Annotated in this window: 59 protein-coding genes (2 of these 59 running past the window's edge); 29 read left to right on the top strand and 30 right to left on the bottom strand. The window is 36.6% G+C overall.

What is annotated here, in order from left to right:
• Together ACQWU4_RS13950 and ACQWU4_RS13945 are read left to right on the top strand one after the other, a co-directional pair.
• Positions 1 to 64: the 3' end of a hypothetical protein gene (locus ACQWU4_RS13950; protein WP_429936357.1), read on the top strand. 377 nt of this gene lie to the left of the window's left edge; 64 of the gene's 441 nt are visible here — the last part of the coding sequence; the start codon falls outside the window, past its left edge; the stop codon is at positions 62 to 64.
• A 2-nt stretch (positions 65 to 66) separates the two neighbouring features.
• A complete protein-coding gene (locus tag ACQWU4_RS13945) occupies positions 67 to 1,404 on the top strand; it encodes a UDP-N-acetylmuramate--L-alanine ligase (RefSeq protein WP_429936356.1) in 1,338 nt (445 codons plus the stop codon).
• 90 nt (positions 1,405 to 1,494) lie between these two features.
• Here the strand turns inward: ACQWU4_RS13945 and ACQWU4_RS13940 are convergent, their stop codons facing one another.
• The 9 genes from ACQWU4_RS13940 to ACQWU4_RS13900 all read right to left on the bottom strand — a co-directional run bounded on the left by ACQWU4_RS13940 (position 1,495) and on the right by ACQWU4_RS13900 (position 9,628).
• Positions 1,495 to 1,833, bottom strand: a complete 339-nt coding sequence (locus tag ACQWU4_RS13940) for a helix-turn-helix domain-containing protein (RefSeq protein WP_429936355.1) — start codon at positions 1,831 to 1,833, stop codon at positions 1,495 to 1,497.
• Between the two features lie 16 nt (positions 1,834 to 1,849).
• Complete coding sequence (locus ACQWU4_RS13935; RefSeq protein ID WP_429936354.1) at positions 1,850 to 2,278, bottom strand: transposase; 429 nt, start codon at positions 2,276 to 2,278, stop codon at positions 1,850 to 1,852.
• A gap of 154 nt (positions 2,279 to 2,432) precedes the next feature.
• On the bottom strand, positions 2,433 to 3,230 hold the full coding sequence (locus tag ACQWU4_RS13930; protein ID WP_429936353.1) for a hypothetical protein: 798 nt from the start codon (positions 3,228 to 3,230) through the stop codon (positions 2,433 to 2,435).
• 24 nt (positions 3,231 to 3,254) lie between these two features.
• A complete protein-coding gene (locus ACQWU4_RS13925; RefSeq protein WP_429936352.1) occupies positions 3,255 to 4,052 on the bottom strand; it encodes a hypothetical protein in 798 nt (265 codons plus the stop codon).
• 2 nt (positions 4,053 to 4,054) lie between these two features.
• Complete coding sequence (locus ACQWU4_RS13920; RefSeq protein WP_429936351.1) at positions 4,055 to 4,861, bottom strand: hypothetical protein; 807 nt, start codon at positions 4,859 to 4,861, stop codon at positions 4,055 to 4,057.
• A gap of 577 nt (positions 4,862 to 5,438) precedes the next feature.
• On the bottom strand, positions 5,439 to 6,446 hold the full coding sequence (locus ACQWU4_RS13915; RefSeq protein WP_429936350.1) for a helix-turn-helix transcriptional regulator: 1,008 nt from the start codon (positions 6,444 to 6,446) through the stop codon (positions 5,439 to 5,441).
• Between the two features lie 337 nt (positions 6,447 to 6,783).
• On the bottom strand, positions 6,784 to 7,839 hold the full coding sequence (locus ACQWU4_RS13910; RefSeq protein WP_429936349.1) for an NAD(P)H-dependent flavin oxidoreductase: 1,056 nt from the start codon (positions 7,837 to 7,839) through the stop codon (positions 6,784 to 6,786).
• A 95-nt stretch (positions 7,840 to 7,934) separates the two neighbouring features.
• The gene (locus ACQWU4_RS13905; protein ID WP_429936348.1) at positions 7,935 to 8,639 is read right to left on the bottom strand and encodes a DNA alkylation repair protein; all 705 of its coding nucleotides are present in this window, start codon (positions 8,637 to 8,639) and stop codon (positions 7,935 to 7,937) included.
• 113 nt (positions 8,640 to 8,752) lie between these two features.
• The gene (locus ACQWU4_RS13900; protein WP_429936347.1) at positions 8,753 to 9,628 is read right to left on the bottom strand and encodes an aldo/keto reductase; all 876 of its coding nucleotides are present in this window, start codon (positions 9,626 to 9,628) and stop codon (positions 8,753 to 8,755) included.
• 450 nt (positions 9,629 to 10,078) lie between these two features.
• Here ACQWU4_RS13900 and ACQWU4_RS13895 point away from each other — a divergent pair, with 450 nt between their 5' ends.
• Positions 10,079 to 10,513 (top strand): GNAT family N-acetyltransferase, encoded by a 435-nt coding sequence (locus ACQWU4_RS13895; protein WP_429936346.1) that lies wholly within the window; start codon positions 10,079 to 10,081, stop codon positions 10,511 to 10,513.
• Positions 10,514 to 10,619: 106 nt separating this feature from the next.
• On the opposite strand, the gene ACQWU4_RS13890 is transcribed toward ACQWU4_RS13895, so the two are convergent.
• The 4 genes from ACQWU4_RS13890 to ACQWU4_RS13875 form a co-directional block, all read right to left on the bottom strand.
• On the bottom strand, positions 10,620 to 11,297 hold the full coding sequence (locus ACQWU4_RS13890) for a type 1 glutamine amidotransferase domain-containing protein (RefSeq protein WP_429936345.1): 678 nt from the start codon (positions 11,295 to 11,297) through the stop codon (positions 10,620 to 10,622).
• Positions 11,298 to 11,376: 79 nt separating this feature from the next.
• Positions 11,377 to 11,664, bottom strand: coding sequence for a putative quinol monooxygenase (locus ACQWU4_RS13885; RefSeq protein ID WP_429936344.1), 288 nt, complete (start codon positions 11,662 to 11,664; stop codon positions 11,377 to 11,379).
• 2 nt (positions 11,665 to 11,666) lie between these two features.
• Positions 11,667 to 12,551, bottom strand: coding sequence for an NAD-dependent epimerase/dehydratase family protein (locus ACQWU4_RS13880; RefSeq protein WP_429936343.1), 885 nt, complete (start codon positions 12,549 to 12,551; stop codon positions 11,667 to 11,669).
• Positions 12,551 to 13,165, bottom strand: a complete 615-nt coding sequence (locus ACQWU4_RS13875; RefSeq protein WP_429936342.1) for an NAD(P)H-dependent oxidoreductase — start codon at positions 13,163 to 13,165, stop codon at positions 12,551 to 12,553. The genes ACQWU4_RS13880 and ACQWU4_RS13875 overlap by 1 nt, the downstream gene beginning before the upstream one ends.
• 188 nt (positions 13,166 to 13,353) lie before the next feature.
• On the opposite strand from ACQWU4_RS13875, the gene ACQWU4_RS13870 reads away from it, so the two are divergent.
• Both ACQWU4_RS13870 and ACQWU4_RS13865 read left to right on the top strand, forming a co-directional pair.
• Complete coding sequence (locus tag ACQWU4_RS13870) at positions 13,354 to 14,100, top strand: metallophosphoesterase family protein (protein ID WP_429936341.1); 747 nt, start codon at positions 13,354 to 13,356, stop codon at positions 14,098 to 14,100.
• A 41-nt stretch (positions 14,101 to 14,141) separates the two neighbouring features.
• Complete coding sequence (locus tag ACQWU4_RS13865) at positions 14,142 to 15,050, top strand: LysR family transcriptional regulator (protein WP_429936340.1); 909 nt, start codon at positions 14,142 to 14,144, stop codon at positions 15,048 to 15,050.
• On the opposite strand, the gene ACQWU4_RS13860 is transcribed toward ACQWU4_RS13865, so the two are convergent.
• The 4 genes from ACQWU4_RS13860 to ACQWU4_RS13845 form a co-directional block, all read right to left on the bottom strand.
• Positions 15,047 to 16,528 (bottom strand): hypothetical protein, encoded by a 1,482-nt coding sequence (locus tag ACQWU4_RS13860; RefSeq protein ID WP_429936339.1) that lies wholly within the window; start codon positions 16,526 to 16,528, stop codon positions 15,047 to 15,049. The two genes, ACQWU4_RS13865 and ACQWU4_RS13860, sit on opposite strands and share 4 nt — an antisense overlap.
• A gap of 479 nt (positions 16,529 to 17,007) precedes the next feature.
• Positions 17,008 to 17,439, bottom strand: coding sequence for an SRPBCC family protein (locus tag ACQWU4_RS13855; protein WP_429936338.1), 432 nt, complete (start codon positions 17,437 to 17,439; stop codon positions 17,008 to 17,010).
• A 6-nt stretch (positions 17,440 to 17,445) separates the two neighbouring features.
• Positions 17,446 to 18,102 carry a hypothetical protein gene (locus ACQWU4_RS13850; protein WP_429936337.1) on the bottom strand — a complete coding sequence of 219 codons (657 nt, stop codon included), beginning with the start codon at positions 18,100 to 18,102 and terminating at the stop codon, positions 17,446 to 17,448.
• A 34-nt stretch (positions 18,103 to 18,136) separates the two neighbouring features.
• A complete protein-coding gene (locus tag ACQWU4_RS13845; RefSeq protein ID WP_429936336.1) occupies positions 18,137 to 18,904 on the bottom strand; it encodes a helix-turn-helix transcriptional regulator in 768 nt (255 codons plus the stop codon).
• 262 nt (positions 18,905 to 19,166) lie between these two features.
• On the opposite strand from ACQWU4_RS13845, the gene ACQWU4_RS13840 reads away from it, so the two are divergent.
• A complete protein-coding gene (locus tag ACQWU4_RS13840; RefSeq protein WP_429936335.1) occupies positions 19,167 to 19,973 on the top strand; it encodes a PhzF family phenazine biosynthesis protein in 807 nt (268 codons plus the stop codon).
• Positions 19,974 to 20,046: 73 nt separating this feature from the next.
• Here ACQWU4_RS13840 and ACQWU4_RS13835 read toward each other — a convergent pair whose 3' ends face one another.
• The 3 genes from ACQWU4_RS13835 to ACQWU4_RS13825 are packed head-to-tail and all read right to left on the bottom strand — an operon-like array spanning position 20,047 to position 21,562.
• A complete protein-coding gene (locus ACQWU4_RS13835) occupies positions 20,047 to 20,490 on the bottom strand; it encodes a carboxymuconolactone decarboxylase family protein (RefSeq protein WP_429936334.1) in 444 nt (147 codons plus the stop codon).
• A gap of 4 nt (positions 20,491 to 20,494) precedes the next feature.
• Positions 20,495 to 20,947, bottom strand: coding sequence for a DoxX family membrane protein (locus tag ACQWU4_RS13830; RefSeq protein ID WP_429936333.1), 453 nt, complete (start codon positions 20,945 to 20,947; stop codon positions 20,495 to 20,497).
• A gap of 42 nt (positions 20,948 to 20,989) precedes the next feature.
• On the bottom strand, positions 20,990 to 21,562 hold the full coding sequence (locus tag ACQWU4_RS13825; RefSeq protein WP_429936332.1) for a Crp/Fnr family transcriptional regulator: 573 nt from the start codon (positions 21,560 to 21,562) through the stop codon (positions 20,990 to 20,992).
• 66 nt (positions 21,563 to 21,628) lie between these two features.
• Here ACQWU4_RS13825 and ACQWU4_RS13820 point away from each other — a divergent pair, with 66 nt between their 5' ends.
• A complete protein-coding gene (locus tag ACQWU4_RS13820; protein ID WP_429936331.1) occupies positions 21,629 to 21,994 on the top strand; it encodes a DUF1304 domain-containing protein in 366 nt (121 codons plus the stop codon).
• 260 nt (positions 21,995 to 22,254) lie between these two features.
• On the opposite strand, the gene ACQWU4_RS13815 is transcribed toward ACQWU4_RS13820, so the two are convergent.
• A complete protein-coding gene (locus ACQWU4_RS13815) occupies positions 22,255 to 22,632 on the bottom strand; it encodes a winged helix-turn-helix transcriptional regulator (RefSeq protein WP_429936330.1) in 378 nt (125 codons plus the stop codon).
• Positions 22,633 to 22,723: 91 nt separating this feature from the next.
• On the opposite strand from ACQWU4_RS13815, the gene ACQWU4_RS13810 reads away from it, so the two are divergent.
• Positions 22,724 to 23,713, top strand: a complete 990-nt coding sequence (locus tag ACQWU4_RS13810; protein ID WP_429936329.1) for an NADP-dependent oxidoreductase — start codon at positions 22,724 to 22,726, stop codon at positions 23,711 to 23,713.
• Between the two features lie 7 nt (positions 23,714 to 23,720).
• Positions 23,721 to 24,191, top strand: a complete 471-nt coding sequence (locus tag ACQWU4_RS13805; RefSeq protein ID WP_429936328.1) for a cupin domain-containing protein — start codon at positions 23,721 to 23,723, stop codon at positions 24,189 to 24,191.
• Between the two features lie 88 nt (positions 24,192 to 24,279).
• Here ACQWU4_RS13805 and ACQWU4_RS13800 read toward each other — a convergent pair whose 3' ends face one another.
• Both ACQWU4_RS13800 and ACQWU4_RS13795 read right to left on the bottom strand, forming a co-directional pair.
• Complete coding sequence (locus ACQWU4_RS13800; protein ID WP_429936327.1) at positions 24,280 to 24,651, bottom strand: thioredoxin family protein; 372 nt, start codon at positions 24,649 to 24,651, stop codon at positions 24,280 to 24,282.
• A gap of 86 nt (positions 24,652 to 24,737) precedes the next feature.
• Positions 24,738 to 26,807 (bottom strand): TonB-dependent receptor plug domain-containing protein, encoded by a 2,070-nt coding sequence (locus ACQWU4_RS13795; RefSeq protein ID WP_429936326.1) that lies wholly within the window; start codon positions 26,805 to 26,807, stop codon positions 24,738 to 24,740.
• Positions 26,808 to 26,928: 121 nt separating this feature from the next.
• Here ACQWU4_RS13795 and ACQWU4_RS13790 point away from each other — a divergent pair, with 121 nt between their 5' ends.
• From ACQWU4_RS13790 to ACQWU4_RS13755, 8 genes are all read left to right on the top strand, one after another.
• On the top strand, positions 26,929 to 28,116 hold the full coding sequence (locus ACQWU4_RS13790; protein WP_429936325.1) for a homogentisate 1,2-dioxygenase: 1,188 nt from the start codon (positions 26,929 to 26,931) through the stop codon (positions 28,114 to 28,116).
• 26 nt (positions 28,117 to 28,142) lie between these two features.
• Positions 28,143 to 29,417: an acetyl-CoA hydrolase/transferase family protein gene (locus ACQWU4_RS13785; RefSeq protein WP_429936324.1), complete on the top strand. Its 1,275-nt coding sequence runs from the start codon at positions 28,143 to 28,145 to the stop codon at positions 29,415 to 29,417.
• 139 nt (positions 29,418 to 29,556) lie between these two features.
• Positions 29,557 to 30,339, top strand: coding sequence for a hypothetical protein (locus ACQWU4_RS13780; protein ID WP_429936323.1), 783 nt, complete (start codon positions 29,557 to 29,559; stop codon positions 30,337 to 30,339).
• Between the two features lie 243 nt (positions 30,340 to 30,582).
• Positions 30,583 to 31,713 (top strand): 4-hydroxyphenylpyruvate dioxygenase, encoded by a 1,131-nt coding sequence (gene hppD, locus ACQWU4_RS13775; protein WP_429936322.1) that lies wholly within the window; start codon positions 30,583 to 30,585, stop codon positions 31,711 to 31,713.
• 72 nt (positions 31,714 to 31,785) lie between these two features.
• Positions 31,786 to 32,244: a hypothetical protein gene (locus ACQWU4_RS13770; protein WP_429936321.1), complete on the top strand. Its 459-nt coding sequence runs from the start codon at positions 31,786 to 31,788 to the stop codon at positions 32,242 to 32,244.
• 72 nt (positions 32,245 to 32,316) lie between these two features.
• A complete protein-coding gene (gene fahA, locus ACQWU4_RS13765; protein ID WP_429936320.1) occupies positions 32,317 to 33,564 on the top strand; it encodes a fumarylacetoacetase in 1,248 nt (415 codons plus the stop codon).
• Positions 33,565 to 33,687: 123 nt separating this feature from the next.
• Complete coding sequence (locus ACQWU4_RS13760; protein WP_429936319.1) at positions 33,688 to 34,086, top strand: GxxExxY protein; 399 nt, start codon at positions 33,688 to 33,690, stop codon at positions 34,084 to 34,086.
• An 84-nt stretch (positions 34,087 to 34,170) separates the two neighbouring features.
• Positions 34,171 to 34,995 (top strand): flavin reductase family protein, encoded by an 825-nt coding sequence (locus ACQWU4_RS13755; protein WP_429936318.1) that lies wholly within the window; start codon positions 34,171 to 34,173, stop codon positions 34,993 to 34,995.
• A gap of 115 nt (positions 34,996 to 35,110) precedes the next feature.
• Here the strand turns inward: ACQWU4_RS13755 and ACQWU4_RS13750 are convergent, their stop codons facing one another.
• A complete protein-coding gene (locus tag ACQWU4_RS13750) occupies positions 35,111 to 35,953 on the bottom strand; it encodes an alpha/beta hydrolase family protein (RefSeq protein ID WP_429936317.1) in 843 nt (280 codons plus the stop codon).
• Between the two features lie 149 nt (positions 35,954 to 36,102).
• On the opposite strand from ACQWU4_RS13750, the gene ACQWU4_RS13745 reads away from it, so the two are divergent.
• From ACQWU4_RS13745 to ACQWU4_RS13735, 3 genes are all read left to right on the top strand, one after another.
• On the top strand, positions 36,103 to 36,876 hold the full coding sequence (locus ACQWU4_RS13745) for a HipA family kinase (protein ID WP_429936316.1): 774 nt from the start codon (positions 36,103 to 36,105) through the stop codon (positions 36,874 to 36,876).
• A complete protein-coding gene (locus ACQWU4_RS13740) occupies positions 36,863 to 37,246 on the top strand; it encodes a DUF3037 domain-containing protein (RefSeq protein WP_429936315.1) in 384 nt (127 codons plus the stop codon). Before ACQWU4_RS13745 ends, ACQWU4_RS13740 begins: the two co-directional genes overlap by 14 nt.
• A gap of 225 nt (positions 37,247 to 37,471) precedes the next feature.
• Entirely contained in the window at positions 37,472 to 39,313 is a 1,842-nt protein-coding gene (locus tag ACQWU4_RS13735) for a carbon starvation CstA family protein (RefSeq protein WP_429936314.1), read from the top strand.
• Between the two features lie 74 nt (positions 39,314 to 39,387).
• Here ACQWU4_RS13735 and ACQWU4_RS13730 read toward each other — a convergent pair whose 3' ends face one another.
• Both ACQWU4_RS13730 and ACQWU4_RS13725 read right to left on the bottom strand, forming a co-directional pair.
• Entirely contained in the window at positions 39,388 to 42,114 is a 2,727-nt protein-coding gene (locus ACQWU4_RS13730) for a TonB-dependent receptor plug domain-containing protein (protein ID WP_429936313.1), read from the bottom strand.
• 464 nt (positions 42,115 to 42,578) lie between these two features.
• Positions 42,579 to 44,909: an ATP-dependent helicase gene (locus ACQWU4_RS13725; RefSeq protein ID WP_429936312.1), complete on the bottom strand. Its 2,331-nt coding sequence runs from the start codon at positions 44,907 to 44,909 to the stop codon at positions 42,579 to 42,581.
• Between the two features lie 383 nt (positions 44,910 to 45,292).
• On the opposite strand from ACQWU4_RS13725, the gene ACQWU4_RS13720 reads away from it, so the two are divergent.
• The 3 genes from ACQWU4_RS13720 (at position 45,293) to secG (ending at position 49,193) form a co-directional block, all read left to right on the top strand.
• Positions 45,293 to 46,606 (top strand): M16 family metallopeptidase, encoded by a 1,314-nt coding sequence (locus tag ACQWU4_RS13720; RefSeq protein ID WP_429936311.1) that lies wholly within the window; start codon positions 45,293 to 45,295, stop codon positions 46,604 to 46,606.
• Between the two features lie 53 nt (positions 46,607 to 46,659).
• Positions 46,660 to 48,705, top strand: a complete 2,046-nt coding sequence (locus tag ACQWU4_RS13715; RefSeq protein ID WP_429936310.1) for a M16 family metallopeptidase — start codon at positions 46,660 to 46,662, stop codon at positions 48,703 to 48,705.
• 131 nt (positions 48,706 to 48,836) lie between these two features.
• A complete protein-coding gene (gene secG / locus ACQWU4_RS13710; RefSeq protein ID WP_429936309.1) occupies positions 48,837 to 49,193 on the top strand; it encodes a preprotein translocase subunit SecG in 357 nt (118 codons plus the stop codon).
• Positions 49,194 to 49,244: 51 nt separating this feature from the next.
• Here the strand turns inward: secG and ACQWU4_RS13705 are convergent, their stop codons facing one another.
• The gene (locus ACQWU4_RS13705; RefSeq protein WP_429936308.1) at positions 49,245 to 50,078 is read right to left on the bottom strand and encodes a glycosyltransferase family 2 protein; all 834 of its coding nucleotides are present in this window, start codon (positions 50,076 to 50,078) and stop codon (positions 49,245 to 49,247) included.
• A 2-nt stretch (positions 50,079 to 50,080) separates the two neighbouring features.
• Positions 50,081 to 50,692 carry a recombination mediator RecR gene (gene recR, locus ACQWU4_RS13700; protein ID WP_429936307.1) on the bottom strand — a complete coding sequence of 204 codons (612 nt, stop codon included), beginning with the start codon at positions 50,690 to 50,692 and terminating at the stop codon, positions 50,081 to 50,083.
• Positions 50,693 to 50,960: 268 nt separating this feature from the next.
• Between recR and ACQWU4_RS13695 the strand changes: the two genes are divergently transcribed.
• The 5 genes from ACQWU4_RS13695 (at position 50,961) to ACQWU4_RS13675 (ending at position 54,984) form a co-directional block, all read left to right on the top strand.
• Entirely contained in the window at positions 50,961 to 51,566 is a 606-nt protein-coding gene (locus tag ACQWU4_RS13695; RefSeq protein WP_429936306.1) for a hypothetical protein, read from the top strand.
• 19 nt (positions 51,567 to 51,585) lie between these two features.
• Positions 51,586 to 52,077, top strand: a complete 492-nt coding sequence (locus tag ACQWU4_RS13690) for a hypothetical protein (RefSeq protein ID WP_429936305.1) — start codon at positions 51,586 to 51,588, stop codon at positions 52,075 to 52,077.
• Between the two features lie 121 nt (positions 52,078 to 52,198).
• Positions 52,199 to 53,641: an aminoacyl-histidine dipeptidase gene (locus ACQWU4_RS13685; protein ID WP_429936304.1), complete on the top strand. Its 1,443-nt coding sequence runs from the start codon at positions 52,199 to 52,201 to the stop codon at positions 53,639 to 53,641.
• Between the two features lie 202 nt (positions 53,642 to 53,843).
• A complete protein-coding gene (locus ACQWU4_RS13680; RefSeq protein ID WP_429936303.1) occupies positions 53,844 to 54,425 on the top strand; it encodes a TIGR00730 family Rossman fold protein in 582 nt (193 codons plus the stop codon).
• Between the two features lie 19 nt (positions 54,426 to 54,444).
• Entirely contained in the window at positions 54,445 to 54,984 is a 540-nt protein-coding gene (locus ACQWU4_RS13675) for a hypothetical protein (protein WP_429936302.1), read from the top strand.
• 84 nt (positions 54,985 to 55,068) lie between these two features.
• On the opposite strand, the gene ACQWU4_RS13670 is transcribed toward ACQWU4_RS13675, so the two are convergent.
• Positions 55,069 to 55,398, bottom strand: coding sequence for a 2Fe-2S iron-sulfur cluster-binding protein (locus tag ACQWU4_RS13670; RefSeq protein WP_080778227.1), 330 nt, complete (start codon positions 55,396 to 55,398; stop codon positions 55,069 to 55,071).
• A gap of 12 nt (positions 55,399 to 55,410) precedes the next feature.
• Positions 55,411 to 56,466: an NAD(P)/FAD-dependent oxidoreductase gene (locus ACQWU4_RS13665; RefSeq protein ID WP_260540129.1), complete on the bottom strand. Its 1,056-nt coding sequence runs from the start codon at positions 56,464 to 56,466 to the stop codon at positions 55,411 to 55,413.
• A gap of 157 nt (positions 56,467 to 56,623) precedes the next feature.
• Between ACQWU4_RS13665 and ACQWU4_RS13660 the strand changes: the two genes are divergently transcribed.
• Positions 56,624 to 56,710 carry the beginning of a DUF3108 domain-containing protein gene (locus ACQWU4_RS13660; protein ID WP_429936301.1) on the top strand. The gene runs 684 nt beyond the window's last position, so the window shows 87 of its 771 coding nt (coding positions 1–87); the start codon lies at positions 56,624 to 56,626; its stop codon lies off the right edge, out of view.

The following is a 56,710-nucleotide window of genomic DNA, read 5'->3' as shown; positions in this document are numbered from 1 at the left end:
CTGGAACAATATCCTGAATGTTTTTCAGGAGTTCATTAATAACAATGTAAAAAACAGTAAATAAAGTTGAAAACCCACTTCATTGCTATCGGCGGAAGCGCCATGCATAATCTTGCTATTGCGTTAAAGGACAAAGGATATCAGGTAACAGGTTCGGATGATGCTATTTTTGAGCCGTCACGATCCAGACTGGAAAAGAAAGGAATTCTGCCTGAGGAATTGGGTTGGTTCCCGGAAAAAATAACTGCAGATATTGATGCTGTAATCCTTGGAATGCATGCCCATCAGGATAATCCTGAGCTGGCAAAGGCAAAAGAACTGGGTTTAAAAATTTATTCATACCCTGAATTTCTTTACGAACAGTCGAAAAACAAAACAAGAGTGGTAATTGCCGGATCGCATGGTAAAACGACCATTACTTCCATGATTCTTCATGTGCTGAATTTTCACCGGAAAGATGTGGATTTTATGGTGGGCGCACAGCTTGAAGGTTTTGACTGCATGGTAAAGCTAACACAGGAGAACGATTTTATGGTACTTGAAGGTGATGAATATTTGTCCTCTCCTATTGACCTTCGTTCAAAATTCCTTCTGTATCAGCCGAATATTGCTTTAATGAGCGGTATTGCATGGGATCATATCAATGTATTCAAAACATTTGACGATTATATAGATCAGTTCAGAAAATTTGTTGCAAGCATTACTCCCGGCGGTGTTCTTGTATACAATGAAGAGGATGCGGAAGTAGTAAAAGTAGTGGAAGCCGCAGAAAATTATTTCAGAAAAATTCCATACAAAACTCCTGAGTATGAGATCAGCAACGGGAAAGTATATTTAAAAACCGAAATGGGCGATATTCCTCTTTCTGTTTTTGGATCTCACAATCTGCTGAATATGGAAGGCGCAAGACATATCTGCCAGCAGCTGGGTATTATGGACGAAGATTTCTACGAAGCTATTATGAGCTTCAAAGGAGCTTCAAAACGTCTTGAAAAAGTGGAAAGAGAAGATCAGGGAACTCTTTACAAAGATTTTGCCCACGCACCAAGTAAGGTAAAAGCAGCAGTAAAAGCATTCTGCGAACAGTTTAAAAAAGAAAAGAAATACGGTTTCCTGGAACTTCACACCTATTCAAGTTTAAATCCGGTGTTTCTTGAACAGTATGACCACGCTATGGACGGTTTGGATGAAGCTGTTGTTTTCTATTCTGAAGATGCTTTAAAAATCAAAAGAATGGAGCCTATTTCCCCCGAATTTATTAAAGAAAAATTCAAAAATAACGGTTTGAGAGTATTTACAAATGCTGCAGATCTTCATGCATACTGGGAAACTTTAGATAAAACCGATGGTGTTTTCCTTATGATGAGCTCCGGCAACTTCGGAGGACTGGACCTGACAAAATAAAAACATATAAATATTAAAAAGCCTTTCACAGATTCTGTGAAAGGCTTTTTATTTAAAGCTACTTTTAATAGTCTATTTACATTTTATCTATCATTCCCAATTCATCATTGTCATTCCAAATCTTTTTTTCCATTTGCCTATTGTATTTCTACTGACATTAAAAAGCTTAGCTGCTTCCTGATTATTGAGTCTGTGAGTTTCCTGATATTCTAAAATTTTTTTAATACTCACTTTATCATAAGAACGCAGCCTTTGATTAAAGAAAACATTTCCTTTGTCAGGGCAGTCAAAAATTGCACTATTGATCCTAATAAGCTCAAGTGAATTTTTTATTTTCTTAGAAAGCAAATAAGTAAACTCTTCCCTTTTTTCAGGAAACTTCCTTTCAATCAAATCGATATAAATTTTATTATAATCCGGATGATTCATACTTTAAATTTTACTGTTATTTATCTTCCTGTTTTGCAATCCATTTATATAAGGTTGTTTTCGGAATTTTATATTCTTCAATAATTTGTTTTTTTGTTTTCTCTTTGCAGTCAATCAATTCCAAAATAAAATCTATGATTTCCTTGGTATAAATGTGTTTTCTGAATATGGGCAGATTACTTGCTTCTTTATTGGAAGGCGACACATTTCCGGGAGGTGCATACAATATCAGATGCTGAGAATACAGCCTGAAAAAATCATATTTGAGAAGCTTGCTCCATCTTAACAGAATATCAGAATCCAGGCTTTCACCCTGAAACATTTCTGATATTTTATCTTCAGGCAGCTTTAGAAAATTACAGATACGGGGCATTCCTATTTGGCTCTCCTCTACTTTCTGGTATATTAAATTTCCAATATGTATATTTTTAAAATTAATTGCCATAATGTCACTAGTTTTCGATAGATAATTGATATAATGGATAGTGGTGGTTCGATTTTTAGAAAATAAGAAATAAGCCCCCTTTATTTGAGATTCTCTCCCATCATTTGTGTGCATTGACTTAATCAGGGGGCTTACATAGAAAAACTACTAAGATTTATTGAATTTTTACAATCGTCACACTGGATGTGCTTACGCCGTCAAAGTTCAATATTCCGTTATAATCCGCTCCGTCTTTATATCTCTGTGAACGAAGAGTGAGAACGGAACCCGCTGTTACCTGGATATATGAATTCAAACCGAATGCAAACCTTCCACCTATATTTATATCACCAGGATTATATTGAGGTACCAATGTAATCACCTTTGCAGAAGCCAGATTTCCATTCAAATTAAAATAAATGTAATCGCTTAATCTGGACTGATCAACAGCCGGAGCCTGCTTTAATGCCAGATTTAAAGAAACAAGATAAAGACCGCTCTGGTTAATTTTCAGTTGGTAATCATCTATCTTTTCAAACATAGCAGCGTCATCATTAAAAACTGCTGAATTAAAGATATCTATTCCCACCGGGGATGCAACTGTAGCAGGATTAAAATTGGTTGTACTTGCAGGTGAGCTCGCAAACTTTACTGCTTTTGATTCTGCTGTTCCCAGTTCTGCAGGAAAGTTCCACTTATTATTCATCCATACATAGATTCCGGGAATTAAAACATCAGCTCCTGTTCCTGATCTCAATGTATTGAAAACCATAGTCCCGTCGGGAATATTACCAGCTAAAGGTGATTTAAGATTTTTAGCTGTTAATTCTACTTTGGGTATTAAAACTCCTTTATTAGATGATGTGATGTCTAATGCGGAAGATGTAGCAGGAGCAGTTGTACCTATTCCGACCTGCCCGAAAGCTTTAGAGGTACAAAAACAGATTAATAAAAGTTTGAATATATTTTTCATCCTATTTTTCTTTTTTAATTGATATTAACGAATACGAAGTATAGCAATACTTGAATCTCCACCTTGATAAAAACGAACTTGTGCTGTGGCGCAATCACTACAATAAGTTCCCGGAGTTTTCCTAATTTTTATGGTAACCACATCCCCATCTGCCAGTTCAAGATATTCTGTAAAAGAATGGGAAAAAAGTCCCCTGTTATCATTAACAGATGCAGTGAAGCCCGGCGAGAAAACCTGCTCTGTACCTGCCGGATTGCCATTTACATAAATTCTGGCACTTAGAGAAACACGCCCTTCATCATCTCCGTCATCTCTGTTAAATGACAATAAAGCAGAGATTGAATACAGCCCCGGATCATGTATGGTAACCGATTGGCCAGCGGTGCTTACATCATATACAGCAGCACTTTCATTGATAATCTTATTACCAAAAAGCTTTACATTCTGCCAGGAATTTATATTATAATTAGTAGAGGTCTCAGTATTGATATATTTCATCAAAGTATGCTTCAGATTCACATTTAAACTTGTCCATTGCTGCTCTTCCGCACTCCACCAGTGTAAACCCTGGGTAATTATATCCGGGAAATTCCCTACCGTTGCAGTATTGAAAACCATAGTTCCTGTAGGAATTGTAGAAGCAAGAGGTGAAGTTGAAGTACGCGAGGTTAAAGCAACCCTTGGAAACAAAACGCCTTTGTTCGAGGATTCTATCTGAAGCATTACACCTTCTGCTATATTGCCTGTATTGATTCCGACCTGGGATGTTATGCGAACTGCTGTAAAAATTGTCAAAATGACTATGTATAAATTCTTTTTCATAATTATCTGATTTTTTCAATAGATATTGTAGAGCTATTGGGGTTTTTAAAGTGAACATCAGTGGCCGGGTCAATTTCATAGGTTCGTACCCTCATAGTATATCCCGCTACGTTAATAGGCACGTAAATCACAAAACTTTTTCCATTCGGGAAATGAGATTCCAAACCTCCTCCACTGTCCCACCTTCCAGGTATATACATATTGTCCGAAACAATATTACCCAATCCGTTAACCATAATTTCAACACCGAAATTATCAGCTCCACCGGTAGAAGCCAGATCGAGATTCAGAATGACCTTATAATAGCCTACTTCATTTATTTTCAAAGTTTTGGCATCTATTTTTTCATAGAGAGCAGGATTGCTATTAAATCTCACATTTGCAAATAAATCTGCGGCAATACCAGCATCAGTTCCATTAAGATCTGTTGATGTATCCTGATTCGCAAATAATGCAGTATCATTAGGGCTAGCGGGGCTTTGTCCTATTCTTTTCCAGATTAAGCCTGCATTATCCCAATAATAAAGACCGGGAACAACAGCTTTATTACCGGTTCCGTTAGCCGTCGTATTGTATACCATAAGTCCCGTAACAGCTGTTCCGGATACCGGAGCAAAAATATCTGTAGCAGTAAGTGCTACTCTCGGAAATAAGATTCCGCCAAAATAAGAGCTGTTTTGCTGAGGGGTACTCTGAATCTGCAGAACAATACCAGGATCCACACTGGAGGTCCCTATTCCGACTTGTCCAAAAACATTGATGCTCAATGCAGATAACATCAATAGTATCGATTTGTGTATTTTTTTCATCGAATTTTTATTGTTTTTAATATTTTTTTAAAGAAAGAATCTGTTCAATTTATTTTCATCGAAACAGAGCAGATAAAATGTACTTACTGTATTATAAGTCTCTATACAATAGATAAGGAGGAGGTCTTTCTGTATAAGTTAATGTTACCGAATAGGGTAATGAATACCCAAAAATCAGATAGGAAAAACCAAGATACTTTCTGGGAGTTAGAAAGCATCCTGGAAAAAAAATCTTCATCATTTGTTTTTTTGTCATCATACATATTGAAAATTTTTCGAGAATATGAGGGGTATTCTATGAAAATTTCCGGTTGTTTTTAAGGATCTGGTCTTTAGAATGTCTATTTAAATAGTAAACAGGCAAATAAAATCCTATAGTTAAAGCTCCTGTATCGAATCTAATGGATTACAAAGATTGCAGTCAATCATGATCTGCAAGATTCGGGCATAGTACTGATGTTTAGCCTTGTTGTGTTTTTTTAGATTCGACTGCGAAATTACTTTGCAATCTGTTTTGGAGACAAAAAAAAAGACTCTCATAAACACCCGCAAGGGTAAAAACTCGAAAAATAATTAATTAAATACTTAATATCCATTGAGTTATTTCAGTATCAGAGGGGATATTAAGCTTTTTTCTTAATCTGTATTTTTTCCCTTCTACAGATTTTATTGTTGTGTTAGTATAGGTTGCAATCTGCTTAGTATCTAAATTCAGCCTCATCATGGCACATAAATGCTGCTCGGACAGAATAAGTTTTGCACCTCTGTCATCCAATATGGAGAAAAACTCAGGGAAAAAAAATTCAAACTTATTCAGGAAAAATGGATCGTTCTTTTGGGCCAGGTTCATAATCTCATTGATATTATCCTCTGTGAGTTTATTTGCTGCAAACTGGTTTTTAAGCAATCTTTCATTTTTGTTCTGTAAAGATTTTATGGCATTTATATTATATTCATTTTCAGAATTCAGTGTAGAAACAATTGATCTTTTCCTTTCTATAAAATAATAATCAACCATAAAAACCAATATGCTAAAGGTCACATTTAAGATCATCAGCTTTTTTTCATACTTTTTAATAGTAATCAGCGAGTTCTTATCAACCAGGCGAAAGTCAAATAATATTGTTATATATAGAAGTGCAAGTATAAAACCGGCAATGAAGAAAATAATTTTTTTGTCTTTTTTGAGCTCAAAAAAAAAAGGAAGTGCCGATAAAAGTGAAAAATAAAATAAATAAACACCGCTTTCCTGGCCACAAAATGAAGAATAGTAAGTAACGACTAATGATAGGCAAATGAAGCTGGAGGCAATAAGACTTTTATTTTCCCGGTATTCTTTCAGCAGCATCACCAATATCCAGGAAAAAGAAATACCTCCTAAAAAAATACTGTTCACTGTAATTCCTAAAAATATGACAATAGAAATACTATGAAAGAAAAAAATAAAGAAAAGCAATATCAGATATTGGTTAATCAGTACAGTAAAACACCTTTCAAGCTCGTTAGCATTTTCGCTGATTCCCCATGTAGAAATAAATCTTGATAATTGCCATTTTTTTAAAGAAAATTTGTTTTTCAAAGTCATAGTTTGCATTAATACCTACCTGTACATAAATGATAATGAATTGTAATACTTTTTACAATTTCCTTTAACAAAAATATTCCTATTGACCTCTAAATACAAACAAAATACACACTCATAAACACTCACGAGTGCACAAGTTATTGCACGCAAAAACAAGCGCGTATCAAATACACATAATAAAATTTAAAACATTCTTAATCTTTAAAAAAGATATTGATTTTTTTCTTACTTACTTTCAATTTTAAGAATGATAAAAACTGTTAACTATTTCTGAATTATTAACAACTTATAGAAACGGGTATAAAAAGGGGATTAAAATTCGACTACAAAAAAGGACTTATCCAATTTCTGTAATAAGATTTTTCAAAATATCTTCTGTAGAAGAAGTATTATAATCATGAATAGACTGCCCGGCCCAGATACTTACGAATTCCGGATTATTCAGCGTTTTTGAAACTCTCCGTAATTCATTCGTCAGTTTATTCTGATAAGGATAAGGTAAGATAAAGCCGGATTTTTCAATATTTTCTATGAATTTATTTTTTATTCCTCGTGCATACCGTCCCGAAAAGCTTTTTGTAAGAACAATATCTTTTTCTGTTACTTTTTTCAGTCTTTCTTTTTCAAAAGGCTGTAAAGCACTTTCCTGTGATGCTAACAACATGCTTCCAATCTGAAAACCCAAAGCACCAAGTTCTTTTGCTGCTCTTAAAGTTTTTCCATTGTAAATCCCACCCGCATAAATCAGTGGAACTTTCACATGATCATAAACTTCTGATAATAAAGACAACCCACCTATCTTTGGAATATTATCAGCATCAAAAGTTCCTCTGTGTCCTCCGGCTTCAATTCCTTGTACACAGATTATATCAATACCCGACTTTTCCAGAATTAATGCCTCCTCCACTGAAGTGCATGTTCCTATAAGTGTTACTCCGTTCTCTTTAAGTTTTTGAATACTCTGATCATCCAGGTTCCCGAAAGTAAAGCTCAGAATTTTGCAGCCCTCTTCAATAATAGCGTCCAGCTGTTCATGATAACTGCTCACTTTGATCTCATCAAGATCCGGGAGTTTGACTTCTATATGATTTTCTCTCGCCAGCTGGATCATAAACTGTTTAACTTCAACAAACTTTTCCCTCAAAGCGCCAGTCAGCTCAGGAATATTGTGAACAAAAATATTAACAGCAAAAGGCTGATTAGTAAGTATTTTAGTATTTCTGATAAGTTCAGCAGATTTTTCCGCAGAAAGATCAGCCAATGCCAATGATCCCAAACAACCGGCTTTTGTAGCAGCAGCAACCATCTGAGGGGTGCTCACTCCAAACATCGGAGCCTGAATTACAGGATATTTTATATCTAAAATTTTACTGATTGTATCCGGCCAGATCATAAGAATTATTTTATCTAAAATTTACGTAAAAATGATGACACGGATAGCTTACTAAGCATGATATTGCTCATAAGCATTTAATAGAAAGCAGTAAACTATAATTTTTTCCGAAGGTCCTTGTAGTGCTTTTTCATTTCAGGATCAAGCTTTTCTATAGCGTAAGAAAAGGTAGCTGCAGGAATTGTTTTCACATATCGATCAAGAAAATGATATAGCTTTTTTGAATCCTTCTTTCCAGCTTCCCTTATCCAGCTTCCGACAGCTTTATTTACAAGTTCATTAGAATCATGAACAAGAATTTCAGCAATTTTAAAGGTGTCTGCAATATCCCCTTTTCTGATAAAAGCATGAGTACTGACTATTGCAGTTCTCCTCCTCCACGGATCCTCAGATTTTGCCAATTCATATAAAATATCTTTAGGCTTGTCAATCAGATAGTCTCCAACAATTCTCCGTGCTCCTCTATCCACAAAATCCCAGTTATTCAGACGGTCATGACGATTTAAATACAGATCGAAAAGTTCTTTTTTCTTTTCTTCGGAAGCTTTTTTATTTCCTGCCTGAAAATCCATGATGCTCACCGCACCCATTCTCACTTCATAGAAATCACTGTCCAGAAGCTTATTGATTTCTTCCAGTGGCAATGCAGAAAATTCTTTGGCAGTATTAAAAACATCACCAAATTTTACATTAAAAGGCTGAGTTATGCCATCATTCCCTTTAAAAAATTTTTCAACCTTATTAACCTCTTTCTCATTTCTGAAGGTCGACAGTTTCTCTATGAATTGTACTGCAGTCATGGTTTTTATCTAAAATTAAAAAAAATCTCCCGCCTATTAAACCGATTCAGCAGATCATTATAATCTGTACCGTCCGTTTAATCTGCAGGAGAGATCATATAGGAAATCTATTATTAAATATCCGCTACGGATTTCAACATTTTCTGCTCCCATTCAGGGTCTTTAGGATCAAAGAACAATCTTTTTCCTGTATCTAAAGAACGGACAATATTCATTTCATCCTCAATCAGCTCAAAATCAAAAACATTAAAGTTTTCTTCAATTCTGGAAGGTGTCACAGATTTTGGAATCACCACAAATCCTTCCTGAAGGTGCCATCTAAGAATAACCTGAGCTACTGTTTTATTATATTTTTCAGCAACTGCTTTTAGCTGAGAATTGTTCAAAAGGTCTGCATTACCATTTCCAAGCGGGCTCCAAGGCTGTGTTATGATATTGTTTTCCCTGTCATATACCTGAAGTTCTTTCTGTTGGAAAACCGGGTGAAGCTCAATCTGGTTGATTACCGGAAGGACGGTTGAATTTGCTTTTAACTCTTCCAGTTTTTCTACAGTAAAGTTACATACCCCAATAGCTTTGATTTTTCCTTCAGTATATAGTTCTTCTAAAGCTTTCCATGTCCCTAAAAAATCCCCGTATGGCCAGTGAACAAGATACATATCCAGATAATCCATCTGCAGCCTGTCCAATGTTCTCTGAAATGCTTTTTTTGTCTGTTCATAACCATGATCCTGAACCCAGACTTTTGAAGTAATAAATAGTTCATCTCTATTTACTCCACTGTCCTTCACTCCTTGCCCTACTGCTGTTTCATTCTGGTAAATAGCTGCAGTATCGATCATCCTGTATCCTGTTTGAATAGCCTTTATCACTGCTTTTTCGCACTCATCCAGATTTTCCATCTGCCATACTCCAAAACCTAAAGCCGGGATATCCACTCCGTTATTTAATGTCACTACAGGCTGCCCCGTATATGTTTTCTTTTGCATAATTCTTTAATTTAATTTTTAAAGCCTAACAAATTTGCAATAAAAAATTGAAAATCCGGCTTACTATTTTTATTGTTTTTAAACTTACTTTTTTAAGTATCCATCTTTTGCTATTTGCTGAAAAACTGCTTAAAATAACAATATCCAACAATTTTATATTATACATAAGCTTATTAAGTGATGAAACCACAACTCTTTGCTTAGCTTAAAACTAAAACACTTAATTTTTAAAACTTTGCGTTGAAAAAGCTTTCTGCTAGTTATAAGCCAATCTTTTTTTAACGCAAAGTTTTATATTCACAATGCATATTTTAAGGAATGCAAAGAATAAATCAATTTTTCAAATTGATTTTGTCGAAGCAAACGGTATATATATTATTATAATTTTTAATACTAGCCTGGCTGCTTCTAATTTCTATTTTTCCCTATTTTTGTAAGAAACTCATCATAATGCCTCATCAAATCAGATTGGCTACAGCCAAAGATTATTCTAAAGTCATGGAGATCTGGGAATCTTCTGTAAAAGCCACCCACGATTTCCTTTCTGATAAAGATTTTGACTATTTTAAAGAAGCCATTCCAAGAGACTATCTCCCGAATCTGGAAGTCTATTTGATTTCAGAGGATGGAAAAGCTGCAGGTTTTGCTTCTGTGGCCGAGGGTAATCTGGAAATGCTTTTTATTCATAATGATCTGCGTGGAAAAGGATATGGCAAACTACTCTATGAATTTATGAAGCAGACTACCGGTTTAACCAAGGTAGATGTCAATGAACAGAATCCCCAAGCCATAGGGTTTTATGAAAAACTGGGCTTCAAAAAGATTGGGAGATCGGAAAAAGATGGCTCAGGAAAGGATTATCCTCTTATTCACATGAGCCTGTAACTTTGTTTTTAAGAAAATAGATTCCGGAACAGGTATTCCTTACGACTACAACATCTAGAGAAATAAATCCGTACGGTCTCTAATAATAGCATTAATTAATCAGTTTTTATAATGTCTTCAATTCTTTTACAATGGCTTCACCAACGCTTTTTGCCGATTGAGGGTTTTGCCCTGTAATAACTCTCTGATCAGTTACTACATGGTTCTGCCAAAGCCCTGATTTTTCAAATTTTGCCCCTCTTTCTTTCAGTTTGTTTTCCAGAAGAAAAGGAACTACATCGGTTAATTTTACTTCAGCTTCTTCCTCATTCGTAAAAGCATTGATTTTTTTGCCGTCTACCAGATATTTCCCGTTGCTAAGCTTAATATTCACAAGCCCAGCCGGACCGTGACATACTCCTGCTACAATACCTCCGTTCTCATAAATTTTTGAAGCAATGCCTGCTAATTCTGTATTGTCTGCAAAATCCCACATCGCACCGTGACCTCCTGCATAGAAGATAGCACCGTAATTGTCAGGATTTACCTGAGACGGCTGTAAAGAATGATCTATCTTGTTTTTATATTCTGTGTTTTCCCAGAATTCCTTGTTTACGGGATCTTTTAAATCGAATCCGTCTACCGGAGGGGTTCCGCCTTTAGGGCTTACAAAATCAATTTCATATCCTGCTTTGTGAAGTACTTCCCATGGATGAGAAACTTCCCCCAGATAATATCCTGTATCTTCCCCGGTGTTTCCTTTTTTGTCATGACTTGTTACGACAAATAAAATTTTCTTTTTCATATGTTTAGACTTTGAGTGTTGTGCCTGAATAGATACTATTGCAAATAAGGCTAAAAATAAAAATGCTAATTTCTTCATACTAAATAATGTGAGTCGTATAAATTTGTGGTTTCTCCTGTAATTTCTCATCAATAATTGCACCGAAAGCCTGAATGTAAAGCTGCTGATTATGTTGTGCAAGCCCTTCTTCGCTTTTCCAGATTTCGTAGAAAACAAACTGGTTCTTATCTTCAATTCCCTGATGAAGGCTATATAGTTCGCATGCCGCTTCTTTTCTGGTTTCCTTTACCATGTTCTGAAGAATTTCCAGTACTTCTTTCTGGTGCTCTTCTTTAGCTTTTATAACTGCTGTAAGATAGATTTTCATAATTAAATAAATTTTTCGATAGATTGATATTGTGGTTTCCAGCCTAATTCTGTTCTTGCTTTGTCGGCATTACATAAACTGTTGGATGCAAAGCCGAAATACCCGCCTGCCGGACCGAATGTATTGACTGCTTCCTGCACACTGACAGACTGTGCAGGTTGCAGATTATATTGTCTGCTTATATTTTCTGCAAGATTTTTTATGGTTGAAGAACCGTTTTCCGCATAATAAAGCGAACCGGCTTTTGCTTTTTCCAGGGCAAGAACATATAGATCTGCCAAATCTTCAATATGGAGGTTTGACCATACGTTTTCACCTTTTCCAAAATAAGCTCCAAATCCTTTTTCCTTAGAGAAATTGATTAAGGCAGGAAGCTGAATACTGTCTTTTTTTAAACCCAGTCCCTCTCCATAAACCATTGTAGGAACAATAACGATACTTCTTATGTTTTTCCTGGCAGACTGAAGAACGTAATTATTAATCAATATTCTAGAAGCCATTTCCAGCCTCGGATTTAAAGGGATGTCTTCTGTGTATACAAAATCATTTTTTTCTCCATTCTCCTTTCCTCCAAAAATAGCTGAACCTGAAGTGAAAATAAATGTTTTGCCGCTTCCTTCCAGTGCGTTAATGAAACTGTCTGCAGCATAGGCATCATCCGCAGAATCTGCAGTATGGATAATCGCATCAGCATTAGAAACCGCAGCATTTAAAACAGCTTCATCATGTATGTTCCCTATGATGGGTTCAATTCCTGATTGCTTTAATTTTTCTGCTGCATCCGCATTACGAACGAGTCCTGTTACACTGTAGTTTCTCCCTAACAGTTTCTTTGCAATACTGCCACCGATATAACCAGTGATTCCTGTTATAAAAACTTTTTTCATCAGACTAATTGTGGTTTAAGTTCTTTTTCGAAAACATTTTCAAGATGTTCTCTGTAAAGCTTCATGTCACGTTCAATATTGGCATTTTTCTCTACATCATGGAAATGAAAACTTTCCGTTTTTTCCAGAGAAACAAAGGCATTCATTCTATGGAATCCAAATAATGGTCCATTATCTACACTTGTTTCATTAAAGAATTCTCCCGGAAGTGTAAATGCAGTTTCAGGAGCATTCCAGCTTGTTGTCAGCATATATTTTCTTCCACCCAGCATTCCTCCAGTACCATAGTTGATTTCAGGGTTTTCAGCTTTTCTTCCGTCACTCATATAAATTCCTTTGGCATGGCCCGCTGTGAAAACTTCGTCAATATATTTCTTGAAGCCGTTAGGAAGCTGGAACCACCAGATCGGAGTATGATAGATGATAAAATCTGCCCATACAAATTTCTTTACTTCTTCATCTTTATCATATCCATCTGAAATCTGGGTGGTTTTTATTTCTATATTTTCAAATTTTTTAAGGGTTTCCAATGTATTTTCAGCAATAGTGTCATTATATTTTCCTCCGGAATGTCCGAAATTTTGTCCTCCGTTAATGATCAATACTTTTTTCATTTTATGATTGTTTAAATTTTATGATGCAAAGTTACATTCAGGTTTTGTATAATAAAAATAGGATAATTCATAACTAACTATTAGAATAATGATAGTTGTAATTATTTCATTCATGGTTAAATGTCATATCATTTATTGGTCATGTTATCAAACTTCTCCTGTAATTTTGTTATGGAAACAGAGTGAATATGATACAGATTGCGGTTTTTAGTGATGTGCATGGAAATCTTCCTGCATTCAATGCGGTACTTGGAGACATAGAGAAAAGAGGAATTCAGCAAAAGTTCTGTCTGGGAGATCTGGTAGATTTTGCCCCTTGGGGAAACGAAGTAATCGAAAAGATCAGAAATCTGAATATCCCCTGTCTGATGGGAAACCATGATGAAAGAATTGCTTTTGATATTCCTGTAATCCCTTTACCCAAACATTCACAGGAAGAAACCAACGCAAGATTTATAGCTATTGATCATTCTAAAGAAAATATTACGAAGGCGAATAAAAGGTTTTTATCAGAGCTCCCTTTTCATTTAAAATTAAACTATAAAATAGGGAAAAAGTACTGGAATATCCAGTTGGTACATTCAGCTCTGGCCAGCAATGACACCTATCTTTATAAGTCTGAAAATGACGATATTTTTGTTGATATGCTCGAAGAATCCCAATCCGATATCGTTGTGATGGGACATACCCATTTATCATTTAAAAAACATTTTGAAACTAAGGGATGGGCTGTGAACTGTGGTTCTGTAGGCCGTTCCAAAGAGGAAAACCGTCTTGCTTCTTACCTGGTTCTTACCATAGATGAAAAACAGATTTTCCCGGAGATTGTTCAGATTGCTTATCCAATTGAAGAAACTGTCCGTGGAATTGAGGAAAGCGGGATACCTGATTATTATGCTGCTTTCCTGAGAAATGAAAAATCATCAGTATTATAATTATTTTGTAATTTTGTATCAGAATATTTATAATTAAAGCCATGGTCAATTTAGAATGGTACCGTACTTTTAAAGCAATATATAAAACCGGAACATTAACTGGTGCTGCAGATTCTCTGTTTATTTCACAGCCCGGCGTAAGTCTGCATTTAAGTTCTCTTGAAGCTTATGTCGGATACAAATTATTTGACAGAACCGGAAGGAAAATGATACCTACCGAAAGAGGAAAAGTTTTATTTAATGCCGTTTCCGAACCGATTTCCAAGTTGGAAGATGTAGAGAAGAATTTTCAGAAATCTACGGAAAAACTGACTCCTACAATCAGTGTGGGAATGTGTTTTGAAACATTTCAGACGACATTGGAGCAGTATGTTTCTACTTTGCCTTTTAACCTGATCATCAGCTTCGGAGAATATCCGGAAATGCTGGATCAGCTGGATAAAGGTATTTTAGATCTGATCATCACGCCTAAAAAAGGAGTTTCGCCTAATATTGAGCACGAGGCCTTCTCTTCAGAACAGATCATTCTTGTAGGAGGAAAGGATATAGATACCGAAAGTTTCCAAGAGACCCTTAAAACAAAAGGAATCGAGCATGCCGAAGAATGGCTGAAGCAGGAAAAATGGTATGGCACAACGGGAGATATGGAGCATCTTTTTCAGTTCTGGATCATGAATTTCGGACATAAGCCGAATTTCCGCCCCAATTACATTGTGCCTAATTTAAATTCCATTATCCGCTGCCTTAAAGGTGGAACCGGACTGGCCGTTATTCCTAATTTCCTGTGCAAAAATGAAATAGAGAAAGGCGAAATCAAGCTCATCTGGGAAGGCGAAAAAAGACTGGAAAACACCCTTTATTTCGGCTGCAGAAAAAAGACGAACTATCAGTCCGAGATTGATCATATTAAATCATTATTCCGTAAAGTTATGGGTAAAGTTCAAAATTAATTGTCCAGATTTTTCAGCCAGAGATAAATATCTTCCTGAGTAGGAATATTTAATTTTTTTCTTAATCTGTTTTTTCTTGTCTGTATCGACTGATGCTGAACAAAAGTATATTCTGCAATATCTTTGGAGGAAAAATTAAGAAACAGCATTGCACAGAATCTGAGTTCACTGCTTTGCAGCTGAGGATCTATCTGCAGTAATTTTTTTATAATGTTAGGATATACCTCCTGAAACCTTGTTAAGAAAGGAGGATCGTTATTTTTTGCCAACTCAATTACTTCTTCAAAAGCATTATTTACTTTTTGTTTCAGCTCGATAAGTTCAGATTCTTTTTCTTCAATTACATTTTCTTTATGCTGTGCTTTTTCTTTCTCCTGCTTATAATTGATGAAAGCTTTATAACTGAAATAGCAGACCAGAACTGATAATAAACAAACAGCAGCAATAAGAAGATAAAGCCTCTGTCTGTCTTTCATAAAAGTTTCTTCTTTTTCTTTTACGATTTTTTCAATAGATGTATCTCTTAATGCTCTGTCAACCTTGGAAAGACTATCGCTAAGTTTATTAAATCTAGTAAGATACTCTAGTTTTTTTTCTTTGTTTCCTATGCTGTCATAGGACCTTTCCATACTCTGATATGAAGATTTTAAAAGGTTAAATTCATTAGATTTTTTTGAAAGTGGTATCAATTCTTCCAGATAGCTGATTGCCTGCTTATATTTTTTTTGCTGCATTGAAGCATATACTAAACCATTCAAGGCAACACACTTATTATAAGGGTTTCTTTCAATTGTGGCCAGGTCTGAAGATTTATTCATATAATAATAGGCTGAGTCAAATTCTTTTTGTTCAACATAAATCAGCCCTAAGTTTGAATAAGCCAGACCCAAAGAATAATTCCGGATCTCTGTATTCTTAATTTTTGAAAATGCATTTATTGATTTTTTAGTATACTCAGAAAGTTTGGGAACCGAAACTTCTTTACTGCCATAAACCATTATATCTATTTTAGTGCAGTATAAATTCCCTTTTGTCTCATAAAAACCATCCTGATCAGCTATTTTATCAACCATAATAAAAGCCTTATTCATCATCTCCTGTGCTTCTGCATCAAGACCCAGCAAGGAATATGATGAGGCAGAGATACGCAGCCCGTTACATATATTTTTGTAATCGTCAATTTCTGAAGCCTTTTTTTCGGTTTGTTTAGCACAGAAAAGCGCTTTCTCAAAGTTGCCCATATTTAAATATGATATAGAAAGCATATTCAAACTTTTAATCATTCCTGCTGTATAATTTGCTTTTTGAGCTATTTTATAGTTTCTTTCATTCACAGAAACGGCTTTATTCGGTGTTTTACGTGAAAGCTCTGTTGCAGAAGAAATTAAGCTGTCTATCTGCTTTATAGTATAATTCTGTGCTTTATAGAATGAAAAAATTATCACAAAAAAAACAGTAGCAAGTATTTTTGTTTTCATACTGAGTGTTTATTAAATAATAATCATGTTAATACAAATACATTGTTATTAAAATAATTATTGAAAAATGATATAAAATAATATATTTCAAAGGCTTACAGAGAATATTACAGAGCCCTCAATCAGCAAGAAGCTTTGGTAAAGCAGCTTTAGAGGAACTGTTAAAAACTTATCAGCTGATGCCATTATCAGAAACCCATACAGATTTACTTTTCCAGGTGTTGTGATTAACTATGATGCCCTCATATCACATCCCAAAAAAGATAAACGGTTCCCTTTTTGAAATGAAATCCCACTTCAAAATACTGATCTAATTCACATATCTTATTCAGATTAAACTTTTGGATTATAAATGCTTAAAAATCCATCTCAATTGAGAATATCATAGTACTCATTTCAGGAGAAAATCAAATAAAGTCCCAATCCATATTTGTGCACAAAGGTTCGTTTATTTATAAATTACTTTTATTTATGAATTACTATTTTCTTTCAATAAGTTCTTTTAATACTCCCAAGTTTTTGGCAACGGCTTTTTTGACCTTTTTTTCAAACAGAATACTCAAAAGATTATCAAATAGCCGTCCGTGCAGCTCAAAAGAATTAATTAAAATTGTTCCATGCTCCGAAGGTTTAAAGGAATATCTGATTAAAAAAGGATATTCTGCTTCAATACTTTTAAGGGTCAATAAACGATCAGCTTCATATTCAGTAATGACAAAAGTATCCTCCAGAGTTTTGTTTAAAAACCTTCTTTGCTGTCTATACATTGTACCTACACCTGCAAAAACTTCTGATACCATTTGAGTCTCTACAACTGCATAGTTCCATAAGGGTGTATTACTAATATCGCTCACAAAGTGAAAAGTAACCTCTGGAGAGCGTGCTATAAAAATTTCATTTGTAAATTTCATCTGTAATTAAATTTCGCTTACGGATTGCTGCTTTTCATTTTTCGAGCTTGCATAACGAAAAACAAAGTACCATGTGATAAGTATCTGGAACAATATAACTGATGGCAAAAGAAACGGATAATTAACAAAAGGAGTCAGTGCATCCCCATGTGAAAGCATGATTGGCAAATCAAGTACATTGAATATTATTATGGTCCAAAGTAACGCCTTATTTCCTTTAAAATACCACCAGCAGAATAATCCATAAGCAAATTCAATGATAAAATTAAGGATGGGATAATCAAGAATTCCAAGTCCTAAAACCGGTTTAGCGAAGAATGGTGACAGCTGAATATCTTTTTCATGAAAGATCACATCAATCATAACGTGCGATACAACGCCAATAGCAAAAGCAATGGCAAGCTGTCTGTTTTTATAACCCCAGTTAATCACACAAAACGAAAGCACAGCCGCCGCAATTCCCGAAAAAATGGAATGTGAATAAGGCAGGAAATCGAGATGTACTTTACCTCCTGAAATTGAGAAATGCTCCCAACCTACGTAATTGAAAAAGACCCAAAACACTTCTACAAGCTGCACGGAGACCAATAATGGAAACAACGGCAATTTAGGTGCATTTTTTTTAATTAATAAAGCTGTCGCAGCATGGTTAATTGCATACATAATATATAGATTTATAATGGCAAAGTTGCCAATATCATCTTACATAAACTTGTATGATTTGGTCATTTTTCAATAAAAGTGAAGGAGCCTGTCCAAACATTCTTTTGAATGTACGGTTAAAGTGTGGTGTATCGGAGAAACCGGCTTCGAGGGCAGCATCTGTGATATTGCAGCCATCAATAATACATTGCAGTGCCGCTAAAAGCCTTGCCCATAAAACATATTTTCTGATAGGAATACCCACCTGCGTTGTAAATAAATGAATAAGCCTGCTTGGGGAAAGATGGACTAAAGCTGATAAATCCTCAATCTTTAAGGATTCATATCCCGGTTCTTTAAGGACTTTCAGAACTTTGGCGACCCGGTCGTCCAGAACTTCCTTCACATCTGTATCTGATAATCCCCGAAGAAATTGAAGTATAGTATCAAAAATACGGTCAGGAGTTGTATCACTGCCTAACAACGGTTTCAAATCGTCCAACAGCTCTCCCACAGCTGCTTCAGGCAATGTTACCACCTTTTGGTCAGACAGGTAAGTTTCTCTGAGATTTATCCCTATTTTACACTCGGGGTCTATATTGATCAGTAAAAATGTATTGGTACGGGTTCTGCATTCATGAGGCTCATCAGAATTAATAATAATAGCTTTACTTTTAATGACTGAACCGGATGAAAGCACTTCTATTTCATCGTCAAAACTTACAGCAATCTGTATGGCATGATGCTCATGAACAACTGTATCAATAGCGCGGCCAATATATATAAAGTAACCGGCAGATAAAAATAATATTGGTAGTTGCATTTAAGTTTTAAATTTCAAAAATTTCAGAATAAAAATACGTGAATTAAACCAATAAGGTAAACAAATATCTAATTTTATAAGGAAGAAATTTTGTATCTGTAACTTCCACCATTAATAATACCGATTTACATCAGGGAAATTTGTTTTTTTCCATCCCAAAAAATCATTTTTAATTAGCAATAAATCTGATCACTGATATAGATTAAATAGATCGAATCTGATCCCGGATTGTGCTTACTTTGTAAATAAATTATCAGTACTTATGAAGATCAGGTCATTTATTGTTGATGCATTTACAGACGAGATGTTTAAAGGAAACCAGGCAGGAGTATGCATTCTGGAAAATCCGGTCAGTGAAGATATAATGATTAACATGGCAAAGGAATTTGGTTTTTCGGAAACGGCTTTTGTTATTCATCAGCAATCCAATACTTATTCCATACGCTATTTTTCACCTGTCACAGAAATTCCATTGTGCGGCCATGCTACACTGGCTTCTGCAAAAGCTTTATTCAGTGAGAATACCGAATTGAATGAAATAACCTTTCATACCCAATTCGGACAGATTCTTGAAATATCAAAAAAGCCTTCCCATATTGAAATGCTCTTTCCCGTTCATGAAACTGAAGAAGCAGTTATTTCAGAAGAATTAAAAACAGCAATCGGAATTAAGAATGTCATCAGTTGTGAATACAACAAAGATCATAATATCCTGATGGCAGAAATAGAAAGCAGCAGCGAACTGCAGAATCTGGCTCCTGATTTCAATACATTGAAAAACATCAAAACCTCTATCAGTGGAGTTCTGGTAACTGCTCCGTCATCAAAAGCCGGATATGATTTTGAATACCGTTATTTCTGGCCGTGGTCAGGATCAGATGAAGATCCCGTTACCGGTGGCGTACAAAGCTTTTTATGCAGATACTGGTCATTAAAGCTGAATAAAAAAGTATTGAAAGCTTTTCAGTCTTCCGCACGTACAGGCAGTATGGAAGTTGAATTAAAGGACAACAGAACCGTTATAAAAAGTAACGCAGTCATTTTTTTGAAAGGCAATATTGAAATATAGCTCTTCCCATTCATAATATAAAAGAGCTTTTCAAAAAAATTGAAAGGCTCTTTTGATAAATACCGTTGAAAAATTATTTCATAACCGGTAAATGAGTACTTATTGCAATTCTGTTCCATGCATTGATGGTTACAATAGCCATGATAATCTGGGCAATCTGGGCATCATCAAAATACTGTTTTGCTTTCTGGAACGTCTCCTCAGTAAGACCATTGTGGCTGATCAGGGTAATTTCCTCCGTCATAGCAAGAAGTACCTGCTCTTCTTCTGTGAAAAACTCTTTCGCTTCTCTCCATCCGTCAAGAATGAAAATCCTTTGAGTTGTTTCCCCATATTTAAGGGCATCCTTCGTATGCATATCCAGACAGAAAGCACACTTGTTGATCTGTGAAGCTCTGATTTTAATTAGTTCTTTTTGAATGTGGTTTAAAGAAATGGTTTGAAGGTATGCTTCCAATCCCATCATTGCTTTGTAAGCAGCTGAATCTACAGTGGCAATATTTAATCTTGCGCTCATAATATTATAATTTGTTGGTTAAATGATCTATACTAAAAAAATATTTCGGCTGAACAGCCAATAAAAAAGCTCCGGCACTGCCTACCCAGACAGAATAATCCAAAGGGGCTTTAAATCCTAATGCCAGCGTCATTGACAAAGCAAATACAAGCAGCAGAAAACCTGCTCCATAAGCTGCAATTCTGGTTTTCCAGCCCAAAAGCAGCATCAAAGGGAAAAGTATTTCAAAAAAAGTTGCGGTATAAGCAGAAAATACGCTTAAGCCTTCAGGGAGAAAGAAGGTCAGCTTTCTGGTATAAGCCTCAAAATTGGCCCAGTTTCCCCAGGCAGCTTCTTTACCCCAAAAACCAAACCTGTCTGCCACAGCAGAAAGCTTGGTCACAGAAATGGCTAATCTTAAAAATAGCTGTGGAAACTGAATATTTTTATCTGTCATGATCTTGGCTTTTAATAACATGACAAATTTCCGGTTTATAATCGGGAAAAATCTTAAACTGGTTTAAGAACGTAATTTTGCCCTGATTTCACTCAGGTATTCCGGCGTAAGGTTCAGAAAAGAAGCTATTAAATATTGAGGAATTCTTTGGATAAACCAGGGGTACAAAGTACTGAAATGCACATACAGTTCTTCCCTGGACATTTCATATAAATAACGGATGCGTCTTTCCGAAGCTGCATAAGCCCTCTGATAGATCATCCTGAAGTAACGTTCCATAACCGGGTGTTTCTGCAACAAGAGTTCCTGCTGCTGGAGGTCTATGACAAGGATGGTAGAACGCTCCACCGCCTGAATAGAGAAATCCGATTTGATCTGTCTTTCATAAGCAAAAGTATCCGTGATCCACCAGTTTTCTATGGCAAACTCAGTCGTTTGCTCCGCTCCTTTTTCATTAATAAAAAATTTTCTCAGACAGCCTACCGACACAAAGTACATTGATCTGCAGATTTCACCGTGAAACATCAGAGTCTGCTTTTTCTTCACTTCCATTTCTTTAAAATAAGAGAATATAGAAACATATTCCTCATCCGTGACTGTGATAAATTTATTTAAATGTGCCTTGAAACTATCCATCTTTGCAATTGAATAACCAAACTTAACTTTATTTTTTTAGTTTTACAATGTCAAAAACATTAAATAATGGAACTCGTAGCCAAAATTCTGATCGCCATCGTTGCACTGGAGCATCTTTATATTCTTTGGATGGAAATGTTTGCCTGGGAAACCAAAGGAAAAGAAGTATTTAAAGCCGCATTGCCGGCGGAAATGTTTAAACCCACAAAAGGACTTGCTGCCAATCAGGGATTATACAATGGTTTTCTTGCTGCAGGACTGATCTGGTCTTTCTTAATTGAAGATCCGAAATGGCAGGATAATATTGCACTGTTCTTTTTGGGCTGTGTAGCAGTAGCCGGAATTTATGGAGCTGTTTCTGCAACAAAAAGAATATTTTTTGTACAGGCATTGCCGGCGATATTAGCAATTATTGCTGTTCTTTTGAAATAGGCTTTAAGTTATTTAGTTTTCTTTCTAGAATTACCTTTTAATTATTATTGGTAATCGAAATTGCGTTGTCATTGCGAGGAGCGAAGCGACGAAGCAATCTCATAGGCTATTTTGCTTGAATATTTTTGAGATTACTTCACTTAAGGTTTGCAATGACAGAATGATGAAGTTATTTTTTCTCACAGATCATGCAGATTAAGCAGATTTTCCTTTATTGAGGCATATTTATTAGACCAGAATATTTGAATCTTTAAATCAAATTACCCCATCGACTGTTTGATCTTCTCCCGATGTATAATTCCCCAATTCACAAGAGTTTCAGTTACCGGTAAAACAGATTTTCCATATTCCGTGACTGCATAAGTTACCGTAATGGGTTTTGTATCCTGAATCGTTCTTGTGATCAGAAGATTCACTTCCAGCTCTTTTAATTCTTTACTAAGCATTTTGGCAGAAATCCCGTCAATTCCCCGCTGCAGTTTTTTAAAATGAATCTGCTGGTCCGTTCTGTTGGTCAGGTAGCGCAGAATCATCAGTTTCCATTTTCCACCCAATACATCAAGGCTGTCACGCATGGCGAATAATTCTTCCGTACAGCTTGCTTCTCTTTCTATTCCGTTTTCAATAATTTTTGCCATAATAGTTTCATTCAGGTAACTGGTTACCAATAGTTAACTAGTAGCAAATATAAACTATTCTCTTTTTACATTTGTCTATCAAATTATTTTTATGAAAGCTATTGTATTAAATAAAAATTTCCAGCTTGAAGATGCTGTGGCAGAAAAACCTGTTCTAAAGAATCATGAAGTTTTAATCCAGATTAAAGCCAGTGGTTTCAATCCTATCGACTACCAGATGCTTGAAAACGAACTGGAACGGAAACTGATCAGCTCACCCATTCTAGGGCGGGAATTGTCTGGTATTATTGTGGAAAAAGGAGCGGAAGCCCACCAGTTCAACATTGGGGATGAAGTATACTGTGCAAGCGGATCTATGGGAAGTAACGGAACTTATGCAAAATACATTGCTGTTCCGGAAGCTATTGTAACATTTAAGCCTGAAAATATTTCTTTTGAACAGGCTGCTGCCATACCTTCTGCGGGGCTTACTGCATTACAAATAGTCAGACGTTTAAAACTGAACAGTAATGATACTGTTTTGGTTACGGGAGCAACAGGTGGAGTCGGTTCTTTTGTGATCAAATTTTTAAGAGCCAATCGTTTTAATAATATTACAGCTACTGTCGGAAGTAAAGAAAACAGACAGATTCTTCTTGAATTGGGTTTAAAAAGCCATCAGATCATCAACTATAAAGAAGAAAATCTTGAAGCAAATATTTTGAAAGCAAATGATAATAAGCCTTTTGACTTCGGAATTGATCTTGTTGGAAATTATATGTCGGAAATCACTGCAAACGTTTTAAAAATAAATGGTACATACGCAGATGTAACCGCACTGATCTCGAAAGACGCCCACGAAACCCTTTTCAATAAAGGGGCAGTCATTATGAATATCTCTAATTATTCATACAGTATGAACAAAGATTATCAATATTATAAAGGGAGTTTAGAAGAAATTTCAAGGCTTATTGAAAATGAGATTATCGTTCCTCCCAACTATAAAACAATAGGAGAACTTTCCCTGGATACGGTTTTAAAAGCCCATTCCATATTGAAAAACAATGAAACCCAAGGTCACAAACTAATTATGAAACATTAATAAATAGATGAAAACCATACCCAGACGAATCGTAACAGGAATCAAAGACGGAAAATCTGCCATTATTGAAGATCACCAGACAGAAAATGCAGTTGAACATCTTCCCGGCTTAATGATCTCAGATATATGGAATACTCAAAAAATGCCGGCATCACTTGATTTTGAAACCAAAATTCCCAACACAGGATTTCCACAAACACCTAAAAACGGAACCTATTTCCGCTATGTGGCCATTCCGCCGGATAAAGATCTTGGAGTAGAGTTCAAAACCGGAGAACCTCATCCTATGATGCATCAGACCCAAACTTTAGATTATATTATTATTCTCTCAGGCGAACTTTATCTGATGATGGAAGAAGGTGAAACACATCTCAAGCCTGGAGATATTGTCATTCAGAGAGGAACCAATCATGCGTGGAGTAACCGGTCTGAAGAACCGTGCATCCAATTGGCAGTGTTAATTGATGCAGAAAATTAAAAGATTTCAGATTTACCAATATTGCACAATCAAGAAAACTACCTCATCCTCCTTTCGTTAAGTTTCCAACAAAAAATACCAAAAGTAACTACAAAGCAGAAATTTCCAAAAGTTTCTGCTTCATTATTTCCGGTGTCAGCAGCCCTTCATGATAATATACCAGCTTCTGATCTTTATCCAAAACAATCCACAAAGGATAAACAGGCTGATCTTTATTCTTAGACAGCGCCAACGCCAGCTCATGGATTCCTGAACTTCCATTCGGGAGATAGCTGAACTCCTTCCCTTGAAAATTTATATTTTCTTTTGTTTTTTCAGCTTCAAAATTGACAAGATAAAAATTTTCATTAATCAGGTCAACAGTTTCTTTGTCTTTATTCAAAACATGTTTTTCCATTTTACAGACTGAACACCAATCTGTATACAGATGGATAATAACGGGCTTCGGATCCTTTTTCATGGATATTTCAAGATCGGAAAAAGTGCCTGTTTTCATCTGAGACAGACAAAAACAGGGCACTAACATTAAAAATAAAATAAAAGTTTTCATTTCAAGGTATATTTTATTCCCAGAAAGCCTCTGATCCTCTGCATCGGTGCGTAACCGTAAGAAGTATCAAAAGTATAATGGTTTGGGTTACTTACCGGATCGTCCACATATTTATCAAATGGATCAAAAGGTCTCATCAGAGGGTCTTTCGGAGTAAAATTGAAGAGATTTTTGATCCCGCAATACACCTCAAAACCAGATTTAAAGCTTTTTGAAACCTGAATATTGGCTAAAGAATAGAACGGTGAATACTCCGGACGGTAGTCATTTGGCAGTACCGGAAGTCTCATGGGTCCGTAGAACTGTCCTGTAAAATCAACAGTAAGATCATGTGGAAATTTATATGAAAGATTATAGGTTCCGCTCCATTTCGGGGCATGCAGCTGCTGTGATTTTTCATTTTCACCGTCAAATTTCTGATAAACATCTAAATAGGTTACTCCCAAACCTACGCTCAAAGGAAAACTGAAGTTAAAATCCACATTCATTGATGCTCCTCTTGAAATTCCATATCCGTGAAGATTATCATAAATAATTTTATCCGGATCGGTATCAAAATCTCCTACAATTTTGTTGCTGAAATAAGTATAAAATGCAGATGCATCCAATTGAAGCAAACGGCTTCCCACAGGAATTTTCCAGATATAATTCAAATTTCCGTTGACAGATCGTTCGGGCTTCAGATCAGATTTGATCACGACTTCTCTTGAGCCGGTAAGTGCAGCATGGTCTTCTGTGAACAGATTTACCACCCTGAATCCCGTTCCGAAGTTGAACCGCAAAGTGTGATAAGGATTTGGGGAAAACTTCCACGCAAACCTCGGTGAATGTACTTCGTGGTGAATTTTATCATAATCAAAACGGTAACCTGCCAGTAAAGTATTCTTGTCATTGATTTCCCACTGATCCTGTACAAAAGCTCCCCAGATTGGCGATTTCATCGGTGCATTGCTGGTTCCGTCACCAGATAAGGTTCCGGGCGTATTGTCATCATAAAATGTTCTTTTAAAAGTAATTCCTCCGGTAAGATCATGATTTCCCACTTTTTTACTCCAGTAGGTCTGGGCAAAAGCCACCTTTTGCAAGGCATTATAAGGATTACTGCCATAAAAAGAGTCCTGATCATGGTAATTATAAGAAAACTGGGTAACAATATATTCTTTTAGGGGCCACTGATACAACCCGAACACTTCTGCCCTGTTGGTATAAATACTTTCGCCATATACATCACCACTCCCGCGGTAAGATCTGTTCCACTGCATTTCACCTCCGAAGCGGTCTTCATATAAATATCTCATGGCAAAACTGGCCTGGCGGTTTTCCTTTCTTTTAAAATTCCATTTATTAAAAACAGAAATCCTGCTTTGTAATGCTGCATCTGTGAAATTGTCTTTGTTCTGGTCTATTTTCTCTTTAAAGCTGAAATAATTTAAGCTTAATAAAGAGGCAGCGTTCTTCCCTACATTAAATTTTGTTGAAACATCAAGATTATTTTCACTCCATGTGCTTGTCATCAGATCGACACTCAGTTTCGGGGCAGTCAATGCATTCTTGGTGATGATATTGATCACACCTCCCATTGCTTCAGAACCATAAATAGAAGAAGCCGGGCCTTTCACGACTTCAATTCTGTCAACAAGGCTGTTGGGGATTCCGCTTAAACCATATACCGTAGAAAGAGAACTTACAATGGGCATTCCGTCGATCAGAATCATGGTATAAGGGCCTTCCAGACCATTGATATGGATATCGCCGGTGTTACATACTGAACAGTTGAGCTGCGGCTTTACTCCATTGACCATCGCAATAGCCTCAAAAATGCTTGGTGTAGGGTTTTTCTGAAAAAATTTCTGACTGTAAACTTCTACAGCCACAGGACTTTTTGATCTGCTGAAAGGTTTAATGGTCCCGGTAATGACAACATCTTCAATATTACTCGTTTTTATTTTCGCTTTGGAAATCGTGGTAGAATCATTTTTTATAGTTGAGTTTAAATTCAGACTGTCTGTCTCCTGAGAAAAACAAAAAGAAGATAAAAGAGTAACAGAAAATAGTATTCGCTTCATGAAATTAAAATTGTTAGACAAATCTAACAATTATTTTTGAATTACAAAACACCATGACAAATGTTGTTAGAATCAATTCACGAAAAATGATTAAATTTGAGAAACTACATATAAAAGTAAAATGAGATATCATCAAGCGGGAAACATCCCACAAAAAAGACACACGATTTTCAAATCGCCGGAAGATAAATTTTACTATGAACAGCTTTTCGGAACGGAAGGCTTTCACGGAATTTCCTCATTGCTCTATCATATACACCGACCTACACAGATCAAATCCATCGGATCGGCAAAAGATGTAACTCCGAAGATCGCTGTGGAAAAAAACGTGGCCCCAAGAATGTTCAAAGGAATGAATGTAACGCCTGAAGATGATTTCATGGACAGCCGAAAGATCCTTTTGATGAACAATGATCTGAAAATGGGATTGGCAAAACCTAGAAAGTCTATGGACTATTTCTATAAAAATGCAGAATGTGATGAGCTTTTATATGTTCATCAGGGAACCGGAATTCTGAAAACATTTATCGGAGATCTGGAGTTTGTCACTGGTGACTATCTTATTATTCCGAGAGGGACAATCTATCAGGTAGAATTAAAATCAGATAATACTGTGTTTTTTGTGCTTGAAAGCCACTCTCCTATTTATACTCCAAAACGATACAGAAATGAATTCGGACAGCTTTTGGAGCATTCTCCTTTCTGCGAGAGAGATATTATTGCACCGGTTTTTAAAGAACCTAAAGATGAAAAAGGGGAATTTTTAATTAAAGTAAAAAAAGAAAACCAGATTACAGATTTCATCTATGCAACACACCCTTTTGATGTTGTAGGCTGGGACGGATATTTCTATCCTTATAAATTCAATATTAAAAATTTCGAGCCAATTACAGGCAGAATCCACCAACCGCCTCCTGTACACCAGAATTTTGAAGGTCATAATTTTGTAGTTTGCTCATTCTGTGCAAGAATGTATGACTATCATCCTTTAGCTATTCCTGCTCCTTATAACCACTCGAATATTGATTCCGATGAGGTTCTATTCTATACGGAAGGTGACTTTATGAGCCGTAATCACATTGATTTAATGGACTTTACCCTGCACCCTGGAGGAATCGTGCACGGGCCTCATCCGGGAGCTATGGAAAGAAGTATCGGTAAAAAATTCACTGAGGAATATGCCTTAATGGTAGATCCTTTCCGTCCTTTGAAAATTACAGAAGAAGCCTTAAAAGTAGAAGACCCATCTTACAAAACCTCATGGCTGGAAGAATCGGACAGAACTATGGAAGACCGTTCTCAGGAATAAAAAATCACTCATAAAAAAATTTCATTATGTACAATTATATTAGTGCAGAAGAAGCGATATATACTGTAAAAAGCGGAAACCGCGTATTTTTCCACGGAAGTGCATGTACTCCGAATTACCTTATTGATGAGCTGGCAAGGCAGTCTCACCGTCTGGAAAACGTGGAAATGGTTTCTATCACCCAACAGGGCAATGTGGAAATTGCCAAACCAGAATATAAAGACAAATTTTTTGTTAATTCATTATTTGTATCAACGCCTGTGCGTGATGCTGTGAATTCAGACAGAGGAGATTTTGTTCCCGTTTTCTTAAGCGAGATTCCTATTTTATTCAGAAAAAACATATTACCGCTGGATGTGGCTTTGGTAACGGTTTCTCCACCGGATAAACATGGATTCTGTACTTTGGGAACTTCCGTAGATGTTGCAAGGGCTGCTGTAGATACGGCTAAGCTCATTGTTGCAGTTGTAAATCCTTTGATGCCGAGAACCCACGGAGACGGAATGATCCACATCAGCAGAATTCATAAGCTGGTATGGCATGAAGAAGAGCTTCCAACGGTAGACTACGGTTCAAAAGTGGGTCCCGAAGAAATGCTTGTGGGAAAAAACGTGGCAGAGCTTATTGAAGATAAATCAACATTACAGATGGGTATCGGAACTATTCCCGATGCCGTACTGAAATGCTTAAACAATCATAAAGACCTGGGAGTTCATACGGAAATGCTGAGCGACGGTGTCATAGATCTGATCCAGAATGATGTAATCAACAACAAATATAAAGGCTACAACGATAACAAAACAATCACAAGTTTCTGTTTCGGAACAAGAAAGCTTTACGATTATGTAGATGACAATACGGTTTTTGCCTTCAAAGACGTAAGCGATGTGAATTTCCCGATCAATATCATGAGGAACAAAAAAATGGTCGCAATTAATTCTGCCATTGAAATTGACCTTACCGGACAGGTATGTGCAGATTCCATCGGAACATTACAGTATAGTGGAATTGGCGGCCAAATGGACTTTATGAGAGGTGCAGCTTTAAGTGAGGATGGAAAACCAATCATTGCCATCACTTCAAGAACCAAAAAAGGAGTCTCAAGGATTGTTCCTTTTCTTAAACAGGGTGCCGGAGTTGTGACAACAAGGGGACATATTCATTATGTTGTGACAGAATATGGCACAGCTTATTTATATGGTAAAAATCTCCGCCAGCGGGCACAAGAGTTAATCAGCATTGCTCATCCTGATGACAGGGAAATGTTGGAAAGAGCTGCTTATGAGCGATTTAAACACTAGGAAATATCATCATAAAATTCTCCCGTGAATATTTTTCACAAGTAACGCCAGTATATTAATAACAAAAACAGAACGAATCTTAAAAAAGCTTTAACATTTTGGCAATGTTTTTGATAAACTCATTTAAAACCAAGGGAAATTGAAAACTATATATAATTCGATAAGAGAAGAGGTCGAAAAGCATTCAAAAGTAAGAAATTCTGTTTTGGGGAATGTGAGTGAATGGAAAAGAAGCCATTATATTATACTTTCTGAAATTATAAAAGATGAATTATCTGAAGCTGAAGAACTGAAAGGAGGAAAAAAATTTGAAATAGGAAATACAATATCGCACGTTACTCTGCAGCGTTTTTTTGAAAATGATTATCAGGATAAGACTCACAATGATCTGAGATTCCTGAAAACACTGGACAAAATATGTATATTTCTCGGCTACAAAGACCTTAATGATTACATACAATCTTTAAAAATAAACAATCAGGAAAAAGGACCGGAAGGCAGCCTTGAGTTTCTTACGAAAATGGTATACGAATACTGTGCTACCGTATTTGAATTTTACAAAAAATTCCCTGAACATAAAACAGAAATTTTCAAAGACCTGGTATTTGACGGTTCCCCGTTTTTGGAAAGAGCTACAGAGTTCAGCAGAGAATTGTGTGAAAGGGATTTTCAGCTGGTAACTAAAAACAACCGTTCCAATTACGAAGTTTTTGATATTAACCTTGTTACGGATGAACCCGACAAGAAAATACTGGAAGCCCAGGAATTCTGGAATCTGTTGTTTAAAGTGGGTGAAACAGGTGAAGAACACTTTGTAAATCAGCTTAATACCCAAATCTATTTTATCCGGAAAATAGATAATACATGGAAAATATGGGATAATTATAATCCCGATGCAGGCCGATTAAATAGAAAAGCCTAAATATAAAAATAGAGAAAGCCGTAGAAAATTCTACGGCTTTCCTTTTTTCGAAAATATTTTTTTTTCACTTGTTCTTGATATCAAAGGTAGAGATCCAATTTTATTATAAAGAAACTTAAATATACTTAAATGAACTCTTCTTTAACATTATGTTAAGTATATTCAAGGAATCTGATTCAACGCTTTCGCTATTTCTAAGATTTTTGTAATTTGCATACATAAAAATAAAAGTAAAATAGAAATATGTCAACACTTACATTTGCCGAAAAAATTGCTCAAGCAGAGAATTTTTTACCGATCAACGGTACAGATTACATTGAGTTTTATGTAGGAAATGCTAAACAGGCTGCCCATTATTACAAAACCGCATTCGGTTTTCAGTCTGTAGCATATGCAGGTCCTGAAACAGGAGTAAGAGACCGTGCTTCTTATGTTCTTCAACAGGGGAAAATAAGATTGGTATTAACAACAGGCCTTAAATCTGATTCACCTATCAGCGAACACGTAAAAAAACATGGTGATGGAGTGAAAATTTTGGCACTTTGGGTAGATGACGCTTACCAGGCTTTTGAAGAAACTACCAAGAGAGGCGGAAGACCATATCTGGAACCTGTAACTTTAACAGATGAGAATGGAGAGGTAAGAATGTCCGGAATTTATACATACGGAGAAACAGTCCACATGTTTATTGAAAGAAAAAACTACAAAGGAGCTTTCATGCCCGGATATGAAAAAATGGAAAGTGACTACAATCCTGAAGAAGCAGGTTTATTATATGTAGACCACTGTGTAGGAAACGTAGACTGGAACAGAATGATACCTACCGTAGAATGGTACGAAAAAGTAATGGGCTTCGTCAATATCCTTTCTTTTGATGACAAACAGATCAATACAGAATATTCAGCATTGATGTCTAAGGTAATGTCCAATGGAAACGGATATGCAAAATTCCCGATCAACGAGCCTGCAGAAGGTAAAAAGAAATCTCAGGTAGAAGAATATCTTGATTTTTATGAAGGTGAAGGTGTACAGCACATCGCTGTGGCTACAAAAGATATTATCCATACAGTAACTCAATTAAAAAAACGCGGAGTAGAGTTCCTTTCCGCTCCACCAGAGGCTTATTACGATATGGTACCTGAAAGAGTTGGTCATATTGATGAAGATATTAAGAAATTACAAGACTTAGGCATCCTTATTGATCATGATGAAGAAGGTTACTTGCTTCAGATTTTTACGAAGCCGGTAGAAGACCGTCCTACTCTATTCTTTGAAATCATTGAAAGACACGGTGCACAGAGTTTTGGTGCCGGAAACTTCAAAGCATTATTCGAAGCATTGGAAAGAGAACAGGAAAGAAGAGGGAATCTTTAATTTAAATAAATAATAATAAGTTTTGTCAGGATGAGGAGTCTTGACAAAACTTTTTTTTAAAAAACACACATTATGAGAAAATTTTTAATCGGGATTTTATTTTTTGGAACATTAGGGCTTAAAGCTCAATACGGAACACTTAATGAAATTCTTAATCGTCTGGAAGAAAGAAAGGGCATCAATCAGCATCTTGAAAAGGTAAATATTGACAATAAGAAGTTTATCTTCATTAAAGATGCAGAGGATCATACGGAAAGAGACTTTATTGTTATTAAAGGAAATCAGGCTACCTATGTGGAAGTTTTTGATGACAAAGCGACCGGAGAAAGCAGTTCAAACGTTTTCACCGGAGATATCATCAGGAAAAAAAACATTCTTTCCATGAGAGCGGATAAACTTGAAAACAAAAGGGTTCCGATGCCTGTTACCAAAACTTTACTGTTGACCAAGCAGGATGATATCCTGTATCTTATCGATGTCAATACAAAAGACAGATGGATAGATGAAGCCTCTTATTCCAAAAAGAAATAATTCCCGCAGAATCGGGTAGCAGATCTTTATAGATTTACTATCTTACCATTTTAATTTAATTCCAAAAAAATTATGAAATCATTTGTAGAATATTCTTCAGATTCAGACTTTTCTATACATAATATTCCCTTCGGAGTAGCAGTTTTTAATAAAGAATATATCGGATGCTGTACAAGGATCGGAGATCAGGTAGTTGATCTTGCCACCCTTTATGACCTCGGATATTTTGAAAACATTGAAGGACTGGATGACAATATTTTTGAAGCCTATACCATCAATGAGTTTATTGAACTGGGAAAACCTGTAACCAATGCGGTACGTGCCAGAATTCAGGAACTTCTTCAGGAAGGGTCCGCTCTTTCAAAAGATGAAAAAACCATTGAAGACGCATTCTACGATCTTGATAAAGTAAAAATGATGATGCCTGTACATATTCCGAACTATACGGATTTTTACAGCAGCATAGAACATGCAACGAACGTAGGAAAAATGTTCCGTGACCCGGCCAATGCACTTCTTCCGAACTGGAAACACCTTCCTGTGGGTTATCACGGAAGAGCATCATCTATAGTAGTTTCAGGGACAGAAATTAACCGCCCTAAAGGACAGACAAAACCGGCAGACGCAGAAAAACCACTTTTCGGACCAAGCAAGCAGCTGGATTTTGAACTGGAAATGGCCTTCATTCTTAACAGAAATACGGAAATGGGTGAAAGCATTTCTACAAAAGATGCTGAAGACGCTATCTTCGGAATGGTAGTATTCAATGACTGGTCGGCAAGAGATATCCAGGCCTGGGAATATGTTCCGCTGGGACCTTTCCTTGCCAAGAATTTCGGTTCATCTATTTCTCCGTGGGTTGTTACCCTTGAAGCCTTGGAGCCGTTCAGAACAGCTTCTCCAAAACAAGATCCTGAAGTTTTAGAATATTTAAAATTTGAAGGTGATAAAAATTATGACATCAACCTTGAAGTATATATCCAGCCTGAAAACGGAGAACAAAACCTTGTATGCGAAAGCAATTACAAGCACATGTACTGGAATATGACCCAACAGCTGGCCCACCACACGGTAAACGGCTGTAATGTGGAAGTTGGAGATATGTATGCCAGCGGAACCATTTCCGGAAGCGATCCAAAATCTTTCGGATCTATGCTGGAACTGACATGGAGAGGACAGAATCCTTTACAATTAAGTAACGGTCAGGAAAGAAAATTCATCGAGGACAATGATACGGTTACCATGAAGGCCTGGGCTGAAAAAGATGGTGTGAGAGTAGGTTTTGGTGAGGTTTCGGGTAAAATCATTCCAACCATTTAATAAATAATAAAATTAAACACTTAAGTATTAGTTTAGTTACATTATAATGGTAAATTTTAAGTTCACTTTAGTTTTGAAAACCTACGATTTTCATAATGCTTCTCTGCCATGGTTACACAAAAATTGATCAACGATCTTTCTTATAAAGTTGTTGGAGCTTGTATAGAGGTTCATAAACTTGCAGGTCCTGGCTTATATGAAGAAGTGTACCACCAATGTTTGGAAAAAGAATTTAATCTGTTAGGTTTAAAATATCAAAGCGAACTTGAAATTCCATTTGTTTATAAAGGGCAGCATATAGATTGTAAATTGAAATGTGATTTTTTGATTGAAAATTTAATTGTTTTAGAGCTTAAATCTGTTTCTGAAATTCACCAAATTCATAAAGCTCAAACGATGAATTATATGAATCTCTTAAAAGCACCTCGTTCAATATTAGTCAATTTTAATGTTACCAACCTGTATCATGAAGGTTGTGAATTTTTTGCTGCTAAATCATTTAAAGGTTTGCCAAAAGAATGAAAATCTACGATTTTCAAAAACTTAAGTGTACTTATTAAACACATACAAAAAGACTAAAATTAACTTAAGTGTTAAACAAAAACAATGAAAACAGTAATACCCTCCGAAATATCCCCCGTACAGCTCCAGACCATTATGCAGACCGCTGTGTCTCCACGACCTATTGCATTGGCTTCTACGGTAGATAAAAACGGAACCATCAACTTATCTCCATTCAGCTTTTTTAATATGTTCAGTACGGTTCCTCCGATATTGATTTTTTCACCATCGAGAAGAGTACGGGATAATACTACCAAACATACACTGAAAAACGTTCTGGAAGTTCCTGAAGTAGTAATCGGAACAGTGAATTTTCCAATTGTACAGCAGATTTCTCTGGCTTCAACCGAATATGAAACCGGAGTCAATGAGTTTATCAAATCCGGTCTTACCATGAAAGATGCAGATCTGGTACAGCCCAAACTGATTGAAGAATGCCCTGTAAATTTTGAATGTAAAGTTTTAGAAGTAAAACCTCTGGGAGATCAGGGAGGTGCAGGAAATCTTGTGATCTGTGAAGTTCAGAAAATCCATATCAGGGAAGAGTATCTGAATGAAGCTGGAAATTTAGATCAGCAGAACCTGGATATGGTGGCTCGATTAGGAAGCAACTGGTATTCAAGAAGCAATGAAAACAGCCTTTTTGAGGTTCCGAAACCATTGGTTACAAAAGGAATCGGCTTTGATCTTTTACCTGATTCTATTAAATACAGCAAGGTATTTACCGGAAACGACCTGGGAATGCTTGCTAATGTAGAAGTACTTCCCGCAGGAGATTTTCAAGCTGATGAAAATGTTCACTTAGATGCCCAGAAACTACTTCTGGAAAGCAGGATTGAAGACGCCTGGACGCTTTTAACAAAACAATAATTCCAAATAATAAAACCAGCCTGTAATCAGGCTGGTTTTTATTTTTTTTGTGAGGTTAAATTCCTTAACGACAGAAAAGCAATCAGAAAATAATTACCTCAACCTGTTTTAAGCTTTACTTTATATTCTTATTAATAAAATCAATACATTTTTCTGTGGCAGTATTCAGGTCGTGCGGAAGATCATTTCCGGTCCATGGTTCTTTTGAGCCGAAAGTATGATCAGCATTCTCAATTAAGAATAATTCTGAATTCGGATTCAGGATATGAAGATGTTCTGCATTTTTCACACTTACACTTTCATCATGAGTTCCGTGAATAACCAGTACATAAGCTTTAGCCATTTCTGCTGCCCTTTCTACGTCAAAACGGTGAATATTTTTTTCAAAATCTTCATAAAACTGATAATAATGCGGCATTTCCTGTTTTGTTCTTCCGTTCAGAACAAAATAAACACCTTCTTTTTTCCAGTTTTCCAGAGCTTCATTTTTCGGAAAGCGTTCCAGACTATCCACACTTGCCAGAGTGATAAGCCCGTTGATTCTTTCGTCTTCAAATGTTTTTATGATGGAAATTCCCCCTCCTCTGCTATGCCCGATCAGAATTATTCTCTGGTCATCTACATGAGGATCTTTCACAAAATGATCTATCACAACCCCCAAATCTGACAGTTCTTTTGAATAGTTATTATTTCCAAAAGCTTCCAGATCACCAAAATTGTGAGGATCGTCAACGGTGGTTCCGTTATGGGATGAATTGAATTTCACAAAGAAAAAGCCTGCTCCGGCAAATTTTTCAGCCATAAGGCTCCATGCTCCCCAGTCTTTATAACCTTTGTAGCCATGAACAAAAATCACCAAAGGCAGTTTTTCATCGGTTTCAGGATAAATTGCATCGGCCAGAAAACTTCGGGTTTCTGAATTTTCCAGTTTTATATTAAGGCTTTTAATCAATTCCATATAAAAAATTTAATTACAATTCTTAAATAACAGTGATACCTGCATTATTCACATTAACCTAAATATATAAAAAAATATTTACCTGAAAAACTTAATCTTCAACTATGGAATTGATTAAATAGTTGTAAAAATAACCTTAATTTTGCAGTATGCTGGATTTAAGAACGGTAACCGTTGTACGTTACATCCTGCCTTTAAGGGAAGGCGGATCTCTTCCTGCTTTGGCAGAAGCTGATGATGATTTTAAATATGTACTGAAATTCCGTGGCGCCGGCCATGGAGTTAAAATGCTGATCTCTGAACTTTTAGGAGGCAAGATCACCGAAGCATTAGGACTGAAAATCCCTGAACTGGTTTTTGTAAATCTGGACGTTGATTTTGGGAGAACAGAAGCTGATGAGGAAATTCAGGATTTATTGAAGTTTTCGGAAGGCCTGAATCTTGGACTTCATTATCTTTCAGGCTCCATCACCTATGATTCGGGTGTGAAGATAGACCCTCTTCTGGCTTCAAAGATTGTCTGGCTGGATGCGTTTATTACCAATATTGACCGTACTTTCAGGAATACGAATCTTCTGATGTGGCATAAAGAGCTTTGGATTATTGACAACGGAGCCTCTTTCTATTTCCATCATTCATGGCAGAACTTTGATGCGGCCGCAAAGACTCCTTTCAAATATGTGAAGGATCACGTATTGCTTCCTAAAGCAAAAATGCTGGATGAGGCAGATAAGTTTGCTCATGAAGTGTTGAATGATACACTTTTCAGAGAGATTGTCAATTTGATTCCTGAAGACTGGCTACATTGGGAGGATGCTGATGAAACTCCTGAAGAAATCCGTGAAATCTACTTTCAGTTCCTGAAAACCAGGTTGGAAAATTCTCAAATCTTTGTAAACGAAGCTAAAAATGCAAGAGGATAAAATATACGAATACGCTGTTATACGCCTGGTACCGAAAGTTGAAAGAGAAGAATTTTTCAATATCGGTCTTGTAATGTTTTCCAAAAAAGAAAAATTCATCCGGGTAGAGTTTTATTTGTGTCGGGATAAATTCAGGCTGATGCACAGCAAACTGGATTATGATGACATTATTCAGAATCTTGAAAGCTTCCAGAGAATTGCCAACGGAGATAAAGAAGGAGGACCTATCGCCCTGATGGATGTTCCAGAACGTTTTCGATGGCTGACGGCTGTAAGAAGCTCTTCGATACAAACCTCAAGACCTCATCCGGGAAAATCAAAAGATCTGGAAAAAACCTTTACTAAACTTTTTGAGGAGTTGGTAAAATAACAATTATTTTTTCATCACAAAGCAAAAAAATATACACACAGAGACTTATAATTCATATAAACACATAATAATCAATAATATAAATTACAAGAATTTATAAATTTGCTAGATTAATATACATATCATTATTTTTTATTCATAAAATAATTAACTTGGCTTTTGTTTAAATTATTCTTAACAAAATACCCAATATTTTTAATTATTCATCCTTAAAAAACAGATGATATGGATTTTCTGAATCACACCAACGCACTCACGCTGATCTTTGTATCGGTACTTGTATTTGCAATTGCCTATCGTTTTTATGGTATTTTCATTGCCAATAAAGTACTGAGGCTTAATGATAAAAACACAACTCCCGCAGTAGAATTTGCTGACGGTAAAGATTATGTGGCAACCAATAAAAATGTACTTTTCGGACACCATTTTGCCGCCATTGCAGCAGCGGGACCTTTGGTCGGGCCTGTTCTGGCCGCCCAGTTCGGATATCTCCCAGGGGCATTATGGATTCTGATCGGATGTGTGCTTGGCGGCGGTGTACATGATATGGTGGTTTTATTCGCTTCCGTACGGCACAAAGGCCAAAGTCTAGCTACAATTGCTTCCAAAGAAATAGGTAAAACTACAGGAACCGTGGCCGGATTTGCCATTTTATTTATCCTGATCCTGACCCTAGCAGGTTTATCACTTGCCTGTATCAATGCAATGCATGAGGCTTCATGGTCACTTTTCACCGTTGTCATCACTATGCCTATTGCTGTTATCATGGGGCTTATCATGAGATACAGAAAAAACAGTGTACTTTTTGCCAGCATTTTAGGCGGTATACTTTTAGTAGCCGGAATCATTGGTGGACACAGCCTGATGCAGAACGAGACAATGAATAACCTTTTTTCATGGGATATTAAAACGATCTCCATCGCAATTCCTCTGTATGGTTTTCTGGCTTCGGTGCTTCCGGTATGGCTTCTTCTCGTTCCCAGGGATTACCTTTCAACTTATCTGAAAATAGGAACTATTATTATGCTGGCCGTAGGGGTTATTGTTATTCATCCTACTATACAGATGCCTGCTCTTACAGAATTTGTAAAAGGCGGTGGCCCTGTTATAGGAGGCCCTGTACTTCCTTTCATTTTTATTGTAATTGCCTGTGGTGCTATTTCGGGTTTCCATGCGGTGATCGCAACAGGGACAACCCCAAAGATGCTGAATAAGGAAAAAGAAATTCTTTTTGTAGGATATGGAGCCATGCTGGTAGAAGGTTTTGTTGCTTTAATGGCTTTAATTGCAGCATGTACATTAATGCCAGGTGATTATTTTGCAATCAATACCCCAAAAGAATCATACGATGCGTTTCTGGCCGCCCATCCTTCACTGCATGGGGTAGATATTGATTATTATTCACAAAAAATAGGCATTGAGCTGCACGGCAGAACCGGTGGTGCCGTATCTTTAGCCGTAGGAATGGCTCATATATTCAATAAGATCCCTTATATGGATCAGCTGACAGCGTATTGGTATAATTTCGCTATTATGTTTGAAGCCGTGTTTATCCTTACTGCTATTGACGCTGGAACAAGAGTGGGACGTTTCTTTTTACAGGAAATGCTGGGTTCTGTTATTCCTAAATTCAATGACAAGAACTGGATTCCCGGAATTATCATCAGCAGTATCCTGTTTACTTTCGCATGGGGATATCTGGTATTTACGGGTAATGTAAGCAGTATATGGCCGTTGTTTGGAATCAGCAACCAGTTATTGGCTGCCTGCGGACTGATTGTCTGTACAACAATGCTGATCAGGATGAAAAGAGGAAAATACGCCTTATGTTCTGCAATTCCCGGGGTCTTTATGGCCGGAATTACTTTCTGGGCAGGTTATATTCAGGTAACAACCATCTACCTTCCGAAAGAACAGTATTTACTGGCAGCTCTAGCAGCAACTGCAATGGTTCTGATGCTTATTGTGTTTATCGGAGCTTTCATCAAATGGTACCAGCTTCTGCAGATCAAAACAACAGAAATTGATTTCTATGGAGAACCTGTAAAAGAGCTTGTAGAAAGATAACCAAGATAGAATTTTCACAAAAACAAAAGCAGTCCGGGTCATCCGGACTGCTTTTTTACTAATTATTATTTTGCTTAAAAATTGAAATTAAGTCTTGTAAATACATATCTTCCGTTCTGTCCAAACTGGGAAGTAGAACGGGAATAGATAAACTGATCATTGTTTGTGGATGCCGTAAGGTTTTTATCCGGATAAATGTCAAACAGATTGTTTACTCCCAGAGTCAGCCCTATATTTTTCGTAAACTGATAAGCCAGGGAAAGATCTGTAATAATTTTATCCCCGATTTGCTGATGTTCAGTAGCTCCTATAACTCCGTCACCGTTAGCATCAATAATATCCGCACCTGTTACTTTTCCGAAATAGGTATTTCTCAGATAAAGACTTGCATTTTTCCACGAAAGCGTATGAGATAAACTTGCTTTTACCCTTGGAACCGCTTCTTCCAGATAAACTCTTGATTTTTCAGAAAAATAGATCTTTTCAAGATTCGGAGACTGCAAAAGTCCTGAAGAGTGAGTGGCTCCCACTTTCTTCGTTTCGCTGATATTAACAGCAAAATTATTATCAAGCTTAAATCCTGAAAATCTTGCATTATGGGAAATAACTACATCTACTCCTTTTGTTTCTGTATCTATGGCATTCGTAAAGAATTGTGCCCCATTAACTCCCTGAGCATCAAAAGCAGCCTGTGCAGCGACAGGTACATCTGCTCTTAGGAACTGGTCTGTTAGAATAATCCGGTTGTTGATTCTTGTAAAATATCCATCAGCGGTAAAAGTAAGGCTTGCTGATGGGATTCTGTACGTAAATCCTACACTGGCAGATTTAGAAGTTTCCTGCTTCAGCTTTGGCATTTCCAGTAAACCTGCAATTTCTGAATCATTACTGAATGTCCCCACTTCAAGAAGCTGGCTGTTCGTAAATAAAGTAGAGGTTACATTATAATAAATCTGATGAATGGAAGGTGCTCTGAATCCTGTGGAACCCGCCAATCTTACATTAAAATTAGGAGCCACTTTGATTCTTGAAGCCAGTTTATAATTGAAAGTAGATCCGAAATCTGAATAATTTTCATATCTCGCAGCAGCATCTACCAATAACCAATTGGTAAAATTAAATTCAACATCTGCATAAGCTGCTACTGCCTGCCTGTTTTTGTCCACAGCATTTATGGGTTTAAATCCTCCGAAAACCTGTGATCCACCCGGAAGTGCATTTCCAAAGAAATCCGTTGCTCTCGGACTCGTATTACTCCACAAATTTCCTGCAGCATCATAAGTTGCATAAGACGCTTCCTCGCCAGGAGTTATTTTAAAATTCTCATAACGGTGCTCTCCTCCAAAGGCTACATTGATTCCGCTCCAGACATCATACTTTTTAGAGAAATCTAAATTGATTGTATTCTGGGAGAATCTTAGACCTCCTGCATTAAATTCATCGGGAGAAGCAAATCTTAAAGATGTATTTCCTGTATTACTGATATTATAAGTGAATGAATTCTGTCCGAATGTATTGCTTAAATCAATATTCCAGCCGTCCCAGTTTCCTTTAATGCCTGCGGAAAGTGACAGGTCCTGAATATCCGTTCCGATCTGAGGCAAATATCCGTCAGAATATAGTCCTGTAAAAGTTCGGCTCTGGTTTGGCTTTCTGTAGAACCCGCCGGAACTTCCATGTCTGAAACTGTACCCCCCAAATGTATATACCTTCCAGTTATCATTAATAGGGACTTCAATATTGGCAAAAAGCTGGTGATTGTTCAGTTTAGACTGTCCCACCTGCATATTGAAATCTTTTCTGTCTAATCCTCTGTAAGCCAGTTCCTGATCTGTAAAATCTCCTTTTAAGAGCCCCTGCAGAGTACTTATTGTATTGGCTGCCTGAATCTGATTCTGAAAATCCTGAGAAAAATAACCTACACCCTGTGCATACTGATGAATATAGTTAATAAGCTGCTGGGAATTCGGAACATTATTAATATTCGAAAAAAGAGAAGAAAGGTTTACCCCATCATTCTGAGCACGCCTTTCAATAGCATTATATGCATTGTAGATCGTACCACTTTCGGCGCCGGCTCTGAAAGTCGGGTTTCTGAACTGGGAAGACCAGGTAATATTATAGAAACCACCTTTACTTCCGATTTTATTTCCGTAATTAAGGTCAACCTGAATATTCTGTCCGTCAAAATCTCCGGTATGATCATTAGCAGTTGGAGTTAAATTTCCACCATAACTTACCTGCCCGGTTAATCTGCCGATATCTTTTTTCAGTTCAAGATTGATTACACCTGCAATGGCATCCGATCCGTACTGAGCTGAAGCGCCATCACGCAGCACTTCTATTCTGTTCAAAGCAAATGACGGAATGGAGTTCAAATCGGTTCCTACAGTTCCTCTTCCCGGTGTTCCGTTAACATTCACCAACGCTGAAGTATGTCTTCTTTTTCCGTTCACCAAAACCAATACCTGATCCGGACCTAATCCTCTCAGCTGGGCAGGATCCAAATGGTCCGTACCGTCCGAATTGGTTTGAATGGTTGAAGTGAAAGACGGAGCCACCGCATTCAAGATTTGCCCTATGCTGGATTGTGGAAGAACCACAGAAGTTTCCTTTATATTAAAGACATCCACAGGAACCGGACTGTCTACTTTTGATCTTGCACCGGCTCTTGAACCTAGTACCACAACCTCTTCCACATTATTGGTTTTCAGACTGTCTTTTCCTTTTTCCTGCCCGAAAGCATACGTTCCCAGGAAAAATAAAACAGAAGCTGATAAAATAGTCTTTTTATTTTTCATACCCTTACATCAATTTAATAGTTTATGTTTTTTTGAGTGGCAAATGTAAAACAAATTTATTAGTCTACAAAAAAAGTAGACTTTTGTTTTATGAAAATTTAAGATTGTTTTCTTCTATTGGATAATAAATAGAAAATTATCTCTTGTCAATTGATTTAACAGGAAGTTTGTTTTAAAATTGTTGCAGAGTTTTTAACGCAAAGTTTAATTCGAATAGCGCAATATTATTAAGAAGGCAAAGAAAAAATCAATCTTCGATTGATTGACTAAGCGCCTGAATAATCATACAGCTTAGTCAATGGCATAGCCGTTTATCTTTGCTTCCCTTAAATAAGGAGTATTTAAGTAAAAACTTTGCGTTAAAAAACTTAGTATTAAAATAAATTCTTTGTATAAAGAAAAAACGGATTCCAAATAGAATCCGTTTTAAAAATTATTATTATCAGTTTCTGATACTGAGAAATTTATATTTTCGTAAGCTTAGCATATTTCAAAATGAGATTTTTTTCTCCTTCATGAATAAAAATCACTTTGGCTTTAATATTCTGCGGATCTGTTCCATCCAGGAAAGAAACCTCCCCTATTCCGAAACGATCATGTCTTACCTTATCTCCTACTTCAATATCCTGGGAAGAAGCTCCACTCGGATTGATAATTTTTGCTGTGCTGACAGGTTTCAGTTTTCTTACTTCCGGTGCATGCTTCGAATTGTCTCCTTTTTCAATAGTCTTCTTTTCAACTTTTCTGAAAGAACGCTGCTCGGAAGGATGCTCATCAAAAATATTGGATTTGATTCCGGCGTTGTTGATAAACCTCTTTTCCAGAGTTGGATTTAAGAATTCAATATATTCGTCATCAATTTCACTTAAAAATCTTGAAGGCTCTGCATCGGTGATTTTCCCCCACTGGAAACGGGAGACTGCATAAGAGAAAAATACCTTCTTCTCTGCTCTTGTCAATGCCACATAGAACAAACGTCTTTCTTCTTCCAAATCTTCCCTTGTCGCCGAACTCATAAAGCTCGGGAAAAGATTTTCTTCAAGCCCTACAAGATGTACCACAGGGAATTCCAGACCTTTTGACAGGTGAATCGTCATTAACGAAACCATATCCTCATCCGTATTTTTATCCTGAGTATCGGCAGAAAGTGCAATATTCTCAAGGAAATTCGGAAGGCTCGGGTCTCCGTCTTCCAGCTGCATCTGTTCTTCAATGAATCCCTGCATGGAGTTCATTAATTCCTGAACGTTTTCTACACGGGAAATCCCTTCAGGAGTCTGATCATCTTTTAAGAACTTAATCAGTCCACTTCGTTTGGCCACTTCCATAGCAACACTGTAAGCCGTGTCAGTTTTCAATAATACCTGAAAGGCTTTGATCATGGACCAGAAATCATTCAGTTTATTTAAAACACCGTTGTTTAAGCCTAGCTGAGGAGCATACATCGGCAGATTGTCCAGTACTTTTGAAATGGAAATATTGTGAGAATCTGCAAAAACGATCAGTTTATTCTGAGTGGTATCTCCAATTCCTCTTGCAGGATAATTGATGATTCTCATAAGCGCCTCCGAATCATTTTCATTGATCAGAATACGCAGATAAGCAATAAGGTCTTTTACTTCTTTTCTCTGATAGAAAGAAAGCCCTCCGTAAACCTTGTACGGGATATTTTTACGTCTCAGCGCATCTTCAAATGCCCTGGTCTGCGAGTTTGTTCTGTATAAAATAGCAAAATCACTGTATTTTCTCTGGTCCGTATTTCTAAGCTCCCAGATATTTCCTGCTACGAAGTTGGCCTCATCAGCGTCAGAAAGCGAGCGGTATATTTTGATCTTGTCACCTTCTTCATTATCACTGAAAACATTTTTTTTAAACTGCTGAAGATTTTTTGCAATAACAACGTTAGCTGCATTTACGATATTCTGGGTTGAACGGTAGTTCTGCTCAAGAGAAACCGTTAATGCATCAGGATAATCCTTCTTGAAGTTTAAGATGTTGTAAATATTCGCACCACGGAAGGAATAGATGGACTGGGCATCATCCCCTACCACACAGATATTTTCAAATTTTGAAGCCAGTGCTTTTACAATAAGGTACTGGGAATGGTTGGTATCCTGGTACTCATCAACCATAATATACCTGAACCTGTCCTGATATTTTGCCAGAACCTCAGGAAAACGGGTCAGTAATTCATTGGTTTTCAACAGCAAATCATCAAAATCCATGGCTCCGTTCTTGAAGCATTCCTCCACATATTTCTGATAGATCTTCCCGATGAATTTCATATTTGCTTTTTCATCAGCTTCCATAAGTTCAGGATTGTTGAAATAAGCTTTTACCGTGATCAGGTTATTTTTATATGTCGAAATTCTTGCCTGAACTTTTTTAGGTTTATAAAGATCAGCATCGATATTCATGTCTTTGATTACTTTTCTGATGACATTCAGGGCATCCTGCTGGTCATAGATCGTAAAATTGGACGGATATCCCAGATAATGACCTTCAATCCTCAGAATTCTTGCAAAAACCGAGTGAAATGTTCCCATCCATAAACTTCTTGCATTGCTGTCCCCTACTACTTTCGCGATACGTTCTTTCATTTCTCGGGCCGCTTTGTTGGTGAAGGTAAGCGCCAGAATATTGAAGGGGTCAATTCCGTTGTGGATCAGGTGGGCAATACGCATGGTAAGTACACGTGTTTTTCCGGAACCTGCGCCCGCAAGTACCATCAAAGGCCCCTGTAGAGAGGTAACGGCTTCATATTGTGATTCATTGAGTCCTTTCAGATAATCCATACTGCAAAAAATTTTGGGAACACAAAATTAATGTATTATAAGGAGAATTCAAATTTTTGAAAATTCATTCCTCACTAATATATCTAGACCTTACTATCAGAAAGGAAAAGCATGCGTATAAGGATCATCAGATTCAATTCTTACTGAATGATTTTATTTCCACGATTTTTAAAAGGAAGTATTTTTTGAATTTCCAGGTCAAAAAGAATGACAGAAAAGATGAATAAAAAACTAAAAACAACCTCATTTTCTGCATTTTAATCATATTATTATCATTTTTGAAAAATTCGAATTATAAATATACTTTTTCTTCAAAAAATCCTTTTAAAGTGTAACATTTTACTTAATTTCCCTACTAATTTATCCAAAACAATTTCTACTTTATGAAAAAGCGACTTCTTTCTGTTGCAGCAGCATCTTTCTTCGGAATGGTTCTGAGCGCACAGCAAATTAAATTCGAAGAGTATGACCTGCCAAACGGCCTTCACGTAATTCTTCATCAGGACAATTCTGCACCTGTAGTAACTACCGGAGTAATGTACCATGTAGGTGCAAAGGATGAAGTAAAAGGAAGAACGGGTTTCGCCCACTTCTTTGAGCACCTTCTGTTTGAAGGAACTCCCAATATCAAAAGAGGAGACTGGTTCAAGATCGTTTCATCAAACGGAGGACAAAATAATGCGAATACTACAAACGACAGAACGTATTATTATGAAACCTTCCCTTCCAATAACGAACAGCTCGGACTTTGGATGGAATCTGAAAGAATGCGTCATGCCGTGATCAACCAGGTCGGAGTAGATACTCAGAGAGAGGTTGTAAAAGAGGAGAAAAGATTAAGAATGGACAACCAACCTTACGGAAATCTTTTCCCGACCATTCAGAAAAACTTATTTACCAATCACCCGTATAACTGGCCTACAATTGGTTCTATGGAGGATCTTAATTCTGCAAAACTGGAAGAATTCCAGGCTTTTTATAAGAAATTCTACGTTCCGAACAATGCTACACTAGTGGTTGCTGGAGATATCAAGCCTGAGCAGACTAAAAAGTGGATCCAGGAATATTACGGAGCAATTCCAAAAGGAACGCTTTATCCTAAAGATTTCCCTAAAGATGCTCCTATCACTCAGGAAAAAGAGGTAACGGCTACAGACCCGAATATTCAGCTTCCTGCTTATATTTTTGCGTACAGAACTCCTGCTAACAAAGAAAAAGATGCTTACGTTCTTGATATGCTTTCTTCTTACCTGAGCAATGGTAAATCTTCGGTTTTATATAAGAAATTAGTGGATCAGGAGAAAAAAGCACTTGCTGTACAGGCTTTCAATCAGGGTCTTGAGGATTACAGTGTTTTTGCATTTTTTGCGATCCCGATGGGACAGACAACGAAGCAGACTTTACAGTCTGATATTGATGCTGAAATCAAAAAACTGCAGACAAACCTTATTTCTGAAGAAGATTATCAAAAGCTTCAGAACCAGTATGAGAATCAGTTTGTAAATGCTAACTCAAGTATTCAGGGAATTGCCGCTTCTTTGGCAACGAATCATGTACTGATGGGTGATACCAATTTGATCAATAAGGAAATAGACATCTACAGATCAATCACCAGACAGGATCTGCAGAATGCAGCTAAGAAATATCTGAATTCCAATCAAAGAGTAATCATTAATTACGTTCCTGAAAAAAAGTAATCATTTAAAACTTCAGGTTTACAACATGATTATTAAAAATTAAATTTTTACAAATGAAAAAGCAATTAACATATATAGCTGCAGCGTTTTTATTCGCAGGAACGGTTTCAGCGCAAAAAATTGATATTAATGCAATGCCGAAGCCGGGACCAACTCCTGCGATCAACATTGCAAAACCAAAAACTTTCCAGCTTAGTAACGGCCTTACGGTAATGGTTGTGGAAAATAATAAGTTACCGAGAGTAAACACTACCCTTTCTATGGACAGACCTCCTTTCCTTGAAGGAAATGTAGCGGGGGTAAGCTCTATCATGGCTGAACAGTTTGAAAACGGAACAACCAATTTAAGTAAAGAGGCTTTTAACAAAAAAGTAGATTACCTGGGAGCTAATTTGAATTTTTCTTCCAACGGTGCTTTTGCGAACTCTCTTTCAAAATATTTCCCTGAAGTATTGGGCTTAATGGCAGATGCAGTCATTAATCCAAAATTCTCTGTTGAAGAAATTCAGAATTCAAAGGAAAGAGCTGTGGAAGGATTAAAGTCTGAAGAAAAAAACGCTTCTTCTATTGCTTCTAAGGTCTCCCAAGCATTAATGTATGGTAAAAATACAGCAAGAGGTGAATTTGAAACGGTAGAAACTATCAACAAAATCCAGTTAGCTGACGTACAAAATGTTTATAAAAAATATTATGCTCCAGACAATGCTTATTTGGTAATTGTGGGTGACGTGAAATTTGACAAAATAAAACCATTGGTAGAAAAAGCTTTCAGCGGATGGAAAAAAGCCAATACACCTGCTACAGCTTTGGAGCCGGCTTCCAATCTTGCTAAAACTGAGATCAATGTAGTAGATGTTCCTTCAGCAGTACAGTCTGTGGTGTCAGTAAACAACCTGAACAATCTTAAGATGAAGGATCCGAACTACTTTGCTGCTACAATGGCCAACTACATCCTAGGTGGTGGTGGTGAAGCGAGACTTTTCATGAACCTTCGTGAGAAGAACGGATTCACTTACGGTGCTTATTCGGATATGAATGCCGGCAAATATTCTTCTGATTTCTCAGCTGATGCGAGTGTGAGAAATGAGGTGACAGATAAAGCTGTTAAAGAATTTATGAATGAACTTAACGCTATTTCTACTGTAAAACCGGAAGAACTGGAAAATGCCAAGGCTAAGCTGAAAGGATCTTTCATAATGTCTCTGGAAAAACCGGAAACAATTGCAAAATTTGCTTTAAACCAAAAGGTTCAGGATCTACCATCTGACTTCTATACCAATTATTTAAAATCAATTGATAAAGTAACTGCCGCAGACATTTCCAATGCTGTAAAAGCTAATATTTTACCAAATCAAAGCAGAATTTTCATCGCCGGTAAAGCGTCTGATATTTCTGCGGGCTTGGAAAAATTAGGCTATCCGGTAAAATATTTCGACAAAGAGGCCAATCCAGTTGCAAAACCAACAACACAGAAGGTTGATGCCGCTGTAAGTGTAGCTTCTATTGCTGATAAATACATCAACGCTATCGGAGGAAAAGCCAATATTGCAAAGATTTCTTCTTATACTATGAACGCTTCCATGTCTATGCAGGGACAGAATATCGATTTTAAGATCATAAAAGCTCAGGGCGGAAAAGAATTAACAGCAGTTACAGCAATGGGACAGGTTGTTCAAAAGCAGGTTTTTGACGGGAAAGAAGGATATTCTGAGCAAATGGGACAAAAAGCCCCGATGAAACCTGAACAGATTGCTGAAAAACAGAAAAACACTGAGCTGTTTGAAGAACTGGGTTTCGCAAAATCTGCAGATTATAAAGTTGCAGGCATCGAGAAAATCGGAGGTGAGGATTCTTACGTTGTAAAAGGTAATAATGTAACGTATTACTACAGCGTAGCTACAGGATTAAAAACCGGGGAAACCAGAACTGCAAAAGCACAGGGACAGGAAATCACTATTCCTACGACTTTCTCTAACTATAAGGATGTAAGTGGTGTGAAAATGCCGTACACCATCTCAGTAAACCAAATGGGTATGGATATGGTGATGAATGTAAAATCCTATGAAGTGAATCAGGCTAAAGATTCTGATTTTAAATAAACAATACTCTTTTTACAGAAAGAATGGCAGCAGACGCTGCCATTTTTATTTTTAATAACATTTACGATCTTCTTCTTTGTCATTCGATAAAAAAAGATTAAATTTGCCCATTCAAAAAGATATCAGAATTAATGGATACTATATTTACACTATTGATGGTTCTTATTATGATTGCCAGCGTTTTATTGGTAATCATCGTTATGGCTCAAAATCCAAAAGGCGGAGGCCTTTCCAGTACTTTCGGAGGTGCATCATCTGCACAGTTTGGAGTACAGAGAACCAATGATTTCATGGAAAAAGCAACATGGACTCTGGGAGCAGTAATCATCGTTCTTATCCTTATAAGCGTTGTGATCACTGGTAAACCTGCTACAGCAGCACCAACACAACAGCCTGTGAAGAAAGAAACTTCCGCTCCGGCTAAGCAAACTGCTCCGGCAGCTACTACAACGACTCCGGCTCAGACACCTGCAGCTCCGGCAAAGTAATAACAGAATTACCTTATATAAAACAAAAGCAGTTCAAATTGAACTGCTTTTTTATTTTAACTTGATCCTTTCTATTTTATGCCGAAGCTTCAGCCCTGCTTTTAAAAATGAATACTGTAACGGCTTAGATTCTTTATAGTACTTATCTATAAAGATCTGCATGGCTCCATAAAAACGGTCAAGATACACCTCATCTTTAATGGTACTTTCTCCCTTATGATGAAGAAGAGAAGCTTTTCCATAATAATAATTTTTGTAGCCATTTCTTAACAGTGTGTAGCAAAGATCAATATCTTCCCCATACATAAAATAGCTTTCATCAAGACCACCTGTCCTTTCGTAAACTTCTTTTCTGATCAATAAAAAAGCTCCCGTAACCACATCTACTTCATCAACTGCATTTTCATCAATATCATTTCTATAATAAGATTTTGAATTGTTTTTTTTAAGATTGGTAAACAGCTTCTCAAAAGAGTTGAACATATCAGGAACTGAACGTTTGCTTTCCGGTAGAAAATTTCCTTCCGCATCATGCATTCTTATCCCTAAACAGCCGAAATCTGTTTTGGAATCTGCAAAATCCAGGATATCTTTCATATAAGAGCCTTCCAGTTCCGTATCCGGATTCAAAAGAAGAACATATTCTCCGGCAGCTGTTTTTATAGCTTTATTATTGGCAATAGCAAAACCTTCATTATGTTCAGAAGACATAAAACGTACCTCAGGAAATTCCGGAATAAGATCACCCCAGGATGTATCTGTTGATGCATTGTCTATAACAATGACCTCATAATTCTCTCCTTCCGTATATTTTTGAATAGACAGAAGGCAGTTTTTCAACAACTGGGTCACATTATAGTTAACAATAATTATAGACAGCTTCATATCTAATCCCTTTCGTTGTATGGCAACCTGTTAATAATAGACCTACCTAAAGATACTTCATCTGCATATTCCAGCTCGTCTCCTACTGAAATTCCTCTGGCAATACTCGAGAAATTCACACTGAAGTTTTTAAATTTTTTATAGATATAATAAGCTGTTGTATCCCCTTCCATGGTAGCACTTAATGCAAAAATAAATTCTTTCACCACTCCTTCATTCAGTTTTCTTTCAATACTGGGAATATTCAGCTGGTTGGGTCCCACACCCTCCATTGGTGATATCTTCCCTCCTAAGATCAGATATTTCCCTGTAAATTTCCCTGTATTTTCAATAGCGATTACATCACGTACATCCTCAACGATGCAGATCAGCTCACCATTTCTCTTTTCATTGCTGCAGATCTCACAGACATCAAAATCTGAAAAATTATGACATTCTTTGCAGTATTTTATTTCGTTAACAAGGTTGATTAATGAGTTTCCAAGACCTACCGCTCTGGAAGTGGGTTGTTTTAGCAGATGTAGCGCCAGTCTCAAAGCTGTTTTTCTCCCGATTCCGGGCAGTCCTGAAATTTCATCTACGGCTTTTGCCAAAACTTTACTAGGGTAATCCATAAGTACAAAAATAAGGAATATTGTCGAGAATTGAGAGAATATGGGGATTGGAGAGTCAGAGTATTTTCAGAATCTTGAAGATTAAATGTTACTAATATTAAAAAGGCTTGTAACAATTAAACCATCAAGAAATGGCTTGAAATACGATAGTATGGTTCTTGTTTCATGAATACATTTTGCATGAATACGCTGTACAGAAACTCATCCATCATTCAAAACTCTAAAAAAACCTTTATCTTTGGGACTCTAATATGAAAAAAATAAACTAATGGTACTTAAAAATCTAAATTATCCTCTGGATTTCAAATTCAAGATCTCTACGCTATCGAGTGACTTCAATATTACGGACAGAAACGGTAACTATGTGGCTTATGTCCGCCAGAAAATGTTCAAACTGAAGGAAGATGTTATTGTTTTTAATGACGAAAGTAAAACTAAGGAGCTTTTCAGAATCAAAGCCAATCAATGGATTGATTTCAATGCTTCTTATTCTTTAAGTGATCTTACCGAGAATAAAAACTACGGAAGACTGGCAAGAAAGGGAATGCGTTCATTATGGAAATCTTCCTATGACATCCTGGATGAAAATGACCAGCCCAAATTCACCGTTACAGAAGATAATGCATGGACAAAATTCTTTGACGGGATGGTCAGTGAAATTCCACTCATAGGTATGTTTACAGGTTATTTTCTTAATCCTGCTTATACTGTAAGAGGTATAGACGGAAAGGAATATTTTAAACTGAAAAAAATGCCTTCTTTCTTTGGAAGAAGATTCCAGCTTGACAGAGTAATCGACATTGATGACGAAGACGAAAGTTTAGTGATCCTGTCATTACTGATGATGGTTCTTCTGGAAAGAGCAAGAGGCTAAAAAATAAAAACCACAGACAATGAAATATTTAATCATTTTCTTTTCAGCGTTTCTTTTGACCGCATGTAAAAAAGATAAGGAAACTATTCAAAATCCTACTCCTGCAGATTCTTTAAACCTTACTAAAGATTCAGCAAAAACAGGTACATCATCAGGAAAAATCCTGGTAGATATTATCCCTTTTCCAAAAGAGATCAAAGAATGTTCATGTTATTTCGCAAGAAATAAAGCTGATTTTGAAGCAGAAAAATACATCTATGCTGATGATGCAGGAAAAACAGCTTATATGAAACTTGATGGTCAAAGATTAGCTATGAATCTTATTTCGTCAAGCGATATGGAGGTGGATGAGGAGCTGACGAAAGAAATTGAAAGCGACAACTATAAAATCTCTGTAAAAGGTAAAAAGATAAAAAGTGAAGAGGCTTTATTATTCGAAGGTACCCTGACGATTGAAAAACCGGACGGTACCGTTGAAACAACACCAATTTATGGTGAATGCGGATGCTAAAACTGAACGCAAAAAAGTAAAACCTCTATATCAGTCTTTTTGCCTGATAACCCTTATAAAAAATGCTTCTGAATTCACAGAAGCATTTTTTATTTTGTAATTTTGATAAAAATAAAATTTCATGGAATTATCTAACATAGAACCGCAGATAATCTGGAAAAATTTCTCCAAATTGAATGCAGTTCCAAGACCGTCTAAAAAAGAAGAAAGAGTGATTGCTTTCATCAAAGGATTCGGCGAAAATCTAGGTTTGCAGACTACTGTAGACGAAGTGGGAAACGTGATTATCAAGAAACCTGCTACTGCCGGAATGGAAAACCGTAAATCTGTAGTGCTTCAGTCGCATCTGGATATGGTATGCCAGAAGAACAATGATGTTAATTTTGACTTTGAGACGGAAGGAATCAAAATGGAAGTCGATGGAGACTGGGTTAAAGCAAAGGGAACAACGTTAGGAGCCGATAACGGTTTGGGAGTAGCAACCATTATGTCTATTCTTGAAAGTTCAGATATTCCTCACCCGGATCTGGAAGCCCTTTTCACAATTGATGAAGAAACCGGTATGACAGGTGCTCTAGGTTTAAAACCGGGACAGCTGACTGGTGAAATCCTGTTAAATCTTGATACAGAAGAAGATGACGAAATTGATATTGGCTGTGCAGGAGGTGTAGATGTTACCATCACTCAAAACTATGCTGTTGAAGCTCCAAATGGACAGATCATAAGAATTGAGGTAAAAGGCCTTCAGGGCGGACACTCAGGAATGGATATCCACAAAGGCTTCGGAAATGCCAACTTTATTCTGGGCAGGCTTCTTTATAATGGTCTAGCCAAGCAGAATATCCAGCTGATTTCTATAGACAGCGGCGGTTTGAGAAATGCTATTCCAAGAGAAGGTGTTGCTCTTATTTCTGTAAGAAATGCCCAGGAATTTATTGAAGAGGTTACTGTTCTGAAAAAAGAAATCCTGGAAGAATTTGCATCTGTTGAAGCAGGCTTACAGATCAATATCGAAAACTCAACAACTTCTGATAAAGCAATTTCTGAAGAAGATTCCAGAAAGATCATCCTGACTTTGAAATCTCTTCATAATGGAGTTTACAGAATGAGTCCTGATGTAAAAGACCTTGTGGAAGCATCCAACAATGTAGCCAGAGTAGAATTAAAAGGCGGTGAGCTTAAAATTTTAAACCTTACGAGATCATCTGTAGATTCATCCAAATATTCTGTGGCTGAACAGTTAAAATCTGTTGCGGAATTGGCAGGAATGAAAGTGGAATTCAGCGGTTCTTATCCTGGATGGAAACCAAAGCCTGGCTCTGAGATCGTACAGCTGATGGAAAAGATCTACACAGAAAAATTCGGTGAAAAACCTCATGTAGTAGCTTGTCATGCCGGATTAGAATGCGGTATCATCGGAGCCAATTATCCTCAGATGGAAATGGTAAGCTTTGGTCCTACAATTAGAGGAGCACATTCTCCTGATGAAAAAGCCAATATTCCTTCTGCACAGAAATTCTGGAGCTTCACTAAAGATATTTTAGCGAACATTCCTTTAAAATAAAAAGATAAAATTGCTGTATTGAATATCCAAAGTCTTATGATTTTGGATATTTTAGTTTTAAACATTAAGATTTTATTAAGTTTTTAAGATCATTCAGGATGTATTGGCGTTAATTTTAGATTTAAAATATATTTGCTATCTCTCTTTTTAATAGATTCACTGAGCTTTAATGGTTCAAAAAACTCAAAATAACATTACAATAATGAAAAGTATAACAGTATTCTGCGGTTCAAGTTTCGGTTCGGACGATATTTATAAAGAACAGGCAACCTTACTTGGAAAAACATTGGCAAAACAAGATATTCAGCTAATATATGGCGGCGCAGATGTTGGTTTGATGGGAGCTGTTGCAGATGGAGCTTTAAATGAAAATGGAAAAGTCATTGGAGTTCTTCCCCACTTCCTGCAATCCAAAGAAATTGCCCACAAAAATCTTACAGATCTTATCCTCGTAGAAACCATGCACGAAAGGAAAACAAAGATGAATGACCTCTGTGACGGTGTAATCGTTCTTCCCGGTGGCTATGGAACTTTGGAAGAGTTTTTTGAAATGATCACCTGGGCGCAACTGGGACTTCATAAAAAACCAATCGGGATTTTGAATATCAATGGATTTTATGATGATCTGATAAGACTGGTTCAGACAATGGTGGATAAAGGATTTTTAAAGCAAGTGAACCGTGATATGCTCTTAATAAGTGGCAGCATTGATGAGCTTTTGGAAAAAATGAAAAATTATGAGGCTCCTACTGTCGGAAAGTGGATTTCGAAGGAGGAAGTTTAAAAACTATAACTGATAAACTATGATTAGATTTACACTGATAGTATTGTCTCTATTCTTCTTTAATAATTTGTGTAAAGCCCAAAAACAAAGATATATTTTCAAAAAATATATAAAGAATGATTTGAATAATGATAAAATTCCTGACAATATTGAAATCGAAAAAATTCAGTGCAAAAATCATTATATCGAAGATGACGATTATCCAAAATGTAGAATTGTACAAATAGACTTGTTGAAAAAAGACGGAACGCCCTCATTTTCCGCATCGAACGATAATATTATTCCATGTTCAGACTGTAATGAAGATATTACAGATCCTTTCAAAGATTTAAAAATTAAAAAAAATAGTTTTTCTTTTATTCTTGAATACAAATTTATTCCTGAAGGCAACAAAATGAAAGAAATTATTACTTTTAAATATGATAAGCTTTCAAATAATTTCATTCTTCACAAAAAGGTTAGAATATTTGAATCCCATAAAAACGGAGAGGTTGAAAGCAGAACAGAAGTTGAAACTATTAAAAATTTTGGAAAAATTTATTTTTCTGACTACAGATAATAATAATTTTCGACATACATAAAACAAAACCTCCTGAAGAAAATCTTCAGGAGGTTTTTTATATTAACTTAAATTAAATATACTCTAAGGATAAGGAGCAATCTCCACTTCAAGACCTTCCATTTCATCCATCATATGCAACTGGCATCCCAGTCTGCTATTGTCTTTTACGTGATAGGCTTCTGCCAGCATGGCATCTTCTTCATCTCCCATTGGTTCCAGCCCCGGATCGTTGATCACATATACCTGACATGAGGCACACATTGCCATTCCACCACATACACCGATAGTTCCTTCTTCCGCCAATTCATAAGAGCGGATGATCTCCATCAGGTTCATAGACATATCTGTAGGTGCTACAACATCATGAGTTACCCCTTCCCGATCCGTGATCTTAATATTAATATCTGACATAATAATGCAAAATTAGTCAATTTTTTTCACAACTGCCTTTTCTGCTTCTTTACGGCTTCCGTCAAATCCGTCTACACCGCTTACTGTCGTATATTTTAGTACAAATTTCTTACCCGGATTCAGTCTGTTGTAAACACTTTGGCACATCAACGTAGCCTCATGGAAACCACAAAGGATAAGCTTTAGCTTACCGGGATAAGTATTGATATCCCCAATTGCGTAAATTCCGTCGATATTGGTCTGATAATCCAGTGCATTGTTCACAACAATTGCATTTTTCTCGATATTTAGTCCCCAGTTTCCGATCTCCCCTAATTTTGGTGTCAATCCGAATAAAGGAATGAAATAGTCCGTTTCAATATCGTAAGCTTCCTGGCCTTCAATCTGTACCGTGATTGCCTCTACCTTTCCGTCACCTTTAATTCCGGTAACTTCAGCAGGGGTAATCAATTTAATTTTTCCTTCGTTTTTAAGATCCTGAACTTTTTCCACCGAATCCAAAGCCCCTCTGAACTCATTTCTTCTGTGAATCAATGTTACCTCACTTGCAACGTTGGAAAGGAAAACACTCCAGTCAAGAGCAGAATCTCCACCTCCGGCAATTACTACTTTTTTATTTCTGAAATGCTCAGGTTCTTTAACGAAATATTCAAGACCTTTTTCTTCATAATCAGCAACATTTTCGAAAGTAGGTTTTCTAGGCTCAAAAGTTCCCAATCCACCTGCAATGGCAATCGCTTTACATCTGTGAACTGTTCCTTTGTTCGTGATCACTTCAAACCACTCATCGTCTACCTTTGTATAAGAAACTGCAGTTTCCCCCAAAGTAAATCCAGGCTGGAACTGCTTGATCTGTTCCATCAAATTATCTACCAATTCTCCTGCATTTACCGAAGGATATCCCGGAATATCGAAAATAGGTTTTTTCGGATAAAGCTCTGCTAGCTGTCCTCCCGGCTGTGGAAGCGCGTCAATAATATGACACTTCATTTTTAATAAACCTGCTTCAAAAACAGCAAAAAGCCCGGTAGGTCCGGCTCCTATGATCAATATATCGGTGGTTATCATAATAATAAGATAATTTAATTATACATGTAACTGCAAATTTACTAATTTTAATGCTAAGCATATTTAATTGATTCTAAATAAAAACCTGAGATTTATCAAATCCCTGTAAATACTTAAGAATCTTAAATTTGGCAATGTTTTTGTTAAATGTCATACCATGAAGAAAATTTTAAGTCTTTTTGCAATATTAATGTTTATGTTTGGCCATGCCCAGATTGACAATATTGCTGACGGTGAATCTATT

It is taken from the genome of Chryseobacterium sp. MIQD13 (assembly GCF_050496705.1).
Classification (GTDB): domain Bacteria; phylum Bacteroidota; class Bacteroidia; order Flavobacteriales; family Weeksellaceae; genus Chryseobacterium.
Note: the sequence above shows the minus strand (reverse complement) of the source record. Positions and strands in the feature narration are given on the sequence as shown.

Excerpts from the sequence above, each read along its gene's own strand:
- ACQWU4_RS13940 (WP_429936355.1), bottom strand. The coding sequence starts at position 1,833 with ATGAATCATCCGGATTATAATAAAATTTATATCGATTTGATTGAAAGG.
- ACQWU4_RS13935 (WP_429936354.1), bottom strand. The coding sequence starts at position 2,278 with ATGGCAATTAATTTTAAAAATATACATATTGGAAATTTAATATACCAG.
- ACQWU4_RS13930 (WP_429936353.1), bottom strand. The coding sequence starts at position 3,230 with ATGAAAAATATATTCAAACTTTTATTAATCTGTTTTTGTACCTCTAAA.
- ACQWU4_RS13925 (WP_429936352.1), bottom strand. The coding sequence starts at position 4,052 with ATGAAAAAGAATTTATACATAGTCATTTTGACAATTTTTACAGCAGTT.
- ACQWU4_RS13920 (WP_429936351.1), bottom strand. The coding sequence starts at position 4,861 with ATGAAAAAAATACACAAATCGATACTATTGATGTTATCTGCATTGAGC.
- ACQWU4_RS13915 (WP_429936350.1), bottom strand. The coding sequence starts at position 6,446 with ATGACTTTGAAAAACAAATTTTCTTTAAAAAAATGGCAATTATCAAGA.
- ACQWU4_RS13910 (WP_429936349.1), bottom strand. The coding sequence starts at position 7,839 with ATGATCTGGCCGGATACAATCAGTAAAATTTTAGATATAAAATATCCT.
- ACQWU4_RS13905 (WP_429936348.1), bottom strand. The coding sequence starts at position 8,639 with ATGACTGCAGTACAATTCATAGAGAAACTGTCGACCTTCAGAAATGAG.
- ACQWU4_RS13900 (WP_429936347.1), bottom strand. The coding sequence starts at position 9,628 with ATGCAAAAGAAAACATATACGGGGCAGCCTGTAGTGACATTAAATAAC.
- ACQWU4_RS13895 (WP_429936346.1), top strand. The coding sequence starts at position 10,079 with ATGCCTCATCAAATCAGATTGGCTACAGCCAAAGATTATTCTAAAGTC.
- ACQWU4_RS13890 (WP_429936345.1), bottom strand. The coding sequence starts at position 11,297 with ATGAAAAAGAAAATTTTATTTGTCGTAACAAGTCATGACAAAAAAGGA.
- ACQWU4_RS13885 (WP_429936344.1), bottom strand. The coding sequence starts at position 11,664 with ATGAAAATCTATCTTACAGCAGTTATAAAAGCTAAAGAAGAGCACCAG.
- ACQWU4_RS13880 (WP_429936343.1), bottom strand. The coding sequence starts at position 12,551 with ATGAAAAAAGTTTTTATAACAGGAATCACTGGTTATATCGGTGGCAGT.
- ACQWU4_RS13875 (WP_429936342.1), bottom strand. The coding sequence starts at position 13,165 with ATGAAAAAAGTATTGATCATTAACGGAGGACAAAATTTCGGACATTCC.
- ACQWU4_RS13870 (WP_429936341.1), top strand. The coding sequence starts at position 13,354 with ATGATACAGATTGCGGTTTTTAGTGATGTGCATGGAAATCTTCCTGCA.
- ACQWU4_RS13865 (WP_429936340.1), top strand. The coding sequence starts at position 14,142 with ATGGTCAATTTAGAATGGTACCGTACTTTTAAAGCAATATATAAAACC.
- ACQWU4_RS13860 (WP_429936339.1), bottom strand. The coding sequence starts at position 16,528 with ATGAAAACAAAAATACTTGCTACTGTTTTTTTTGTGATAATTTTTTCA.
- ACQWU4_RS13855 (WP_429936338.1), bottom strand. The coding sequence starts at position 17,439 with ATGAAATTTACAAATGAAATTTTTATAGCACGCTCTCCAGAGGTTACT.
- ACQWU4_RS13850 (WP_429936337.1), bottom strand. The coding sequence starts at position 18,102 with ATGTATGCAATTAACCATGCTGCGACAGCTTTATTAATTAAAAAAAAT.
- ACQWU4_RS13845 (WP_429936336.1), bottom strand. The coding sequence starts at position 18,904 with ATGCAACTACCAATATTATTTTTATCTGCCGGTTACTTTATATATATT.
- ACQWU4_RS13840 (WP_429936335.1), top strand. The coding sequence starts at position 19,167 with ATGAAGATCAGGTCATTTATTGTTGATGCATTTACAGACGAGATGTTT.
- ACQWU4_RS13835 (WP_429936334.1), bottom strand. The coding sequence starts at position 20,490 with ATGAGCGCAAGATTAAATATTGCCACTGTAGATTCAGCTGCTTACAAA.
- ACQWU4_RS13830 (WP_429936333.1), bottom strand. The coding sequence starts at position 20,947 with ATGTTATTAAAAGCCAAGATCATGACAGATAAAAATATTCAGTTTCCA.
- ACQWU4_RS13825 (WP_429936332.1), bottom strand. The coding sequence starts at position 21,562 with ATGGATAGTTTCAAGGCACATTTAAATAAATTTATCACAGTCACGGAT.
- ACQWU4_RS13820 (WP_429936331.1), top strand. The coding sequence starts at position 21,629 with ATGGAACTCGTAGCCAAAATTCTGATCGCCATCGTTGCACTGGAGCAT.
- ACQWU4_RS13815 (WP_429936330.1), bottom strand. The coding sequence starts at position 22,632 with ATGGCAAAAATTATTGAAAACGGAATAGAAAGAGAAGCAAGCTGTACG.
- ACQWU4_RS13810 (WP_429936329.1), top strand. The coding sequence starts at position 22,724 with ATGAAAGCTATTGTATTAAATAAAAATTTCCAGCTTGAAGATGCTGTG.
- ACQWU4_RS13805 (WP_429936328.1), top strand. The coding sequence starts at position 23,721 with ATGAAAACCATACCCAGACGAATCGTAACAGGAATCAAAGACGGAAAA.
- ACQWU4_RS13800 (WP_429936327.1), bottom strand. The coding sequence starts at position 24,651 with ATGAAAAAGGATCCGAAGCCCGTTATTATCCATCTGTATACAGATTGG.
- ACQWU4_RS13795 (WP_429936326.1), bottom strand. The coding sequence starts at position 26,807 with ATGAAGCGAATACTATTTTCTGTTACTCTTTTATCTTCTTTTTGTTTT.
- ACQWU4_RS13790 (WP_429936325.1), top strand. The coding sequence starts at position 26,929 with ATGAGATATCATCAAGCGGGAAACATCCCACAAAAAAGACACACGATT.
- ACQWU4_RS13785 (WP_429936324.1), top strand. The coding sequence starts at position 28,143 with ATGTACAATTATATTAGTGCAGAAGAAGCGATATATACTGTAAAAAGC.
- hppD (WP_429936322.1), top strand. The coding sequence starts at position 30,583 with ATGTCAACACTTACATTTGCCGAAAAAATTGCTCAAGCAGAGAATTTT.
- ACQWU4_RS13770 (WP_429936321.1), top strand. The coding sequence starts at position 31,786 with ATGAGAAAATTTTTAATCGGGATTTTATTTTTTGGAACATTAGGGCTT.
- fahA (WP_429936320.1), top strand. The coding sequence starts at position 32,317 with ATGAAATCATTTGTAGAATATTCTTCAGATTCAGACTTTTCTATACAT.
- ACQWU4_RS13755 (WP_429936318.1), top strand. The coding sequence starts at position 34,171 with ATGAAAACAGTAATACCCTCCGAAATATCCCCCGTACAGCTCCAGACC.
- ACQWU4_RS13750 (WP_429936317.1), bottom strand. The coding sequence starts at position 35,953 with ATGGAATTGATTAAAAGCCTTAATATAAAACTGGAAAATTCAGAAACC.
- ACQWU4_RS13745 (WP_429936316.1), top strand. The coding sequence starts at position 36,103 with ATGCTGGATTTAAGAACGGTAACCGTTGTACGTTACATCCTGCCTTTA.
- ACQWU4_RS13740 (WP_429936315.1), top strand. The coding sequence starts at position 36,863 with ATGCAAGAGGATAAAATATACGAATACGCTGTTATACGCCTGGTACCG.
- ACQWU4_RS13735 (WP_429936314.1), top strand. The coding sequence starts at position 37,472 with ATGGATTTTCTGAATCACACCAACGCACTCACGCTGATCTTTGTATCG.
- ACQWU4_RS13730 (WP_429936313.1), bottom strand. The coding sequence starts at position 42,114 with ATGAAAAATAAAAAGACTATTTTATCAGCTTCTGTTTTATTTTTCCTG.
- ACQWU4_RS13725 (WP_429936312.1), bottom strand. The coding sequence starts at position 44,909 with ATGGATTATCTGAAAGGACTCAATGAATCACAATATGAAGCCGTTACC.
- ACQWU4_RS13720 (WP_429936311.1), top strand. The coding sequence starts at position 45,293 with ATGAAAAAGCGACTTCTTTCTGTTGCAGCAGCATCTTTCTTCGGAATG.
- ACQWU4_RS13715 (WP_429936310.1), top strand. The coding sequence starts at position 46,660 with ATGAAAAAGCAATTAACATATATAGCTGCAGCGTTTTTATTCGCAGGA.
- secG (WP_429936309.1), top strand. The coding sequence starts at position 48,837 with ATGGATACTATATTTACACTATTGATGGTTCTTATTATGATTGCCAGC.
- ACQWU4_RS13705 (WP_429936308.1), bottom strand. The coding sequence starts at position 50,078 with ATGAAGCTGTCTATAATTATTGTTAACTATAATGTGACCCAGTTGTTG.
- recR (WP_429936307.1), bottom strand. The coding sequence starts at position 50,692 with ATGGATTACCCTAGTAAAGTTTTGGCAAAAGCCGTAGATGAAATTTCA.
- ACQWU4_RS13695 (WP_429936306.1), top strand. The coding sequence starts at position 50,961 with ATGGTACTTAAAAATCTAAATTATCCTCTGGATTTCAAATTCAAGATC.
- ACQWU4_RS13690 (WP_429936305.1), top strand. The coding sequence starts at position 51,586 with ATGAAATATTTAATCATTTTCTTTTCAGCGTTTCTTTTGACCGCATGT.
- ACQWU4_RS13685 (WP_429936304.1), top strand. The coding sequence starts at position 52,199 with ATGGAATTATCTAACATAGAACCGCAGATAATCTGGAAAAATTTCTCC.
- ACQWU4_RS13680 (WP_429936303.1), top strand. The coding sequence starts at position 53,844 with ATGAAAAGTATAACAGTATTCTGCGGTTCAAGTTTCGGTTCGGACGAT.
- ACQWU4_RS13675 (WP_429936302.1), top strand. The coding sequence starts at position 54,445 with ATGATTAGATTTACACTGATAGTATTGTCTCTATTCTTCTTTAATAAT.
- ACQWU4_RS13670 (WP_080778227.1), bottom strand. The coding sequence starts at position 55,398 with ATGTCAGATATTAATATTAAGATCACGGATCGGGAAGGGGTAACTCAT.
- ACQWU4_RS13665 (WP_260540129.1), bottom strand. The coding sequence starts at position 56,466 with ATGATAACCACCGATATATTGATCATAGGAGCCGGACCTACCGGGCTT.